We start from the raw sequence: 56882 nt of genomic DNA on the forward strand, positions 1-56882 counted from the left end.
CAGCTTGGCGGTGACGTAGGCCAGGGCCAGGAAGTGCAGCAGGCGCACGGGTGAAAGGTCTGTTTTGCTGATCGGGTAGATCAGCTCGCTGATCACGGCTGGCATGACGGCGTCGTGGAGCTCAGGCCAACGCCACGACAGGGTCAGAATGCCGGTGATCAGCACATATACCGCTGCCGCGATAAACATCGGCTGACGTGACAAGGGACGAGGCTCGACGGGCTTTTTGCGCTGACTATGAATCGCCGCAGCCCCGCCCAGTACAAACAGCAACTGCCAGGTAATCGGGTTGAAATACCACACGCCGTCCTCGATGGCCCGCAGGTTCCAACCCATCCAGGGCGCCAGCAAGTAAACGGTCAGCGACACAGCCACGACCACAAGGGGGCTGCGCATCATCAGCGGTAGTACCAGTGCCAGGCTGGCCAGCAACACGATGTACAGCGGCAAGGGGTCCATCAGGTTGGGTTTGAAGCGCAACAGCAACTCATCCAGCAACGCCTGTTGCGGGTGAGTGATGAAGTGGGTCATGCCCATTTCTTGCACCAGGTCACGCGTCTCGACGTGGCTGTTGGCGAAGAACACGATGCCCATCAGCATCGCCAGCAAAAAGATGTGGACCACGTACAGCACCCAGGTGCGTCGCAGGATTTTCAGGCAGGCCATCCAGTAGCCTTCGCGTTGCAGGACTTTGCCGTAGGCCATCACCGAGGCGAAGCCGGCGAGGAACACAAAGACTTCCGCAGCGTCACTGAAACCGATGTTACGCAGGGTGATCTGGCCGAGGGGATTGTGGGGGACGTGATCCCAGAAAATGAAGATCAACGCCAGGCCCCGAAAAAAATCGATGCGCGGGTCGCGTCCGTTCAGCATGGCAGCAGGCTCTTGTACGGATTGTTTATTAAAGACACGCGGGCGTGGGCAATGACGCACGCCACGCGTCGGGGGCGCGAAGGTTGGCGGTATTTGTAAGCAATTGCAAAGGTTGGGTATTACTGGATGTCTCTAGACATCAATGATTACCAAAGTTCCATGGCTGCCCGCGAGCACGCTATGGGCCGTACCGGCTTGCACGAGGTACATCTGGCCGGCATTCACTCGGATTTCCTGGTTGTCGATGCTCAGTTGCAAATGACCGCTGACCACAAACAGCCCTTCGTTGTAGTCATGGGTCTCTTCCTCATACGCCTGCTCATCCATGCGCAACACCTTGATCCGCGCCGGGCCGACCTGGCCCAAGCGTGTTGATTTCCAGCTGTCGGGCAATTGTTTGGCGATAGCAGCAAAGTCCAGCAACGGCATGTGAATCTCCTTGTTTCAACGATGCCGTCGGTGGTCCGGTTCAGCGGTCAGTGATGATTGACGATTATGCAGCCACGACGTCATTGGGCTCGAAGCTATCGGCCCGCGCCATCTGCCACATGCGCGAATAGAACTCGCCATTTACCTCACCGGTTAGCAATTCACCCGGCTTGAGGAACACATGAAGCTGTGAAAACAGTTTGATCTCGGTCGCCGACATTCGCCGCACCAAGTGCTTGGCAGACAGTTGCGAAGGGTGATCGAGGCCAGCAGCGGCGAGCATTTCTGCCAGCGCCTTGAGCGTGCTGCGATGAAAGTTGAACACACGCTGGGCCTTGTCCGGCACTACCAGCGCGCGTTGGCGCAGCGGGTCTTGAGTCGCAACGCCAGTCGGACATTTGTTGGTGTGACACGATTGGGACTGAATGCAGCCGATGGCAAACATGAAGCCCCGCGCCGAGTTGGCCCAGTCGGCACCGATGGCCAAGACGCTGGCGATATCGAACGCGCTGACGATCTTGCCGCTGGCGCCGAGCTTGATTTTGTCGCGCAGGTTCAGGCCCACCAGGGTGTTGTGCACGAACAACAGGCCTTCACGCAACGGCACACCGATGTGGTCGGTGAACTCCACGGGCGCCGCACCGGTGCCGCCTTCCTTGCCATCCACCACGATAAAATCCGGGAGGATGCCGGTTTCCAGCATGGCCTTGGCAATGCCCATGAACTCCCACGGATGGCCCAGGCAAAACTTGAAGCCTACCGGTTTGCCGCCGGACAGCTCGCGCAGTTGTTGGATGAACTGCATCATTTCGATAGGCGTGGAAAACGCGCTGTGGCGCGACGGCGAGATGCAGTCTTCGCCCATCATGATGCCGCGTGTCTCGGCGATTTCCTGGGTGACCTTGTGCTTGGGCAAGATCCCGCCATGGCCGGGCTTGGCGCCCTGGCTCATCTTGATTTCGATCATGCGCACTTGCGGGTCCTGGGCCTGCACGGCGAAGCGTTCCGGGTCGAAACGGCCGTCGCTGGTGCGGCAACCGAAGTAGCCGCTGCCCAGTTCCCAGGTCAGGTCGCCGCCGTTTTCTCGGTGATAGGGGCTGATGCTGCCTTCGCCGGTGTCATGGGCAAAGTTGCCGAGCTTGGCGCCTTGATTGAGCGCGCGGATTGCGTTGGCGCTCAGCGAGCCAAAACTCATTGCCGAGATATTGAACACCGATGCCGAATACGGTTGCTTGCACTGCGGCCCGCCGACCATCACGCGAAACCCGCTCGGGTCGCTCAAGGGGGCTGGGCGCATGGAGTGGCCGATAAATTCGAAGCCCGACTGGTACACATCGATCAGGGTGCCGAAGGGTTTGTCCGCGCTTTCATTCTTGGCGCGCGAATACACCAGCGAGCGCTGGGCCCGGGAAAAGGGCAGGGCGTCGCTGTCGGATTCGAGCAGGTACTGGCGGATTTCCGGGCGGATGGCTTCCACCAGGTAACGGATATTGCCCAGGATCGGGTAGTTGCGACGCACGGCGTGGGGGCTTTGCAGCAGGTCGAAAATGCCGATCAGGCTGAGGATGCCGGTGACCACGGTGATGGGCCACAGCCATTCATGTTCGATAAACGGGAGGCTGGCGAGGGTAAAAATGACGCACACGGCAAAGAAGGCGTAACGGCTTAATAACGACAGGCTCATACGGTTTTCCTTGGGTTCGGACTCATCGGCTAGGCGGTTTGCGCCTGAAGAAAGATCGAGAACAGCTCCGACTGGGATTTGATCCCTAGCTTGCTGTACATGTGTTTCTTATGGACTTTCACGGTTTCAACAGAGATTTCCAGCTTACGAGCGATTTCCTTGCTGGAGCAACCGCTGAGCATCAAACGGCCGACATCCAGTTCGCGGGCGGTAAGCTGCGCGCCCCATTCATCATTCTGGATAGGAGGTTGCGGCGCGCTGACCTGATTGAGTTCGTAGGGCAGGCGCTGGCGCAACAGGCTCAGCACCCACGGCTGGATCAACGACAGCAGGGCAATCTGGCTTTGGTCAAAGCGCTGTTTCGATCCCAGGGACAGGCACAGCGTGCGGCCATCTGGCAGGTGGCAATTGAACTGGATTTCATCGGCCACCACGTTCAAGCGGAAGTACCGTTGGTAATACTCGGTGAGTTCAAAGTGCTCCGGCGCGACGTCGGCCAGGCGGAACAAGCCGGTACGCGAATGCTCGCGGCTGGCGATGTAGAAGGGGTCGAGCAGGTACAGGCCGTTGAGGTAGTCCTGGAACAGATGGTCCGGCGTGCCGTCGGCGCCGGGGCATTCGGCGAACACCAGAGGCCGGTGCTCGCTGCTGAACAACAGCGCCACCCAACTGTCGGACGGCACGTATTGGTCCAGCAATCGCACCAGCTGGGTCCAGAAGTTGGCCTGGTCCAGGGCGTCTATCATTTGCCCCACCGAACGGTGCCAGGCGATGTCTTGCAGCGACATGGTCATTATCTACCCCTATCGGGTTACCCCCGCCGCGTAATTCCCTGGCCTGGTGTGGCTGCGCATACTGCGGCACAGATTGAGAACAAGGAATACCCATGAAGGTCGAATTTGCCCAGTTGGCGGGCCGTGATAACGGTACAGCTTACAACCTTGAGCGCGCTTTGGCGGCGATTGCTGCCTGTGCCGGCGATACGCAACTGATCGTCTTCCCGGAAACCCACCTGATGGGCTTCCCGTCGGCCGAGACCGTCGCCGACATCGCCGAACCGCTGGACGGCCCGACCGTGCAGGCCGTTATCCAGGCCGCCCGCGAGCGCAACATCGCCGTGGTGATCGGCATGGCCGAGAACGATAACGGCCAGTTCTACAACACTACCTTGCTGATTACCCCCGAGGGCATCGCCCTGCGTTATCGCAAGACCCACCTCTGGGCCTCTGATCGCGGTGTGTTTACCCCGGGTGACCGCTACGCCACCTGTGTGTGGAACGGCGTACGCATCGGCCTGTTGATCTGCTACGACATCGAGTTTCCGGAAACCGCCCGCGCCAATGCGCAATTGGGCGCCGAACTGTTGATCGTCACCAACGGCAACATGGACCCGTACGGTCCCACCCACCGCACCGCAATCATGGCCCGCGCCCAGGAAAATCAGGCGTTTGCGCTGATGGTCAACCGGGTAGGCGAGGGCGATGGCGGCCTGTTATTCGCCGGCGGCAGCGCGTTGGTGGACCCGATAGGCACCTTGCTGTTCGAGGCCGGGCGCGAGGAAGGGCAATTCACGGTCGAGCTGGACCTTGACCAACTGGCAGCGGCGCGCAAGGACTACCGCTACCTGGATGACCAGCGCTTGAAATTGCCGGGTGAGGTGATCGAGCGCGCAGACGGCACACGGGAGCTTCTGATCCCCAATTTCCCCGGCTGACGGGAACCCTGTAGTGAGCGAGCTTGCCTCGCGCTGGGGGGCGAAGCCGCCCCAACCAGGCCGCCGCAGTGTTTCAGTAAGACCGAGGTGCCTGGGTTTGGGGCGGCTTCGCCACCCAGCGCGAGGCAAGCTCGCTCACTACAACCCGTGCCGTACATAAGAAAAAAGACACCTGCAACACCCATTTCAGTTCTGCCATAAATCTAATAAATCAGCGGAGAATCGCTCATGGCTCGTTTGCAACGCACCCTGTCGTTAGGGTCGGTGGTGCTGTTTGGCATCGCCTATATGACGCCGATCATTGTGCTCGGCACCTTTGGCATCCTGGCGCAATCCACTGCGGGCATGGTCCCCGCCGCGTATCTGGCGGCGCTGGTAGCGATGTTCTTTACCGCCATGAGCTACGGGCGCATGGCCTCGGCTTTTCCGGTCGCCGGTTCCGCCTACAGCTATGTGCGCAAGGCAATCAGCCCGAAACTGGGGTTTATCGCGGGTTGGGCGGTGTTGCTCGACTACCTGTTCTTGCCCATGGCCATTTGGCTGATCGGTGCGGCGTACCTCAATTCGGCGTTCCCGGCAGTGCCGCAATGGATCTGGGTGCTGGCGTTTATCGGCATCACCAGCGCCATCAACATCGTCGGCCTCAAGTTGGCCAACGGCATCAATGCGTTGCTGATGCTGGTGCAGTTCCTGGTGCTGATCGCGTTCGTGGCGCTGTGCATCCATTACATCGGCGGCGACGCCAGCAAGCCGCTGTGGACCATCACCCCGTTCTTCAACGGCCAGATGCAGATGCCGTTGATCATGAGTGGGGCGGCCATTGCCTGCTATTCGTTCCTGGGCTTTGACGCGGTCAGCACCCTGACCGAAGAAACCCGCGACCCACGTCGCACCATTCCACGGGCCATCATGTTGATCACTTTGATCGGCGGCCTGATTTTTGTGGCGGTGTCCTACTTTGTGCAGATCGCTCATCCGTCGTTCGAATTCGCCAACGTCGATTCGGCGGCGTACGAAATTGCGCGCAATATCGGCGGCGACCTGTTTGTGTCGATCTTCCTGATCGGCCTGATCGTCGGTCAATTCGCCTCGGGGTTATCGGCCCAGGCCAGTGGTTCGCGGTTGTTGTTTGCCATGGGCCGTGACGGTGTGTTGCCCAAGTCGTTCTTCGGCACCTTGCATGCGCGCTTCGGCACGCCGGTCAACAGCATCCTGTTGTGTGCAGTGGTGGCGCTGCTGGCGTTGAAGCTGGACGTGACCACCTCCACCTCGTTCATCAACTTCGGTGCGTTCCTGGCGTTCAGCCTGGTGAACCTGTCGGTGATCTTCCACTACTGGATCGGCGCCAAACAGCGCGGCGTGCGTGAGTTGATCCTGTTTCTGGTGTTCCCGACCATCGGCCTGGTCGCGGATTTATGGCTGATGGTCAGCCTCGACCACTTGGCGATTTACCTGGGCCTGGTGTGGTTGGCGATTGGTTTGGTGTACCTGGGCGTACTGACCCGTGGCTTCTCGCAACAGCCACCGGAGATGGATTTCCAGGAAGCTGCATAGACTCTCTCGGTCTATTCTTATTGCAATCGGTTCTCGTTTGGGTGCATGATTTGTGTTATTGTATAACACTTGTTTTGCACCCACACGCCCCGGAGGCCTCATGAAAGCTGGAATCCATCCCGACTACCGCACCGTGCTGTTCCACGACACTGCCGCCGACGTGTTCTTCCTGATCGGCTCCACCGCCGACAGCGATCGCACCCACAAACACAGCGACGGCAACACCTACCCGTACATCCCATTGGACGTGTCCAGCGCCTCGCACCCGATCTACACCGGCCAACAACGCAAGACCCAGGCCGAAGGCCGGATTGCCGGGTTCAACAAGCGTTTTGCGTCGTTCGGCTCAAGCCCGAAAAAAGCCGACGCGTGAGGCGTACCGGTTTCACCTCGAAGGCCGCTCCTGTTTCTGGAGCGGCTTTTTTTTGCATTGATATCGGAAGGCCATCATTTTGCCAGAAACCGACTAAACTACTCAGTAATCGCCAAGGAGGCAGGCCCAGACTGTAAGGAGCGCATACCGACGATCCGAGGTGTCCCATGGGAGAGTCAGTTACTTTCACCGATACCGACCGCGCCGTGGTGCTGTTGATCGATGCCCACCCGGACGTACTCCGCAGCCTCACCCACCTGCTGCGGCTGGAGCCCTTCGACCTGTACAGCGCCACCTGCGCTGCCGAGGCCCTGGCGATCCTCGCCAGCCAACCCGTCGACCTGGTGATGAGCGCCGCACGCCTGCCAGGCATGGACGGTGCTTCGCTGTTGGCGCATGTCCACCAACACTATCCCCACACCGTGCGCATCCTGCTCACAGGTGAGACCGACCTGACGCTGATCATCAAGGCCATCAACGAAGGCGAGATCTACCGCTACCTCAGCAAACCCTGGAACGATGAAGAACTGCTGTCGGCGCTGCGCCAATCCCTGGCTCATCAGCATTCCGAGCGTGAGCGACTGCGCCTGGAACAGCTGATCTTGCAGCAGAACGAAGTACTCAAGCAGCTCAACGCCACGCTGGAAAAACGCGTGGCCGCGCGCACCAGCGAACTGCAGCAAACCGCCGACATGCTCGACCTGGCCTACGAAGAACTCAAACACAGCTACGCCACCGGCGCCGAAGTGTTCTCGCTGCTGGCCAACCTGCGCCTGCCGCGTGCCAAGCAGACCAACCGGCAGATCATCGAACTGGTGCGCACCTGGTGCATCGCCCATGGCGTGGACTCTGCCAGCAACCGCGACCTGACCATGGCCGCAGCGCTCTACAACATCGGCAAGTTGAGTTGGAGCGACAGCATGATGGCCTCGCCCTCGGACTTGCTGCACAGCAGCGACCGCGAACGCTATCGCGCCTACGCCACCCAAAGCGAGTCGCTGTTGATGGCCCTGGAACCGATGAAAGACGCCGCACGGCTGATCCGTCATCACCAGGAACGCTGGGATGGCAGCGGTTTCCCCGACCACCTCAAGGGCGAGGCGATTCCCGCAGGTTCACGCCTGCTCAAACTGGCGGTGGATTTCATCGAGCTGCAAAAAGGCCTGATCCTGGAGCGGCAGATGAACAGTGACGAAGCGCTGCTGTACATCCGTAAATACGCAGGGCGGCTGTATGACCCGAACATGGTCGAGGACTTTGTGCAGGTGTGCGCCACCTACCTCAATGACGTGACCCTGGGCGACCCCAACGTCAAGGTGCTCGGTACTCGGGAACTGGAGGAGGGCATGGTGCTGGCGCGCAGCCTGAACGCCGATAACGGCATGTTGCTGCTCAATGCCGGCAAGGTGTTGAACTTGCCGTTGGTGGATAAGTTGATTGCCTTCGAGACCATGGAAGGCGCGCGATACAGCGTGTTTATCAAAGATCACAGTGTGATCCCTGGCTAAGCCCACATTGGATTGCGGCGCAGCTACAGGTCATGTGATCCTTGCGCCCTTTGCCGCCAAGGAAGACCACTCATGCCCTCCACCATCCGTATCGCCGCCGCCCTCCTGATCGGCACTGACGGCCAGACCTTGCTGGTGCGCAAGCGCGGCACCCAGGCGTTCATGCAGCCTGGCGGCAAGATCGACGCCGGCGAGCAACCCGCCGAAGCACTGGCCCGTGAGCTGCACGAAGAACTCAACCTGCGCATCGACCCAAGCGCCGCCGTTTACCTGGGCAAGTTCTCTGCTCCGGCCGTCAATGAGCCGGGTTTCACCGTGGAAGCCGAGTTGTTCCAGGTGAACATCGACGTAAATGTCACCCCGGCGGCCGAGATTGAAGAGGTGCGTTGGATCGACCCGGCTGGCGACGGTGGCCTGCAGTTGGCGCCGTTGACGCGTGACTTGATCCTGCCGTTCTACCGCGAATCGCTCACGGCGTAATTCTCTGGTGAAAACCCTATCGAATGTGGGAGCGGGCTTGCTCGCGAATGCGGTGGGTCAGTCAATATCTCTGTGACTGATCCACTACATTCGCGAGCAAGCCCGCTCCCACATTTTGATCTTGATTGTTCCCAACTTCAGCGCACCGCGCTGACGCCATCCAGTGTGGAAAAGGATGTGTCCTTCGCCGTCAGCAGGAAGTCGCGCATGTACGGCGCATCCAGCATGTCCGCACGGATCCCCGCATACAGCGTCGCGAACAAACCTTTTTCACCCAGGCGCTTGCCCTTCACATACCCGCGCGAGCTGTATTCATGCAGCGCCCAGTGCGGCATGCCGCACACACCACGGCCGCTGGCCACCAGTTGCATCATCATCACCGTCAGTTCAGAGGTACGCACCTGGGCCGGCTCGATGTCGGCGGGTTCCAGGAAGCGCGTGAAGATGTCCAGGCGGTCGCGTTCCACGGGGTAGGTGATCAGGGTTTCGGTCAGCAGGTCTTCCGGCACGACGTACGCCTTATTTGCCAGCGCATGCTGGTTAGCCACGGCCAACATGGCCTCATAGGTAAACAGCGGCACATAGGTGATGCCCGGCAGTTCCAGCGGATCGGAGGTCACCACCAGGTCCAGGTCACCACGGGCCAGGGCCGGCAGCGGGGCGAAGGCGAAGCCCGAGGCCAGGTCCAGCTCGACTTCCGGCCAGGCATCACGGAACTGGTCGATGGTCGGCATCAACCACTGAAAGCAACTGTGGCATTCGATGGCCATGTGCAAACGCCCGGCGGTGCCACCGGCCAACCGTGCGATATCACGCTCGGCTCCGCGCAGCAAGGGCAGGGTGGCGTCAGCCAATTGCAGCAGGCGCAGGCCGGCGCTGGTGAAGCGCAGCGGTTTAGTCTTGCGCACGAACAGCGGCATGCCCAGACGCTCTTCCAGCTCTTTGAACTGGTGGGACAGTGCCGATTGCGTCAGGTGCAGGCGCTCGGCAGCTTCCACCAGGCTGTCGGCTTCGCGCAGGGCGTGCAGGGTCTTGAGGTGACGGATCTCGAGCACGGGCTCTCCATGAATATAATTTGTGATGAGTTGGAATGGCGTGAGTTTGTCTCATGTTGCCGGGTCTGTCGATACGCAGGTTGAGCATGACCGCCCGGCACTCTTCATCAAACTGTCACGCAACTGTGGCAGCGCGCTTGAACAAACTTCATCAGACTCGCGCTCTACTGGGGTTCTGCGTTTCGGTGTTTTTCATGCGCGTGTTTTTTCTATTGGCCGCTCTCTTGTTCGGCCTGCCGTCTTTTGCGGCTTCTCGATGTGATGTCAATGTCCCGACCCAAACGGTCGACTTGGAAAAGGTCAGCATCGCCTACCAGAGTATCGGCCGTGCGTCCGACCCGGCTTTGCTGCTGGTGATGGGCTTGGGCGGGCAGTTGATTCACTGGCCCGACGAGGTTGTCGTCGCGCTGTGCCAACAAGGTTTTCGGGTCATCCGCTATGACAACCGCGATGTTGGCCTGTCGACCTGGCGCCAGGCGCCCGCGAGCGCCAACCTGACCTTTGAAGTGCTGCGCTACAAGCTCGGCCTGCCCGTGGCAGCGCCGTATACCTTGAGCGATATGGCCGACGACGCGTTGGGTTTGATGGATGCCTTGCAGATCCAGCAATTCCACGTATTGGGCGCGAGCATGGGCGGCATGATCGCCCAGCACTTGGCCGCGATGGCGCCGCAGCGGGTGGAAAGCCTCACCTTGATCATGACCAGCTCCGGCGCCGAAGGCTTGCCTGCGCCGAGTGCGGCGTTGGTGCAACTGCTGTCGCGACGCAGCGCGCCTAATCGCGAAGTGGCCCTGGAGCAGCAGGCCGATTTGCTGGCCGCGCTGGGCAGCCCGAATGTGAAGGATGACCGCCAGGCGCTTCTGCATCAGGCTGCGTTGTCCTACGACCGGGCGTTCAACCCGGACGGCGTGAAGCGTCAGATCATGGCGATCCTCGCCGAGCCGAGCCGCGTGCCGTTGCTCAACCAGCTGCGCGTGCCGACGCTGGTGGTGCACGGCACCGCCGACCCGCTGTTGCCGGTGATGCACGGCGTGCACCTGGCGGCGCATATCCAGGGCAGCCAGTTGAAGCTGATTCCCGGCATGGCCCATCGTTTCCAGGAAGCGTTCAAGGCGCCGCTGCTGACGGCTGTGTTGCCCTACCTGCAAGCTCATCGCGAAGACGCAGCGCACTGGGCGCAGATTGACCTGGGTGAGCCTTCGAAGGTGCTGTGACATTGGTGTATCGTGAGCCTTTTACGGCATGTTTCTGCCTGCGAGGTTGCCCACCATGAGTACTCCCCTGAAAATCGATTTCGTCAGCGACGTGTCCTGCCCCTGGTGCATCATCGGCCTGCGCGGCCTGACCGAAGCCTTGGACCAGCTTGGTGCCGAGGTGCAGGCCGAGATCCATTTCCAGCCGTTTGAACTGAACCCGAACATGCCCGCCGAAGGGCAAAATATCGTCGAGCACATCACCGAAAAATACGGCTCCACCGCCGAGCAATCCCAGGCCAACCGCGAGCGTATCCGCGACATGGGCGCCGCACTGGGCTTTGCCTTTCGTACTGATGGCCAGAGCCGCATCTACAACACCTTTGATGCGCACCGTCTGTTGCATTGGGCTGGGCTGGAAGGCTTGCAGTACAACCTCAAGGAAGCGCTGTTCAAGGCGTATTTCACCGATGGTCAGGACCCGTCCGACCACGCCACCCTGGCGATCATCGCCGAGAGCGTCGGGCTGGACTTGAAACGCGCCGCCGAGATTCTTGCCAGCGACGAATACGCCGCCCAAGTGCGTGAGCAGGAGCAACTGTGGGTCTCCCGTGGTGTGAGCTCGGTGCCGACCATCGTGTTCAACGACCAGTACGCGGTGAGCGGTGGCCAGCCGGCCGAGGCGTTTGTGGGCGCGATTCGGCAGATCATCAACGAGTCCAAATCCTAAGGTTGGTCACAGTTCAAATGTGGGAGCGGGCTTGCTCGCGAAGGCGGTGTGTCAGTTGATGCATGTGTTGGCTGACACTGCGCCTTCGCGAGCAAGCCCGCTCCCACATTGGTTATTCGCTGTACTTAAGATAAACGCTGGCCCGGCCCTTGCATTGCCCCCTTAAAGCCTAAGGGGAACACTGCCTTGAATATTCTTGACCTCGACCACAGCCTAACAAGCCAGGCTCCGATTGCCCGGCGGTTGGCCAGCGGTCAGGCCACGCGCCTCGACCTGCTGGACCTGGGCCCGAAGCTGCGCCTGTGGTCCACCGAAAAAACCTGGAAGGCCTTCGCCGAGCGCCTGGCCAAGCGGCCCCGGCCCGTGGATGCGCGACCGGAAATCCTGTTTGTCGGCTCTGGTGACTACCACCACCTCACCCCGGCTTTTCTGGCCGACCTTAAAGAACCCATCAGCTTGATCCACTTCGACAATCACCCCGACTGGGTGCGCTTTGCGCCCAAGCGCCACTGCGGCTCGTGGGTCAACCGCGCGTTGAAGATGCCGGCGATCAAACGCATCGTCACGCTGGGCCCGTGCAGCGACGACCTGCATAACCCGCAACTGCGCGGCGGCAACCTGGGCGCCCTCAAGCGCGGGCACTTGCAGCTGTTTCCCTGGCAGCATCCGCCGTCGAAAGTCTGGGGCCGGGTGGGCGATGGCGCCGGTCACCAGCAGCAGGAAAACCACCTGCACTGGCGCAACCTCGCGGAGTTGGATTGGGCGCAGTTTCTGGAGCAGATGATCACCAGCCTGCCCACTGAGGCCATCTGGATCACCATCGACAAAGACGTATTGGCCAGCGAAGACGCCGCCACCAACTGGGACCAGGGCGGCATGCGCCTGACCCACTTGTTGCAAGCGCTGCGGGCGTTGGCTGCGCGTAAACGCATCATTGGCATCGACGTGTGCGGCGAATTCGCCACGCCTGCGTTCAGCAACGCGTTCAAGCGCTGGGAGGCCAAGTCTGACCAGCCGCCACCCGAGCGTTGGAGCGCTGAAGATATACAGCGCAATGCCGCCACCAATGAAGCCCTGATCGACCTGTTTGAGGAGTTGTTCCCGTGACCCTGACTGTGGTGTTGCTGGTGGCCTTTTCCATCGTGCTCGATGTGATCGGCCAGTTGTGTTTCAAGATCGGCCTGGACCGCCTGCCCGAGCTGGAAGGTGGTTTTCGCCTGAATGCGTTCTGGGGCCAGGTGTTCAATGCGCCGTTGCTGTGGGCCGGGATCGGCGCCTATGCCATCGAATTTTTCGTGTGGCTTGAAGCGTTGTCCCGTGCGCCGCTGAGCCTGCTGTTCCCGGCGGCCGCGCTGGCCTATTGCGGCGTGGTGCTGGCGGGCAAGGTGGTGCTCAAGGAAACCGTGAGCCGCCGCCGCTGGGCGGGCACATTGGTGATTACCGTGGGTGTGATGTTGGTGGCAATTGCCGGGAGTCAGGCATGAATTCGCAGGAAATGGTGGTGGAACGTCCAAGCGGATGGCTGCACGGTCGCCTTGGCACCGTGGTGCTGTGGGCGTTGCTGATCGGCTTTGAAAGCGCCGGCCAGTTGTTTACCAAGGTGGCCGGTGACCAACTGGGGCAGATGGATCTCACTTGGCAGTGGTTGGCCGATGTGGCACGCAACCCAGGCATCCTGGCGGCGATCGGCAGCTACATTGGCGCCTTCTTCGTGTGGATGCTGATTTTGCGACGCAGCAGCCTGTCCCTGGCGTTCCCGCTGAGTTCACTGGTGTTTGTGGTGGTGTTGCTGGGCTCGTGGCTGGGGCTGGGGGAACATATCAGCGTGCTGCACTGGGTGGGCGTGGCGGTGATTATCGGCGGCATTGCGCTGTTGGCCGAAGGCGAAGAAAACTGAGGCCACCGCTGTTTGTAGTGAGCGGGCTTGCCCCGCGCCGCGGTGTACCAGGCACATCACGCTTACCTGGCCCACCGCCGCGCGTACTATCAGGGTTATTTGCGGTGTGCGACCAAGAAGCCCAAGCCGTGCGACACCGGCAGCGTCTTGACCCCGGCTTCACGCTGTTGCTCGGCGATCTCGCGGTGAAACGCCTTCACTTTGGTCCAGTGCATCTTTGGCCGGTAGTGATGCTCGGCGTGATAGCCGTTGTTCATCCAGATCAGGTTGTACAGCACGCTGTAGGAACTCACGCCCCAGGCAATAGGCAGGTCCGGGTTGCCGCCGAAGTGTTCATAGTAACCATTGAGTGATGACAGGCACTGGCCCAGGTACCAGAACGGCAGCAGCCACAGCACTGCCTGCCAGTTGTAGAACGCCAGGGAGATATAGAACGCCACCGTCACCACGATCTCGACCTTGACCCAACGTGCATCCGCCGGGCGTTTTCGCTTCATTTCGTCGTAGAACGGCTTGGGATCGTCACGGAAAAAGCTCAGGAACGTGTAGGACCACGGGTTTTCCGGCTGGCCATTTTTGCCGCGCTGGTAGATCGACAGCGGGTCGATGGTTTGCCCATCCGGCCCCGGCAGGTCGGCGTTGCCACGGTGATGGCGGTTGTGGATGTCGCGGTACAGCGTCTGGGAAAAACCGATGGTTACCGACAGCAGCAGGTCGAAGGCACGGTTCACTGCGCGATGGGTGAAGTAGGCATTGTGGATCTGGTTGTGGGAGATGCTGTTGATGCTCCACGACAGGCTCACCGCGTACACCAACGCCAGCGGCGCCAGGGCCCACCAGCTCAGGCTATGGAAGGCGGTGACCAACCAGATGACAAAGGCGAAATGCGCCAGGCCCATGGCAATGGGGATCAGGTCCCACAGCGAGTGATGGAGCAGGCGGTAAGCGGGGCGAGCCATGAAGAACGTCCTGGAAAAATGGATTCAGGGGCGTTATTGCAAGGCTCAGACCAGTTTGTAAAAAAGTGTGTGGTTTTAGTCGAACTTGTAGCTGATCGCCGTCTGCACCTGGCCTTGGTTAACGTCGCCGGTCTCCTTGACGATGGTGCTGTTGGCCGCCGAGCCCACCAGGTGGACCCAACTGGCGCTGGTCAGCAGGGACCAATTGGAGGCCAGCGGGAATTCAAAGCTCTGGGTCAGCGTGAGGTTCTGGAAGCCCGCGCTGGCGTTGTAGGGGCGAATGCCAGAGGCCGCGGATTCGTCGGCATCGACGCCGAAATAGGTCTGGGTTTGGCGGGCGTCGGCGAAGTGCGCCATCAGGCCGCTGCTGCCGATAATCCCGCCACCCAGCGGGTAGCCCAGCTCGCCGCCGAGTTTGCCGACCACGCCACTTTGGTCGCGCCCGCCGCCGACGGTTTGGCCCATTTGGGCGTACACCCGCCAGAACTCGGCCGGTGCGTACTGCACAAAACCACCGACTTCGGCCATGTCCGAGACGTTGCGCAGGCCCTGCAGCGAGCCATTTGACGTACGCCCTTGCAGGTAGTTGACGTAGGGGCCAGCCGTGAAACCGTTGGTGTTCAGCGCGCTCCAGGTCAGGCCGTCATCGGTGCTCAGGCTGACGTTGCCCCAGTCCAGGTCCAGGTAGGGCACGGGACGTGTTTCGTAGCGGCTGCCGGTAGGGTCGTGGGGTTGATAGCTGAGGCCCGCGCCCACTTCACCGGTGATCGGATCGGCCAGGGCCGTGCTGGAAAAGCCCCACAGCCCCAGCAAACCGATGAATACAGCAGAACTGACCTTGAGCATGAAACGGTTTCCTTGTGTGGACATGCGCGCATGAACGCGCGAAGGGCCCCCCTCGCGCAAGCACTCATCTTGTTTGTAGCAAGCTACAAAAATTGTAGCTGGCGCGACACATATCATCATCGATATCTGCCAAACCCCCAGCCCCGCTGGGCGATAGCCAGTTGGCACACTCCCTGCTGTACACCCTTTGCAAGCGCACAGAGCGCGCTCCTCTTCCAAGGTAATCGCAGATGATCCACTGGCATATCGTGTGTGACTTCGACGGGACCATTACCCCCACCGATGTCATCGACAACGTCCTCCAACGCTTCGCCGGCCCCGAGTGGGAAACCATCGAACAGGAATGGCTGGATGGGCATATCGGTTCACGCGAATGCCTGAGCCGCCAATTGGCGCTGATCAAAGCCACCCCAACCGAACTGCTGACGTATTTCGACAGCGTCGAAATCGACCCGGACTTCCCGGACTTCGTCGACCACGTCATGGGCTTGGGCGCGACCATCGAAGTGGTCAGCGACGGCATCGAGCAAGGCATCGCGCGGATCCTGTCGCGCAACTACGTGACCTTGCTGCCGATCCTCGCCAACCGCCTGCGCCAAGTCGACCAGAACAGCTGGCGCATCGACTTCCCGTACTCCAGCGATGCCTGCCGTGCCGCCTCCGGCAACTGCAAGTGCAAATCCACGCCGCGCAACAAGCGCGTGCTGGTGATCGGCGACGGCAAGTCCGACATGTGCGTGGCCTCGACCGCCGACTTCGTCTTCGCCAAAGGCAGTCTCGCCGACTACTGCGTGACCCACAACATTCCCCATGCACGCTTCGACACGTTCGCCGAAGTGCCTGCATTGCTGGCCCAACTGCCTCAAGGCATTGCTGCCAACGCCACCACCTTTACTGCTGCTGACAATCAGGAACTCTTCCACCATGTCTGATATCCGTATCGCTACCGCCGAAGACCAGATTCTTCTGGATAAAGAAGCCAAGTATTGCTCCTACGGCGACACCGTTCACTACATCGAGCCACCGCGTATTTTCAGCCGTTGCGAAGGCTCCTACGTGTGGGACACCGAAGACCAGGCCTACCTCGACCTGCAAATGTGGTACTCGGCGGTCAACTTCGGTTACGCCAACCCGCGCCTGAACAATGCACTGAAACAACAGATCGACACCCTGCCGCAAATTGCCAGCCAGTACCTGCACAAAGGCAAGATCGAGCTGTCGGAAATGATCGCAGTCGACGCCAAGAAAAAGTTCGGCCTCGACGGTCGCGTGCACTTCAACGTCGGCGGTTCGCAGTCCATCGAAGACTCCCTGAAAGTCGTGCGTAACGCCACCAACGGCAAGAGCCTGATGTTCGCCTTCGAAGGCGGCTACCACGGCCGTACCCTCGGCGCATCGTCGATCACCTCCAGCTACCGCTACCGTCGTCGCTACGGCCACTTCGGCGAGCGCGCGCAGTTCATCCCGTTCCCGTACCACTTCCGCGGCCCTAAAGGCATGACCAAGGAAGAGTACGGCAGCCACTGCGTGCAGCAATTCGCGCGTCTGTTCGAGACCGAATACAACGGTGTGTGGGATCCGAAAGTCGGTTCCAGCGAATACGCCGCGTTTTACGTCGAGCCGATCCAGGGCACTGGCGGCTACGTGATCCCGCCGATGAACTTCTACCGCGAATTGAAGCAAGTGCTGGATCAACACGGCATCCTGATGGTGTCCGACGAAATCCAGATGGGCTTCTACCGTACCGGCAAACTGTGGTCGATCGAGCACTTCGACGTGCAACCGGACGTGATCGTCTTCGGCAAGGCGCTGACCAACGGCCTCAACCCACTGGGCGGCATCTGGGCCCGTGAAGAGTTGATCAACCCGAAGATCTTCCCACCAGGTTCGACCCACTCCACCTTCGCCTCCAACCCACTGGGGACGGCGGTAGGCCTGGAAATGTTCAAGATGACCAGCGAAGTCGACTACGGCGCGATGGTCATGGCCAAGGGCAAATACTTCCTGGAAGGCCTGCAAGACCTGCAAAAACGCTTCCCGATCATCGGCGACGTCGACGGCCTGGGCCTGGCCCTGCGCTGCGAAATCTGCGGCCCGGACGGCTTCACCCCAGACAAGGCGACCCTGGACTACATGGTCGAAGAAGGCATGAAAGGCGACATGATCGTGGATGGCCAGAAACTGGGCTTGATCCTCGACGTGGGCGGCTACTACAAAAACGTGATCACCCTGGCACCGTCCCTGGAAATCAGCTACCCGGAAATCGACCTGGGCTTGAAGCTGCTTGAGCAACTGCTGGTGCGGGCGACCAAACGGTGAACACAACTGAGATCGACCTCGGTGAAGGTGATGCCGGCTTCGTTCTCGGTGAAGGTCCGGTCGGGATCCTGCTGATCCACGGCCTGACCGGCACCCCGACGGAATTGCGCCAGGTCGCCAAAGGCCTGGCCAAGGCGGGCAACTGCACGGTGTACGTGCCGACCCTGGCCGGGCATTGCGGTGGCAACAGCGACCTGCAGGCTACCGGCTGGCTGGACTGGTACGAAGGGGTGCGCAAGACCTTCGTCCAGGTCAAGCAGCGGCATGAGCAGGTGTTTGTCGGTGGCTTGTCCATGGGCGCGGTGATGTCGATGTACGTGGCGTCCGAGCATCCTGGCCAAGTGGCCGGGTTGCTGATGTATTCCACCACTTTGAAGTACGACGGCTGGAGCATTCACAAGCTGGCGTTCCTGACGCCGTTGCTGATGAAGATTCCGTTCGGCGTGCATATCTGTCGCTTCGAAGAGAAGCCGCCGTATGGCATCAAGAACGAGCGCCTGCGGGCGATCGTCGAACGGCAGATGAAGGAAGGGCACAGCAGCGAGGCGGGCTTGCTGACGATGGAGGGCATCACGGTGCGCGAGTTGCACCGGATGAACGCAGTAGTCAAGAAGCGCATGCCCCAGGTCAAGGTGCCAGCGTTGGTGCTGCATTCCATCGAGGATGACATTACCAGCCGTTGGAACGCCGATTATGTGGAGCGCCACCTCGGTGGTCCGGTGACCAAGATCCTGTTGGACAACTGCTATCACATGATCACCGTCGACCTGCAATACCGCCGCGTGATCGAGTTGAGTGCCGAGTTCATCGAACAACATGCCCACGCCATCGAGGCACCCGAAGACTATCGACAGCGGGCGTAAGCCTTAAGGACCTGACGTGATAACCGCCCAAGCCTTCTCGACTATCCGGGCCATCCAGCGCAGTGCCTGGAACGACTGTTTCCCCGGTGCCCTGGAGGACTGGGACTATTACGTTGCCGTGGAAAACGCCGCTATCGATGACTTCCGGTGGCGTTACCTGGCTGTTTACGAAGATGGAACGCTGGTGGCGGTGGCTGCCGCGTTCATCACGCATTATCGCCTCGACACCACGGTGTCGGGCGCGGGCAAGCGTTTGACCGAACGCCTGGAGCGACTGTGGCCGGGTGTTTTGCAGTTGGGCCTGTATGCCATCGGCTCGCCGGTGGCCGAGCGCTGCGACGCAGGTTTTGCCAGCAGCGTGCCCGAGGCGCATCGCCCGCTGCTGCTCAAGCATGTGCTCGCGGCTGCACGCCAGGATGCCGACGAGTTCGGTATCGGCCTGGTGGCGGTCAAGGACGCGCCGACCAACGACCCGCACTGGGCAGAAAGCTGCCGTGCCGCGGGTTTCCAAAGCATGCCAAGCCTGCCTACTGGGCTGTTGCCGCTGCCTTATGGCTCGGTGGACGCCTACCTCGGTTCGTTGGGTAAATCCACCCGCAAAGACCTGCGCCGCAAACTGCGAGCGCCGGGGCCGCGGGTAGAGTGGCGGCGCAACATCGACGATGTGTTGCCCGAGATCATGCGCCTGTACGAAGCCACGCTGACCCGTGCCGACCTGCAATTCGAACGCCTGCCTGCCGGTTACTTCACCGGGGTGCTTGAACGCCTTGAAGAACGTGCGGTGTGTGTTCTTTACTGGGTCGACGAGCATCTGGTGGCGTTCAACCTGATCCTGGTGGACGAGCACCGGCTGGTGGACAAGTTTTTCGGGCATGACGTCGAGTTCACCCGTGAATACAACCTGTACTTCCGCAGTTGGCTGACCAATGTCGACTACTGTATTCAACACAATATTGCGTTGTACGAGTGCGGGCAGGCCGGGTATGCCAGTAAGCTGCGCCTGGGCTGCGAGTTCCAGGGCAACAGCCTGTTTTTCCGGCACCGTAACCGGCTGGTGAACGGCCTGCTCAAAGTAGTGAAAATGTTTATTCGACCGGACCGTTCCGACCCTGCCATGGCTGCTGCGATAAGCGAAACCTGATGATCACCAAGACCCGCCAGAAAGCCCGCCCCTTTGCCATTTCGCGCTGGAGCGTCCAGCGTAAGCTGGTGCTGGCGTTCTGGTTGGTCAGCGTAATTCCCACGATGATTGCGGCGGAGTTGGCGGCGACCACGCTGTCGCAGATTTTCGACAGCAACGTGCGCATCTGGCTGCAGGAGTCGACCAAGATCGTCAAGGACGAGATTGGCGACATCCTTCACGACAACGCGCGCATGGCCAAATTGTTCCTGCGCTACACCAGCCCGCCATCGTCCAGGCAGGCCGCCAAGCATGATCGACTGACCGCCGACATTGCCGACGCCACGGACATCGACGTGGTGGCGCTGATTCGCGTCAGCGACCACAAGGTGGTGTTCAGCACGGCTGCCGATGACATCGTCAAGCAGATCAACCTGACCAGCAACGCCGTGTTGCAGACCGTACAAGTAGCGGGCGTGAGCACGGGGCTGGTGGTCTCGACCTTCGAGACCAACCGTGACGGCGAGGACTACCTGTTGCTGGTGGCGACCTACCTGGACAGCAGCTTCCTCACCAGCGTGGCCGATGTGCACTCCCTCGACCTGCGCCTGTACCTGGCCAACCCTGATGGGTTCTCGGAGATTTTTTCGACCCAGCGCTTCGTCGACCACCCCTCGCGCATCCCCAAAAGTGTTGAAGCCGCGATGCGCAGCACCAAGCAACCGAGCGAGCAGTTCACCAGCAAGTACAGTGGCCTGTACTGGCCGATTTTCAATGATGCCGGCGAGCTGCAAGGCGTGATTTTCAGCGGGCTGCTGCGCCATACCAGCCTGGTGGGGCTGGTGAACCAGAGCAATCTGTTCGTGTTGATTTTCTTGCTCAGCTCAGCGCTGTCGCTGGCAGCCGGGGTGTTGGTATCGCGGCGGCTGACCAAGCCGCTGCGGGACTTGTCACAAGGCGTGGACGCGGTGATTTCCGGCAATTATGAGCACCGTGTGCTGGTCAGCGGCGGTGACGAGCTGGCGCAATTGAGCAGCACCTTCAACCACATGACCGAACGCCTGGGCGAACTGCATCACCTTGAAGCCCAGTTGCGCCGGCGTGACCGCTTGCATGCCCTGGGTGAAGTCGCCATGGGCCTGGCCCACGAGATCCGCAACCCGCTGGGCATCATCAAGACCGCCACGCAGCTGCTGCATCGGCGTGCCGACCTGGCGGAAACCGACAAGCGCCATCTGGAGTACGTGATCAGCGAGGTCAGCCGAATCAACGACCTGATTACCGAATTCCTCGACTTCGCCAAGCCCAACCCGCCCATCCGGGTGTTGCAAGCGGCGCGTCCGCTGGTGGATGAAATCCTTGGCTTCTGTGCGCCGGAACTCGCCAGCCACAACATTGATGCACAAGTCGATGACCAGGCGCCGGATGCGAAGATCTACGCGGACGCCAAGCAACTCAAGCAGGCCTGTCTCAACCTGATTCTCAACGCCATCGACGCAATGCCCGAAGGCGGGCGATTGACCCTGGGCATTCGCAGCGTGGGCGACAACACCTTGATCAGCATCGCCGACACCGGCCAGGGCATCCCGGCGGATATGATCGAGCGCATCTTCACGCCATTCGTCACCACCAAGGCGTCCGGCACCGGTTTGGGCCTGGCCAAAGTCTATTCGATCATGGAAAGTCACGACGGCAGCATTGAATGCGCCAGTGAGAAAGATGCCGGCGCCACCTTCAGCCTGTACATTCCGGCTCAGGGTGACGAAGACGGAGACGACGAGGAAGGTCATGACGCATAACGTATTGGTAGTCGATGACGAGCCCAAACTCTGTGACTTGCTGTCGTCAGCCCTGAGCCAGAGCGGTATCCAGGTGTTCACCGCCGGCAACGGCCTGCATGCGCTCAAGGTACTGGAACAGGAAGACATCGACTTGGTCATCAGTGACTGGCGCATGCCGGGCATGGACGGGCCGGCGTTGTTGGCCGAGATCAAGGTGCGCTACCCGCACTTGCCAGTGATCGTGATGACGGCGTACAGCACGGTGAAAAATGCGGTGCAGTCGATGCGCAACGGCGCTTACGACTACATCGCCAAACCGTTCGATATCGACGAGTTGGACATCACCGTGGCCAAGGCCCTGCAGTTTCGCGACATCATGCGCGACAACGCCCGCCTGCGCGCCGAACTGGACGAACATGCGCAATTCGACAGCCTGGTGGGTGACAGCCCGGCGTTTCGCAAAGTGCTGCAAGCAGTGGATTCGGTGCGCGACAGCAGCGCCACCATCCTGCTCACCGGCGAAAGCGGCACCGGCAAGGAAATGGTCGCGCGGGCTATCCACAAGCACGGCAGCCGTGCCGACAAGCCCTTTGTGGCGGTCAACTGCGCGGCCATCCCCGAAGGCTTGCTGGAAAGCGAAATGTTCGGCCATCGCAAAGGCGCGTTTACCGGAGCTGTGTCGGACCGGGTAGGGCGCTTCCAGCAGGCTGACAAGGGCACGCTGTTTCTCGATGAAGTGGGCGATATGCCGCTGGCGTTGCAGGCCAAGATCTTGCGCGCCTTGCAGGAACGGGTGATCGAGCCGGTGGGCGATCCGCGTGAGCGCAAGGTGGATGTGCGAGTGATCGCCGCCACCAACAAGAACCTGCTGGATGCGGTGGCCAACAAGGAGTTTCGCGAAGACCTGTATTACCGCCTCAACGTGTTCCCAATCCCGCTGCCGGCTTTGCGTGAGCGTGTGGAAGACATCGCGCCGTTGGCCCGGCACTTTGCCCAGACCTTGAGCGCTACCGCTGGCAAACGCATCACCGGCTTCAGCCCCGAAGCGTTGCAGGCCATGGCGGCGTATCACTGGCCGGGCAACATTCGTGAACTGCAAAACTGCGTGGAGCGGGCGACGATCGTCGCGGCCACGCCGGTGATCGAGGACATCGACCTGCCGGGGTATCTGTTTGCCTCCAAACCGAGCGAAGGTGGTGTGACAGCGATCCTCAGCGACGGCCCCGGCATTCCCCAGGATCTGGATGCGGCGTTGGCGGAGGTTGAGAAGGCTTATATCCTGGCCGCCTTGCAGGAGAGCAACGGCGTGCAGGCTGCGGCGGCGCAGAAGATCGGGATATCAGAAAGAAGCTTTTGGTATCGCCTGAAAAAGCTGGGCATCCAAGTCGACAAGATTGTCCGCTGACACCCAGGGGTTCAAATGTGGGAGCGGGCTTGCTCGCGAAAGCGGTGTGTCAGTCAAAGATGTTCCAACTGAACCACCGCTTTCGCGAGCAAGCCCGCTCCCACAATTTTGATAGCGTTGGGTCAGTAATGTACGCGAACCCACACGTTGACCAATATCGTCGCCGCGATCAACCACGCCACCGCCGCAACGGCCAGCGACGCCTCCAACCGCATCCGGTCCACCATCACGTACAGCGTCGCCAGGTACACAAAGTACGGAATGATCGACCACATCCCGAACAGGATAGTGGTCTTTAAATCCTCCACCGAGCGGCCCTTGCCGACGATGTAATGGGCGATCAGCGCAAAAGTCGGAAACAGCGGCACCAGACCTGCGATGTAATAGTTCTTGGTCTTGGCCAGCGCCGCTAGAACCAGCACCATTGCTGCGCCAAGGGCGGCCTTTAATAGCAGATCCATCAGTGGCTCAACCCGTATTTCTTGACCTTGTCGAACAGCGTGGTCTTGGCCAGCCCCAGTTCCTGGCTCGCCTGGGTCAAGTTGCCGCCGCTGCGTTGCAAGGCATCGCTGAGCAGGTTACGTTCGAAGGCTTCCACCGCTTCGGTAAAGGCCAAGCCACCGCTGCCGCTGCCGGCGCCGCTTTTCTTGAAGGCGGGCAGGCCGAGGGCAAAACGTTCGGCGACGTTGCGCAGTTCGCGTACGTTGCCCGGCCAGTCGTGGCTCATCAGGGTCGACAGGGTCTGGTTGTCCAGCTCCGGCACACTGCGGTCAAAACGTAGCGACGACTGCTGCAGGAAGTGTTCGAACAATTGCAGGATGTCTTCACGGCGCTCGCGCAGCGGAGGCAGTTCCAGGGTGACCACGTTGAGGCGGTAATACAGGTCGCTGCGAAATTGGCTGGCGCGGCTCAGTTCGTCGAGGTCGGACTTGGTGGCCGCGATCACCCGGCAATCCACCGCTACGCTCTGGTTGGAACCCAGACGTTCCAGGGTGCGTTCCTGCAACACGCGCAGCAGTTTTATCTGCAGGTTGATCGGCATGCTTTCCACTTCATCGAGGAACAGCGTGCCTTCGTGAGCGTGCTCGATCTTGCCGATGCGGCGTTTGCCGGCGCCGGTGAAGGCGTTGGCTTCGTGGCCGAATATCTCGCTTTCGAACAGGTTCTCCGGCAGGCCGCCGCAGTTCAGGGCAACGAACTGGTGATCGTGGCGGCGGCTGAAATCATGCAGGCAACGGGCGACCAGTTCCTTGCCGGTGCCGGTCTCGCCTTCGATCAAGACGTTGGCCGAGGTGTCGGCGACGTTGGCGATCAATTCGCGCAGGTTCTGCATGGCCGGCGAGCGGCCGATGATGCGGCCTTCCAGGGAGTCGCGCTCGGCCAACTGGCGACGCAGCGACCAGACTTCTCGTGCCAGCCCGCGTTGTTCCAGGGCGCGGCGAGCCACGTCCACCAGGCGTTCGGGGGAGAAGGGTTTCTCCATGAAATCGTAGGCGCCGTTGCGCATCGCGCCGACCGCCATGGAAATATCACCATGGCCGGTGATCAACACCACCGGCAGGCTTTTATCCAGGGCCTTGAGGCGGGTGAGCAACTCCAGGCCGTCGATGCCCGGCAGGCGGATATCGCTGATCACAATGCCCGCGAAGTTCTCGCCGATACGTTTCAGCGCCTCTTCGGCACTGCCCACGCCGACGCTGGGAATGTCCTCCAGGGTCAGGGCCTGCTGGCAGCCGAGCAGCACATGGGGATCGTCTTCGACAATCAGGACGGTGAGGTCTTTAGGGTCAGTATTCATGTGGACTCAGCTTTTTGAGTACCCACCAACGGCAGGCACAAGACAAAGGCAGTACCACCACCGGCCGGGTGCTCCACGGCGAGGTTGCCGCCGGTGGCCGCCGCGAGGCTGGCGGACAGGGTCAGGCCCAGGCCCAGGCCTTGCTCGCCGGGTTTGGTGGTAAAGAACGGTTCGAACAAATGCTTGCGCGCCTCGGGGTCGATGCCGTGGCCGTTGTCGCGCACCAGCAGGCGGTATTTACCTTCGCTGGTGCCGCCTTCCAGCCACAGTTGCGGGGCCGGCTGGGCTTGCATGGCGTCGAGGGCATTGCCGATCAGGTTGACAAGAATCTGTTCCAGGCGCGTCTGGTCGATCTGCAATTGCGCGGGGGAAAAGTCGCTGTGCAGGGTTAGCGGCAGGCTGTCCAGGCGTGCGCCGAGCACCTGGAACGCGGCATCCACCGCTTTTGTCAGGCTGGCCTCGCCTTGATCGTCACCGCGCCGGGCAAAGGAACGCAGGCTGGCGGTGATGCGGCCCATGCGGTCGATCAGTTCGTTGATGGTCTTGAGGTTGGCGCTGGCGGTGTCCAAGGCGCCGCGTTCGAGGAAACGCACGGTGTTGCCGGACAAGGTGCGCAGCGCGGCCAAGGGCTGGTTGAGTTCATGGGCGATGCTGGTGGACATCTGGCCGATGGCCGCCAGTTTGCCGGCCTGCACCAGTTCGTCCTGGGCGCGGCGCAGGGTTTCTTCGGCCTGGCGTCGTTCGCGGATCTGGCCCTTGAGCCGTTCGTTGCTGGCGCGCAAGTCGGCGGTGCGTTCGGCAATCCGACGCTCCAGCTGGCTGTTGGCTTCCTGCAAGGCTTCTCGCGCGGCGAGGCGGGTGGCGATGACCTTGCGCCGCTCGTTCCAGGCGATCAACAAGAACGCCACCAAACCAAAGGCGACGGCCACCAGGATGCCTTGGTTGATCGCGGCGCGGCGCAGGTCATTCAGGGGCGTGAGCAGGGTGAAGTTCCACGGCGTGTCGTTGAGCGGACGCGTCTGCGCCAGGTAGCTGACTTCGTGCTCGTCGTTGACCACTTCGCTGTTGGCCGGGAAGGTGAGTTTTTCGGTGCCTTCGTTGAGGCGTTCGCGGGCCAGGGGTTCCAGTTCGTTGAGCGTGGCCCAGTAATATTGCAGGCTGTGGGCCAGGCGCTCTTTAGTGTCATCGCTCAGCGGCCGCACGGCCTTGAGGCGGCGGGCCGGATCGCTGGACAGGATGATGATGCCGTTCTCGTCGCTCACAAAGGCTTCAAGGCGAGCGCGCTGCCAGCGTTCTTCCAGCGCTTCGAGGCGCACCTTGACCACGGCCACGCCGATGATTTTGCCGTGTTCTTCCAGGCCATGGGCCAGGTAATAACCGGGTTCACCGTTGGTGCTGCCGATACCGTAGAAGCGCCCGGGTTGGCCACGTACAGCATTCTGGAAATAGGCACGGAAGGACAGGTCTTCACCCTGGTAACTGTCGGCATCGCGCCAGTTACTGGTGGCCAGCACACGGCCGGTGGTGTCCATCACGTAGATGGCGCGGCTGCGACTGCGTCGGTTCAGGCCTTCGAGGTAATCGTTGACGGTCTTGCGGGTTTCCTGGCTCGGGTCGGCCAGCAGCTTGGAAACGCTGGACTCCAGCTCGAGAAGGCTGGGCAGGTAGGTGTATTTGCTCAGTTCGCTCTCGACGGTGCGGGCGTGCAGCTCCAACTGGCGTTCGCCGGTGTCGCTGAGGGTGCGGATGCCATAGTACTCACTGACCCAGAAGCCGATAAAACCCAAGCCGATCATCAGGGCGACGATCAACGGCGGCAGGAACAGCTGGCGAATCAGACGAGGCTTCACGGCAAGTGATGGCGGCGCGGCGCGATATTGATTGGGGTCGCATTTCATCACAGATGCCTTGGGTCAACCAGCAGTGCGAGCAGGCTTGTGTAGTGAGCGGGCTTGCCCCGCGCTGGGGGGCGAAGCCGCCCCAAAACCAGGCACCCTAGTTCTGTCTGGAGAAATACGGTGACTGGGTTAGGGCGGCTTTGCCACCCAGCGCGGGGCAAGCCCGCTCACTACACAAGCCCGCCCCACAGGATGGGTGGTGTTGCTTTAGTGCTGCAGGATTTTCTCAAGGAAGTGCTGCGCGCGTTCGGAGCGGGCGCTGATGTCGCCGAAGAACTCTTCTTTAGGGCAGTCTTCGATGATCTTGCCGGCGTCCATGAAGATTACGCGGTCGGCCACTTTGCGGGCAAAGCCCATTTCGTGGGTCACGCACATCATGGTCATGCCTTCGTGAGCCAGTTGCACCATCACGTCCAGCACTTCGTTGACCATTTCCGGGTCGAGGGCGGAGGTCGGTTCGTCGAACAGCATGACGATTGGGTCCATGGCCAGCGCGCGGGCGATAGCCACACGTTGTTGCTGGCCGCCAGACAACTGGCCCGGATGCTTGTGGGCATGCGCCGACAGGCCAACGCGGTCGAGCAGTTGCAGGCCTTTCTTGGTGGCCTCTTCCTTGCTGCGGCCGAGTACCTTGATCTGCGCGATGGTCAGGTTTTCGGTGATGGTCAGGTGTGGGAACAGTTCAAAGTGCTGGAACACCATGCCCACGCGCGAGCGCAGTTTCGGCAGGTTGGTCTTTGGGTCGGCGATGGAGGTGCCGTCGACCACGATGTCGCCCTTCTGGAACGGTTCCAGCGCGTTGACGCACTTGATCAGGGTGGATTTGCCCGAGCCCGAGGGCCCGCACACCACGATCACTTCGCCTTTTTTGACATCAGTGCTGCAATCGGTCAGCACCTGGAAGTCGCCATACCACTTGTTGATGTTCTTGATAGAGATCATACGGCAAACCTTTTTTGCAGACGCTTGACCAGCAGCGAGGCGGAAAAGCTGATGATGAAGTAGACGACACCGGCAAAGATCAGGAACTCATTGGAGCGGCCGATGATGTCGCCGTTGGAGCGGGCGGAGTTGAGGAAGTCCACCAGGCCCACGGTGTAGACCAGCGAGGTGTCCTGGAACAGGATGATCGACTGTTGCAGCAGCAACGGGGTCATCTTGCGGAACGCCTGGGGCAGGATGATCAGGCGCATGGTCTGGCCATAGGTCATGCCCATCGCTTGCGCTGCGCCCATCTGGCCCTTGGGGATCGACTGCACGCCGGCCCGCACGATTTCACAGAAGTACGCGGCTTCGAACATCATGAAGGCCACGACGCAGGAGGTGAACGCACCGATCGGGGTGTCTTCGCCAGTGATCCAGCGCAGCACGAATGGCACCGCCAGGTAGAACCAGGTGATCACCAGCAGCAGCGGGATCGAGCGGAAGTAGTTCACGTAGGCGCCGGCCAGGCGTGACAGCAGTTTGCTGGACGACAGGCGCATCAGCGCAAGCACGGTGCCCAGTGCGATGCCGCCGACCACGCCCATGACCATCAACTGCAAGGTCATGACCATGCCGTTCCACAGGCCTGGGATTGCGGGGATGATGCCGCTGAAATCGAAGTCCATTATTTACCCCCCACGGAGATCAGGCCGGGCACCGCGACTTTCTTCTCGACCAGGCGCATGAGCAGCATCAGGCTCATGTTCAGGGTGAAGTAGATCAGCGTGGCCAGGGTGAAGGCTTCAAACAGGTTGGCCGAGAACTCGGCGGTCTGCTTGGTTTGCGCCAGCAACTCCATCAGGCCGATCAAGGACGCCACGGAGGAGTTCTTGAAGACGTTGAGGAATTCCGAGGTAAGCGGCGGAATGATGATCCGGTAGGCCTGGGGCAGCAGCACGTTCCAGTAGATCTGCGGCAGCTTGAAGCCCATGGCGCGCGCGGCAGATTCCTGACCGCGTGGCAGCGCCTGGATACCCGTACGCACTTGCTCACACACACGAGCGGCGGTGAACAGGCCGAGGCACACCACGACGCTCAGGTAGGCCGACGTGGTCGGGTTGAGGTCTTGCTTGTACCAGTCCTGCAGGTTTTGCGGCAGCAGGTCGGGTATCAGGAAGTACCAGATGAACAGCTGCACCAGCAGCGGCACGTTACGAAACAGTTCCACGTAGCAGGTCGCGATGCCCGATACGATGCGGTTTGGCACGGTGCGCATGACCCCCAGAATGGAGCCCAGCAGCAAGGCGATAATCCATGCCACAACAGCGATGGCGATGGTCCAGCCCAAGCCAGCGATGTACCAGTCGAGATAAGTCTCGCTGCCAACGCCGGTGGACTTGAAGAACACGCCCCAGTCCCAGTTGTAATTCATTAGGGTCTCCCCTCGAGATCGATCAATGTACAAGCACCCGCTTGGGGAAAGTCCATTCCCGCCCGGCGGCGAACGCCAGGCACACAAGATCGGCTCGAAAACCGCCAGGTCGAGTGTTCCAAAATAAAACCAGCAGGTAGTAACAGACGCCTGAGGGAGGGTTGGCTCCCTCAGGAGATAAGCTTAGTCAGGTATCAGATTTTTACGTCAGGCGCTGGCTTGTCGCTTGGGTTGGCGATCAGCTCCTTCACCTTCTCGCTCATCGGGAAGTTCAGGTTCAGGCCTTTTGGTGGAATCGGGCTCTCAAACCACTTGCTGTAGATCTTGTTGATCTCGCCGGATTTGTACAGGCCAACGATGGCGTCATCGACAGCTTTCTTGAACGCAGGGTCGTCTTTACGAACCATGCATGCGTAGGCTTCGAAGGACTGCGGAGTACCGGTGATAACCCAGTCATCGGGCTTCTTGGCCTTGGCTTCTTCACCGGCCAGCAGGGCGTCGTCCATCATGAAGGCAACGGCACGGCCGCTTTCCAGCATCTGGAAGGATTCGCCGTGGTCTTTGGCGGAGATGACGTTCATGCCCATTTGCTTGTCGGCGTTCATCGCTTTGATGATGCGCTCGGACGTGGTGCCAGCGGTGGTCACGACGTTCTTGCCTTTGAGGTCGGCAAAGTCAGCGTAGGACGGCTTGCCATCCTTGTCTTTCTTGACCAGCAGACGGGTGCCGATCTCGAAGATGTTGACGGTGAAGTCGACTTGCTGGGCGCGCTCGGCGTTGTTGGTGGTGGAGCCGCACTCGAGGTCCGCGGTGCCGTTCTGGATCAACGGGATACGGGTTTGCGAGGTAACGAGGTTGTACTTGACCTTGAGATCGGGTTTGTTCAGGTCTTTTTTCAGGGCTTCAACAACAGCCAGCTGAACGTCGTGGGAGTAGCCCACAGGTTTGCCCGAACCATCCGCGATGTAGGAAAACGGAATGGAGCTGTCGCGGTGCGCGAGGGTGATGGTGCCGGAGTCGTTGATTTTCTTCAGTGTGCCGGTGAGTTCGGCGGCGAAAACTGGAGTGCTGATCAGAGCAGCAGCGATAGCTGCGCCCAGGATATGGGGAACGATGCGCATCAATACTTCCTCGACATTTGTTTTTTTTATGAAGCCGGCTAAACGGCTCTCTTGTACAGCGAATGCCCGTGACGGCTCCTGAGGCGTCTCAGGCAATCGTCAGGGAGTGTAGAGCATGAGTCGTGCCAGACCAGGAATAAAAGATTAACTACTTGATTTATATCGAGATTAACTTTGTGTGACGAGGAATTTGTAACCGAGGAGTACGGCAAACCGAATAGGGTGGGGGATAGTGTTCGGAAAACCGAATGGCCGTCGGCGCGATCATGGAACGTGAAAAAGCCCCGCGAGGGTTAGCTGCGGGGCTTTTTCCAACGAAGTGATCAGAACGTATAGTCGGCCGACACCACCGCCGCACGACCATCACCCGGAACGGCCCAACCGTTGTTGCGGATGCGCGTCAGGTATTCCTTGTCGAACAGGTTGTTGACGTTCAACTGCAGGTTCAACTGTTTGTTCACCTTGTAACCCAGCATCGCGCGCTGCACCGCGTAGCCGGGCGCAGTCGGTGCTCCGGCGGCGCTGACCAGATACTGCTTGGACTGCGCGGTGATGCCGTAGCCCACCTGGAAGTCGTATGGCAGGTCGTACACCGTCCAGAGGCTGGCCGCGTGTTTTGGCGTGAACGGCAGCGGTTCACCTTTCTGCGTATCGATACCGGTCGTCGCCAGGGTGTAGTCGCTGGCACTGCGCAGTACGCGGGTGTCGAGGTAGGTGTAGTTGGCGAAGACCTTCCAGCGATCGGTCAATGCACCGCTCAGGCCCAATGCCACGCCATCGGCCCGCGCTTTACCGTCCAGGGTTTGCGTGCCGCTCAGGTTGGTTGGGTCGTTATCGGCAACCTTGTAGTTGGTGCGGTCATTGCGGAAGATCGCGCCGGTGACTGACAGGGCGTTGTCGAGGAAGTCCCACTTGGTGCCGATTTCATAGCTGACGGCGGTTTCCGGAGCGACGTTGCAGTTGTTGGTGGCCACACTGGAGGTTTTGGCCGGGGTGTAGCAACCGCCGTTGACGCTCGCTTGGGACGGGGTCTTGCTGTTGCCGTAGGCGACATAGAAGCTGCCGTTCTCCGCAGGTTTGTAAACCAGTGCCAGGCGATAGGACGTCAGGTCATCCGCTTGGCCATAGCGGGTACCCGGTGTTTCCACGCCGGTGGCGGAGTAGGCATTGCTGACTGAGCTGCCCGCGTTGTGCTCGTAGCGCAAGCCACCGTTGATTTCCCATTGCGGGTTCAGCTTGAGCGTGTCGAAGGCGTAGGCGGCCCGGTTGTTCAACGCACCATCGACGTGGGCTGCACGGGTGAAGTTGACGGGGCCTGACCAATAGGAATTTGGGTCACTGAAACTGACCGGCGGCGGCACTATCGTGCTGCCATTGCTGTTGGTCAGCCATTTTCCGGTATCCGCTTCGTATTCCTCGCGGCTGATGGCGATGCCGGTCACCAGCGTATGGTCGATAAAGCCCGTGCTGAAGTGGCTGGTCACGTCCGTCTGGTTGGTGAACATCTTGTTCTGGGTGTTGCGCTCGTTGCCCAGCGAGCCGCCGCTCGGCTGGAAGAAGCCTGGCTTCAGGCCTGCGGCGCAAGGCGCACCGGTGATCTGGGTGCCGCTGGCCAGGCAGCCGGCTTGCGCGCCTTCGGGGCCGGAGGCGCGCAAGTCTTGGCGCACGCGTTCAACGCGGGTGAAGTTGCGCACGGACACGGCGTCGTTGAAGTCGTGCTCAAGCTTCAGGCTGAACGCGTCCGAGGTGATTTGCTGGTCATTGATGTTGTGGTAGCCGTAGTAGTCGCTCCAACCCACACCCGGCATGGGTTTGCCGTTGTAGATCGGGATGCCGTACTGCGGTGTGTTGTCATCTTTCTGATGTTCATAACTGACGGTGACCCGTGTCGGCGTGCCCAGGCCAAACGCGATGGAGGGTGCAATGCCCCAGCGCGAGTAATCTTCATAATCGCGCCCCGGCACATCATTACCATGGGCCATGAGGTTCAGGCGGAACGCCGTGGTGTCGTTGAGTTGCTGGTTGGAGTCCAGGGTGATGCGCTTGTAGCTGTCGGTACCGATACCGGCGCTGAGTGTGGTTTTGTCACGCAGTTCGGGGGTTTTGCTCACCAGGTTGATGGTGCCGCCGACTGCGCCCGAACCTGAATACACGGAGCTTGCTCCGCTGACGACCTCGACCTGCTCCAGGTTGAACGGGTCGGTGCGGCTGTATTGCGCGCTGTCGCGAACGCCGTCGACGTAGATGTCGCCGCTGGCGGAAAACCCGCGCAGGTTGATGCTGTCACCGTAGCCACTGCCGCCCTCGCCGGCACCGAAGGTGATGCCCGGCACGGTGCTGAGCACATCGCGCAGGGTCAGCAGGTTTTGATCATGAATGACTTCCTTGGGCACCACCGTGATCGTCTGCGGCGTGTCGCGCAGGGCTTCGGTGTACTTGGGGGAAGAAGGAGCCACAGGGTTGTAGGTGCTTTGGGCCTGACCTTCGATGCTGGTCGCGCCTAGCTGGATTACCCCTGTGCCGTCATCTGCCGCAGTCTCCGCTGCATAACTGAATCCTCCTTGCGCAGCCACTGCCAAACCCACCGCCGATGCGAGCAAATGCCGCGTTGAGAGGGGGGCAGAACTGATCCCGGTAGCCATTGAGTGATCTCTTGTTAATAGAATTGATATACGGTCGTAATTGATAACCGATCTCAAATGTAATAGTTTGTAATCAAATGTTTCATGAAACTTTCGTCAGGTTTGGTCATCGAGGCACACACGAAAATGCACAGTGAACCGTCGGACATCGGCGAGAACCCGCGTGCCTATACGCGGTGGGTGATGCACGCCGCGCAATTGGGCGACGTGGACGCCCAAGCGACCCTCGGGCAGTTGTTGCTGGACGGGCATGGCATCCAGAAAGACCAGGCGTTGGCGTTGAGCTGGTTCCGCATCGCTGCACAGCATCGCCATCCGATGGCGATCAACATGATCGGCCGTTGCCTGGAAAATGGCTGGGGCAGTGACATCGACTTGCCTCAAGCGGCCCTGCATTATCGGCAGGCGGCCGGGCTGGGCCTGGATTGGGGTTTGTATAACTACGGTCAATTGCTGACCCGTGGTCGTGGTGTCGAGAAAAACCTCTCAGCCGCCTTCACGCTGTTCGGTCAGGCCGCAGCCAAGGGCCACGCCAAGTCGATGAACCTGCTCGGGCGTTTTCATCACGAGGGCGTGGTGGTGCCCAAGGACGTGTCGCTGGCTCGACAGTGGTATCAGCGCGCGGCTGAGGCTGGGGATTTTCGTGGGCAATACAACCACGCTGCGGAGCTGGCACAACAGGGCGATGAAGCCCAGGCGTGCCTGTGGCTGGAGCGGGCACTGCTGACGGCGACACCGGGCTTTCTGCAGGCGGCTTATCCGGTGTTGCTGGGGTCGGCCTTCACGGGCATTCGAGACATGGGTTTGCGCTATCAGCAGCAGGCGCTCAACCCATGAAAAAGCCCCTGGACCTTTCGGTGCAGGGGCTTTGATGGGGCGTTGTATCAGGCGGCTTCGATCTTGCCGCGGTTGTGCTCGACCTTGGCCAGGTAGCGCTGCACGTTGTCCTGTTCTTCCGGGGTGGTGAACAGGCCCAACTTGGTACGACGCCACAGCACATCTTGGGGCTGGGTTGCCCATTCTTCAGTGCACAGATAATCGACCTCACGGGTGTACAACCCGCCACCCAAGTGGTCGCCGAGGTCGGTCAACGACTGCACGCCTTCCAGCAAGCGCCAGGTGCGGCTGCCGTAGGTGGTAGACCAACGGCGCGCGATTTCACTCGGCACCCAGTCAAATTTGTTGCGAATGGCGTCGGCCAGGGCTTCTGGCGTGGTCATGTTTTCGCCGCCAGGCAGGCTGGCCGTGGCGGTCCAGCTTGGGCGCATCTGAGTGAAGTACGGGGCCAATTGCGCCATCGCCGACTCGGCGAGCTTGCGATAGGTGGTCAGCTTGCCGCCGAACACCGACAGGATCGGCGCTTCGCCCGTGCCGCCGGACAGTGCCAGGGTGTAGTCGCGGGTGATGGCCGACGGGTTGTCCGACTCGTCGTTGCAGAGCGGGCGCACGCCGGAATAGGTGTGCACGATGTCGTCGCGGCTCAGCTGTTTCTTGAAGTGTGCGTTGACCACCTTGAGCATGTAGTCGGTCTCACCTTCGGTGATCGCAACTGCAGCCGGGTCGCCGGTGTATTCGCGGTCGGTGGTGCCGATGATGGTCAGGTGGTTCAGGTACGGAATGGTGAAGACGATGCGCTGATCTTCGTTCTGCAGGATGTGCGCGTGGGCGCCTTCGTACAGTTTTGGCACGATCAGGTGGCTGCCCTGGATCAGACGGATGCCGTAGGGCGAATCGAGCTTGAGGTCGTCCTTGATGAACTTGGCGACCCACGGGCCGGCGGCGTTCACCAGTGCGCGGGCACGGATCGAGAACAGGCTGCCGTCGGCACGTTCCATGTTCATTTCCCACAGGCCCTTGCTGCGATGGGCGCTGATGCAGCGAGTCTGGGTGTGGATGTGTGCGCCTTTTTCGCGGGCGGCCATGGCGTTCAGCACCACGAGGCGGGCGTCATCGACCCAGCAATCGGAGTATTCGAAGCCTTTGGTGATTTCGCTTTTCAGCGGGCTGTCGGCGCCGAACTTGAGGCTTTTCGAACCGGCGAGCTTTTCGCGCTTGCCCAGGTGGTCGTACAAGAACAAGCCTGCGCGAATCATCCAGGCCGGACGCAGGTGTGGGCGGTGCGGGAGTACGAAGCGCATCTGCTTGACGATGTGCGGCGCCTTGGCCAGCAACACCTCACGTTCGGCCAGGGCTTCGCGCACCAGGCGAAATTCGTAATGTTCGAGATAGCGCAGGCCGCCGTGGATCAGCTTGCTGCTGGCAGATGAGGTGTGGCTGGCCAGGTCGTCCTTTTCGCAAAGGAATACCGACAAACCGCGCCCGGCTGCGTCTGCTGCAATGCCGACGCCATTGATCCCGCCGCCGATTACGGCTACGTCATAGACTTCGGCAAGCGGTGGGGCAGGCAAGGTGGAAGGGTTCATCGGCTGGCCTCGCGACTGTTTTTCGTCTTGGAATTCGAACATTAATGTTCATTTGCGAAAATGGTAGCTGATAAATGCGGGCACAGCTACCCGACTTCGATTGAAAAAACTCATCGAAGGGCGGGGAAAGGAAAATTTGTGAACAATTTGATAGTTCCCACGCGGAGCGTGGGAACGAGCGTTCAAACGACTTCCAGTCGGACCTTGTGCTGATTCAAAAGCTGCACCAGCGCCGGCACCGGCTGCTGATCCGTTACCAGGCAATCCACCAGGCTGATTGGCCCCAGGCGAATCATGGCGTTGCGTCCGAATTTGCTGGAGTCCGCCGCCAGGATGACCTGGCGCGCATTGGCAATGATCGCCTGGGAGACGCGTACTTCCTGGTAATCAAAGTCCAAGAGGCTGCCATCTTCATCAATCCCGCTGATGCCCACCAAGGCAAAGTCCACTTTGAACTGGTTGATGAAGTCGACACTCGCCTGGCCCACGACACCGCCGTCACGCCGCACGTTACCGCCGGTCAACAGCACGTCGAAGTCGTCCTTGGCGCTGAGCATGGTGGCGACGTTGAGGTTGTTGGTGATGATTTTCAGGTGGCTATGGTTGAGCAGCGCACGGGCGATGGACTCGGTGGTGGTACCGATATTGATGAACAGCGAGGCATGGTCGGGGATTTGCGCGGCAATGGCTTCTCCGATGCGCTGTTTCTCGTCACGCATCTGGTCGGCACGCATGGCGTACGCGGTGTTTTCGACACTGGAGTCATAGGCCGCGCCGCCGTGGTAGCGGCGCAGCAGGTTGGCGTCCGCCAGCTGGTTGATATCGCGGCGGATGGTTTGCGGGGTGACGACGAAGAGCTGCGCCATTTCCTCGATACTGACGTAGCCGCGTTCGCGAACCAGTTCGAGGATTTGTTGTTGGCGGGGAGGCAGATTCATGAGGCGTCCTTTGGGCTGCCATACAAAAGTGGCCCATGATGACGCAGGAATCTGCTCCCTACCAGTTACAACCCGAGGTTGGCTTATTCAGCGCCTTCGTGCGGCTCCCAGTCTCGGGTGCGGCTGACCGCTTTTTGCCAGCCGGCGTAGAGCTTCTCTTTTTCGCTCTCTTCGAGTTGCGGTTCGAATTCGCGCTCGATCACGGCCTTGCCACGCAACTCGTCCAGGCTGCCCCAGAAGCCGCACGCCAGGCCCGCCAAGTAGGCGGCGCCCAATGCGGTGGTCTCGCGCATTTGCGGGCGCTCGACCTGGGTGCCGAGGATGTCGGCCTGGAATTGCATCAAGAAGTTGTTGGCCACCGCGCCGCCGTCCACGCGCAGGGCTTTGAGGCGTTCGCCGGAGTCCTGCTGCATGGCGTCGAGTACGTCACGGGTCTGGTAGGCAATCGACTCCAGGGCTGCGCGAATAATGTGATCCACGCGTACGCCACGGGTCAGGCCGAACAGTGCGCCACGGGCGTACGGGTCCCAGTACGGAGCGCCCAGGCCGGTAAACGCGGGTACCAGGTACACGCCGTTGCTGTCTTTGACTTTGCCAGCGAAGTATTCGGTGTCATGGGCATCGTTGATGATTTTCAGCTCATCACGCAGCCACTGCACGGTGGAGCCACCGTTGAACACGGCACCTTCCAGGGCGTAGGCCACTTCGCCACGCGGGCCGCAAGCGATGGTGGTGAGCATGCCGTGCTTGGATTTCACCGCTTTGTCACCGGTGTTCATCAGCAGGAAGCAGCCAGTGCCGTAGGTATTCTTGGCTTGGCCGGCTTCGACGCACATCTGGCCGAACAGTGCGGCCTGCTGGTCACCGGCGATACCACCGATGGCGATGCCGCTTTTGGTGCGGCCGTAGATTTCCGACGACGACTTAACTTCCGGCAACATCTCACGCGGGATGTCGAGAGTCTCCAGCATCTTCGCATCCCACTCCAGGGTGTGGATGTTGAAGAGCATGGTGCGCGAGGCATTGGTGTAGTCGGTGACGTGGGTCTTGCCGCCGGTAAATTTCCAGATCAGCCAGCTGTCGACGGTGCCGAACAGCAGTTCGCCATTGCGCGCACGTTCGCGGCTGCCTTCGACGTTGTCGAGGATCCATTTGAGCTTGGTGCCGGAGAAGTACGGGTCGGTGACCAGGCCCGTGGTGTCGCTGATGTATTGCTCGTGGCCGTCGCGCTTGAGTTGCTGGCAGATCTCAGTGCTGCGGCGGCATTGCCAGACGATAGCGTTGTAGATCGGGCGGCCGGTGACCTTGTCCCACACCACGGTAGTTTCACGTTGGTTGGTGATGCCAATGGCAGCAACCTGGTCATGGTGCAGGCCGGCCTGTGCCAGGGCTTCAACCATCACCGCACTTTGGGTGGCGAAGATTTCCATTGGGTCATGTTCTACCCAACCGGCTTGCGGGTAATGCTGGGCGAATTCACGCTGGGCGGTGCAGACCACGTTGGCGTCACGATCAAAGATGATCGCCCGGGAACTGGTGGTGCCTTGGTCGAGGGCGATGATGTAGTTCTTATTCTGAATATCGGTCATGTCGAATGCCTTGGAAAATAAGAAAATCGGTAATCAGCCTGGGCCGCGAAGAGGGCAGGTGCGTCCAGGCTGGCGCTATCAGGAAATACGGGTCTTGCCGTTGACAGCCGTGTCAGTTGTTTCAGCTATAGCAGGTGCGGCGCTCGGCAAGTGACGGGCAATCAGCCCGCGATAGGCCGCAGCACCGAGGCATGCACCGACAATCGGCGCGAAAATCGGTACAAGGAAGTAGGGAATATCGCGGCCGCCAGTGAAAGCCATTTCACCCCAGCCAGCGAAAAACGTCATCAGCTTGGGGCCGAAATCCCGCGCCGGGTTCATCGCAAAACCGGTCAATGGGCCCATGGCGCTGCCGATTACCGCGATCAGCAAGCCGATCAGCAGGGGCGCCAGCGGGCCACGTGGCAGGCCGTTGTTGTCATCGGTGAGGGCCATGATCACGCCCATCAGGATCGCGGTGATGACCACTTCTACCAGGAACGCCTGGGCGGTGCTCAGCAGCGCATGGGGGTAGGTGGAGAACACCGACGCCAATTCCAGGCTGGCTTGGGAGCCGCGAACCATATGGTGGGTTTGTTCGTAATCGAAAAACAGGTTGCTGTAGAGGGTGTACACCAGCGCTGCCGAGCAGAAGGCGCCGGCAACTTGGGCAAGGATATAGAAGGGCAGTTTGCGTTTTTCGAAGTCGGCGAAAATACACAGGGCGATACTCACCGCTGGGTTGAGGTGAGCTCCGGAAATGCCGGCACTCAGGTAGATCGCCATGCTGACGCCAACCCCCCAGATAATGCTGATTTCCCATAAACCAAAGCTGGCACCCGCCACCTTGAGCGCAGCGACACATCCGGTGCCGAAGAAGATCAGAAGCGCAGTCCCCAGGAATTCGGCCATGCATTGACTCGAAAGCGAGGGCTGTTGAAGAGCAGTAGTCATGGAAAACCTCAGTTGTTGTTCTTGTCTGGCGCACGCCCTCAACGGAGCGTTGCGCGATTTTCACCGTGGCAAGGATCCCCATCCCGGCCGCGGCTTCCTGCTCGATTGCTGTAGGTGCATTCCTACAGTATTCGGAAACGAAAAAATATAGACAAGAATGACGGCTGTCAAAGGTCGAAAGTGAACCATCGGTCACTTTCAAACTATTGATTGGGTGAATGACCGCGCTTGTAACATTGTGTGTGTGCGTCAAGGTGCGCGCGGTAGAGCGTTTTATGCGGGGTTGGCCTAGAATTGGCCATCTGTTTGCCACGCCTGGAGCCAGCATGACCCCTGCATTGGACCTGTTGAAAAAAGTTCGCGCCGAACATCGCATCCACAGTTATGAACATGATCCCAAGGCCGCATCCTATGGCCTGGAGGCCGCGGAGAAGTTGGCGCTGGACCCGGCGCAGGTGTTCAAGACCTTGCTGGCAAGCAGTGAAAAAGGTGAGCTGCTGGTGGCGGTGGTGCCGGTCGTCGGAAGTCTGGACCTCAAGGCCCTGGCGCACGCCGCAGGAGTGAAAAAAGTCGAAATGGCTGACCCGGCGGCGGCGCAACGCTCCACTGGCTATTTGCTAGGGGGCATCAGCCCGTTGGGGCAGAAAAAGCGTTTGCGTACATTTATCGACGAGACGGCGCAGCCGTTCGCGACGATTTTTGTGAGCGCGGGGAGACGGGGATTGGAAGTGGAGCTGCCGGCAGCGGTGCTGGCGGAATATACCCAAGCCAAATTTGCACCGATTGGCCGGGCCTGAATCTATTTTGATGTGTATGGAAATCTAAGTGTGGGAGCGGGCTTGCTCGCGAACACGGTGTGTCAGTCACAGATTTACTGGCTGATCCACTGCATTCGCGGGCAAGCCCGCTCCCACATTTTTGATCCGGTTTTTTCAGTGGGCTGGACTGTAGCGCCGCACGCCCGAATCGGACTGCGGAATCTGCGCTGCCACACTGCCCGAGGCCTGGAACAACACCAGATGCTCAGCTGCCACCCGAATCCCCACGTCTGCACCGACCTGATGGTCTGCATGGCTTGGGAAAATCGATTCCAGCTGCGCGCCCGTCGGCAATTGCAGGCGGTATAACGTCGACGCACCCAGGAACGTCTTGCCGACGATCCGCGCCTTCAGTGCGCTATCGGGCGCATAGACGATGTCATCCGGACGCAGCAGCACATCTACGGCTCCACCGGTCGGCCAGGTGTAGGCGCGATTGCCGCGCAGGTCACCCAATTCGGTACTGACGGACTCAGGCGAACTCAACTGACCTCGGATGAAATAACCCTGGCCGATAAAGCTCGCGACGTAAGGCGTTTGCGGTTCGTGGTACAGGTTGTAGGGCGTGTCCCATTGCTCCAGGCGGCCTTCCTTGAACACGCCGACCTGATCACTCACCGCGAACGCTTCTTCCTGGTCGTGGGTAACCAGGATTGCACTGGTACCGCGCGCCTTGAGAATGTCGCGCACCTCGTGGCTGAGCTTGCGCCGCAGTTCGCCATCAAGGTTGGAGAAGGGTTCGTCCAGCAACAGCAGTTGCGGCTCAGGCGCCAGTGCACGGGCGAGGGCGACGCGTTGTTGCTGGCCGCCGGAAAGCTCGTGCGGGAAGCGTTTGCCCAGGTTCTTCAGGTTGACCAGCTCCAGCAACTCGGCCACCACGCGGTCTTTTTGCGGGTGCTTGCGAATGCCGAAGGCGATGTTGTCGGCCACGCTCAGGTGGGGAAACAGCGCGTAGTCCTGGAACACCATGCCGATACGACGTTTCTCCGGCGCGAGGGTGAAACCGGCACTTGAGATCACTTCGCCTGCCAGGCTGATTTCGCCTTCGTGTACCGGCTCAAAACCGGCAATCGCGCGCAGGGTGGTGGTCTTGCCGCACCCAGAGGAGCCCAACAGGCACCCGATGTCGCCAGCGTTGAGGTGCAGATTGAGGTTCTGCACCACCCGTTGATCTTGATAGCCGCATGCCAGATTGCGCAGGTTCAGCAGTAATGGCTGGCTCATGCGTGGTGATACGACGGTGCAACGAGGAATTCGAGCAGCGCCTTTTGCGCGTGCAGGCGGTTCTCGGCCTGGTCCCAGGCGACCGAGCGCGGGTCGTCTAGCAGGTCGAGGCTGATTTCTTCGCCACGGTGCGCCGGCAGGCAGTGCATGAACAGCACGTCCGGTGCGGCCAGGTCGAGCAGGGCGCGGTTCACCTGATACGGGGCGAACAGGGCCAGGCGTTTGGCGGTTTCGTCTTCCTGGCCCATGGAGGTCCAGACGTCGGTGCTCACCAGGTGTGCACCCGTCACCGCGTCACGCGGGTCACGCACCAGGGTCACGCGGTCACCGGCTTGCTCGAGGAAGCGCGCATCCGGCTCGTAGCCTTCCGGGCAGGCAACGCGCAATTTGAAGTCGAACTGGATCGCCGCTTCTATATAGCTGTTGCACATGTTGTTGCCATCGCCGATCCAGGCCACGGTCTTGCCCTGGATCGAGCCACGGTGCTCAAGGAAGGTTTGCATGTCGGCCAGCAACTGGCACGGGTGCAGGTCATCGGACAGGCCGTTAATCACCGGCACACGGGAGTTGGCGGAAAATTCGGTCACGGTGCTGTGGGCAAACGTGCGGATCATCACCGCATCGAGCATGCTCGACATGACGATGGCGCTGTCGGCAATCGTCTCGCCACGGCCCAGTTGGGTGTCGCGCGACGACAGGAAGATGGCTTGGCCACCCAGTTGGATCATGCCGGCTTCGAACGACACACGGGTACGGGTCGACGACTTCTCGAAAATCATCCCGAGTACACGGTTTTTCAAAGGCTCGAACAATACGCCGCGGTTACGCAGGTCTTTAAGCTCAATGCCTCGACGGATCACGCTGACCAGCTCTTCGGGCGTGCAATCCATCAGGGAGAGAAAGTGCCTTGCGCTCATCATTAACTACCTTTTTGCAACAGACCGCAGATACTCAAAGCCTTGTTTATTGTGACAACGGGCGAGACCTGCGGCGAAAGCCGCACGGGGCGACGAAATAGGGGAAGGCGCGATCTTATAATTAAATGTCGCGTCTTACCAATAGGGCTACGGTTTTTAAGGGTGTTCAAGAAGGGCGCGAGAGCGCTTTTGAAGACGATTTCCAGACAGCAGCGGGCCATTTGTACACTGGCGTCACGACCTTTTGCAATCCGCTGAGGCGGGCCTGAGCCAGGTTGTGTCGGTTTCAACGACAGTGTGGGAGGTTTCTGAAACATTTGCTCATGCTTAGCCATGGTCCGGCCTGATGCCCTGCGATTCACGGGGCGAACGTTAGTGGTGCCTGCCCAGGTCGAGGCCCATAGTGAGCTCAAAGCCCTGATAAAGAGACTGGCCATGACCAAGACTCTCCACCACCGTGCCTGCCATCTGTGTGAAGCCATCTGCGGCCTGACCCTGGAAACCACACAAGCCGACGACGGCAGTTTGGCGATCACGTCAATCAAGGGGGATGCGTTAGATACCTTCAGCCGTGGGCATATCTGCCCCAAGGCTGTGGCGCTGCAGGATATCCAGAACGACCCGGACCGCCTGCACCAACCCATGTTGCGGGTGGGCAGCGAATGGCAGCCGATCCCGTGGGAAGACGCTTTCGCGTTAGTAGCCGAACGGCTGGCGGGCATTCAGACCCGTCATGGGCAGAACGCGGTGGCGGTGTATCAGGGCAACCCCAGCGTGCACAATTATGGGCTGATGACCCACAGCAACTACTTCCTGGGCCAACTCAAGACGCGCAATCGCTTCTCCGCTACCTCGGTGGACCAGTTGCCCCATCACCTCACCAGCCACTTGATGTACGGCCATGGCTTGCTGTTGCCAATTCCGGACATCGACCACACCGACTTCATGCTGATCCTGGGTGGCAATCCACTGGCGTCCAACGGCAGCATCATGACCGTGCCCGATGTGGAGAAGCGCCTAAAAGCTATCCAGGCGCGGGGCGGAAAAGTGGTGGTGGTCGACCCCCGGCGCAGCGAGACCGCGGCGATGGCTGACCAGCACCTGTTCGTGCGTCCCGGTGGTGATGCGGCGCTGCTGTTCGGGGTGCTCAATACGTTGTTTACCGAGCAGCTGACTCGCGACAGTCACCTGCCGGTTGAAGGCCTGGAGGACGTTCGGCGAGCCATTGCCGGGTTTACCGCCGACGCGATGAGCGCGCAGTGTGCCGTGCCCGCCGAGCAGATCCGCCAGTTGGCGCGGGACTTTGCGGCAGCCGACAAGGCCGTGTGTTACGGGCGCATGGGGGTGTCGACCCAGGCGTTTGGCACGTTGTGCCATTGGCTTGTGCAACTGATCAACCTGGTTACCGGCAACCTGGACCGTGTTGGCGGGGCACTGTGCACTACGCCGGCAGTCGACCTGGTTGCGTCCACTGGCGGCGGGCATTTCAATCGCTGGCAGAGTCGGGTTTCCGGGCGTCCGGAATACGGTGGCGAGCTGCCCGTGTCGGCGTTGGCGGAGGAAATGCTGACTGAGGGCGAAGGACAAATCCGCGCGTTGGTGACGGTGGCGGGCAATCCGGTGTTATCGACGCCTAACGGCCGGCAGTTGGAGCAGGCGCTGGATGGCTTGGAGTTCATGGTCAGCGTCGACCTGTATATCAACGAGACCACGCGGTATGCCGACCTGATCCTGCCGTCCACGTCTGCATTGGAGAACGACCACTACGACACCACCTTCAATATGTTCGCGGTGCGTAATGTCACGCGCTTCAATCGCGCGATCCTGCCCAAACCGGAAGGCGCGCTGCATGACTGGGAGATATTCGTCGGCCTGGCCCAGGCGTTTGCTGCGCAGACCGGCGCGGTGCTCAAACCGACCATGGCACCCGCGCAGATGATCGACTTTGGGTTGCGCGCCGGGTTTTACGGCGACGCGTCCGAGCATAAGCTGTCGGTAGCGATGTTGGCGGATCATCCCCATGGCGTGGACTTGGGGCCGCTCAAGGCCAACCTCGCCGGGCGCCTGAAAACCGCTGATGGCAAGGTGCAGGCTGCGCCTGCAGTGATCCTCGCCGACCTGGCGCGGTTTGCCGCACAACCGGTGCCTGCGGCTGACGAGCTGCTGCTGATAGGGCGTCGGCATGTGCGCAGCAATAATTCCTGGATGCATAACTATCATCGGCTGGTGAAGGGCAAGCCACGGCACCAATTGCTGATGCATCCCAATGACCTGGCGAGCCGGCAGTTGAGTGACGGCCAGCGTGTGCGGGTGAGTTCGCGCATCGGCATGATCGAGGTGGAAGTGGTGGCCAGCCTGGACATGATGCCCGGAGTGGTCAGCCTGCCCCATGGTTGGGGGCATGGGCGCCCAGGTGTACAGATGACGATTGCCAGCGGCCAGCCCGGGGCGAGCGCCAATGACTTGACCGACGAACGGCAGTTGGACGAGTTATCGGGCAACGCTGCGCTGAATGGCGTTCCCGTTCAGGTAGCAGCGGCCTGAGCACCACGCTGGAATTTTGCGTTACAATGCGCCACCGTGCCGACCTGTGAGTCGCAAAGTTCCAGCCGAGGTGTTCCATGGATATCATCGAAACGATCAAAGAGCAGATTGCCAACAACACCATTCTGCTTTACATGAAGGGCGCACCTAACGCTCCTCAGTGCGGTTTCTCCGCGAAGGCTTCCCAGGCCATCATGGCGTGCGGCGAGAAATTCGCTTACGTGGATATCCTGCAAAACCCTGAAATCCGCGCCAACCTGCCGAAGTACGCCAACTGGCCAACCTTCCCACAACTGTGGGTGGCCGGTGAACTGGTCGGCGGTAGCGACATCATCGTTGAGATGGCGGCTGATGGCTCGCTGCAAACGCTGATCAAAGAAGCAGCGGCAAACGCGGCAGCCAAGACTGACGCTTGATCCGTTTGCAATAAAAAGCCCCGCTTCTCGAAAGAGAGCGGGGGTTTTTTATGCCTGCGTGCGGGGGCGTTATTCGCCCATCTGCGATTGCAGGTAGTTTTCCAGGCTGACTTTGTCGATCAGACCCAATTGGGTTTCCAGCCAGTCGATGTGTTCCTCCTGGTCTTCCAGAATGTCTTCCAGCAGTTCACGGCTGCCGAAGTCACCCTTGGTCTCGGCGTGAGCAATGGCGGCCTTGAGGTCGCTGTGGCTTTTCTGCTCGAACTTCAGGTCGCTGCTGATCATTTCCTGGGTGTGCTCGCCGATGTTCAGCTTGCCCAGGTCCTGTACGTTTGGCAGGCCTTCCAGGAACAGGATGCGCTTGATCAGCGCGTCGGCGTCCTTCATGGCCTTGATGGATTCTTTGTATTCACGCTTGCCCAGCTTTTCCAGGCCCCAATCGTCGTACATGCGCGCATGCAGAAAGTACTGATTGATCGCGACCAGTTCATTGGCAAGGATTTTGTTGAGTTGCTGGATGACTGAGATGTCGCCTTTCATGACTGGGGTCCTGCCCTGTAATAGCTGTGTATAGGGCGGAGTTTGAGCGGCGAAAACCTTAGTGTCAAACCTAAGTTATTGAATAATAAATGAAAATTAATCGGAATAAGAATGTTTGTGTTCCGCGTCTTGACGCTAACTAATTGAATTGTGGGCATAAAAAAACCGGACACTAAGTCCGGTTCTTTAAAACACGCCACATTAAGCGTGTGTAAATTCTGCTGAATAGGGGATCGCGGCCTGGGCTGTTTGCAGCTGCGTCAGAGTTTCCCGTACCACTTGCTTGGCGAGGCAAGCACATTTACCGCACTGGCTGGCAACGCCGGTGGTTTCACGCACTTCCTTGTAGCTGCAGCAACCTTCATAGATTGCTTCGCGGATTTGTCCGTCGGTGACGCCAGTACAGAGGCACACATACATAAGGGAGAACCATCGCGGGTTTAAGGCTTAAGTGCGATGGATCTTAATGTTAACGAGAATGATTGTCAAAGTAGAATCGCAGGGTATTTGCTGGCACCGCGCCCTCACTGACGAACGGTTTTTTCAGTGTATGATGGTCGGTCTTCACGAAGCGTGACCGCGTCACAGGGCTGTCGCTTATACACGGCAGACTTGGAAGCGGTCCTTTTACTTCAATCGTCACCCCTACATCAGGAGATACCCAATGAGCGTACTCGTCGGCAAACAAGCCCCGGATTTCGACGTACCTGCCGTCCTCGGCAATGGCGAAATCGTAGACAGTTTCAAACTGTCTGAAGCCATCAAAGGCAAATACGGCCTGGTGTTCTTCTACCCGCTGGACTTCACCTTCGTCTGCCCTTCGGAGCTGATCGCCCTGGACCACCGCATGGACGATTTCAAGGCGCGTAACGTTGAAGTGGTTGCCGTTTCCATCGACTCCCATTTCACCCACAACGCCTGGCGCAACACTGCCATCAATGATGGCGGCATCGGCAAAGTCAAATACACCATGGCTGCCGACCTGAAACACGACATCGCCAAGGCCTACGACGTTGAGTCCGAAGGCGGCGTGGCGTTCCGTGGCGCATTCCTGATCGACGACAAAGGCGTTGTTCGCTCCCAGATCGTTAACGACCTGCCACTGGGCCGTAACATGGAAGAGCTGATCCGCCTGGTCGACGCCCTGCAATTCCACGAAGAGCACGGCGAAGTTTGCCCGGCCAACTGGAAAAAAGGCGACAAAGGCATGAACGCTTCGCCAGAAGGCGTTGCGGCTTACCTGACCGAGAACGCTGGCAAGCTGTAAGCCAGAATCGCGGTACAAAAAAACCGGCCTGAGAAGGCCGGTTTTTTTATGTGCGGGAAACGATCTCAGTCGTTGAAGTCTTCCCAGCCGCCCATGTCTTTCCAGCGGTTGACGATGCCGCAGAACAACTCGGCCGTCTTTTCGGTGTCGTAGCGAGCCGAGTGGGCCTCACGGCCATCAAAGTCTATCCCCGCCGCTTGGCAGGCCTTGGCCAGTACCGTCTGGCCATACGCCAGGCCTGCGAGGGTGGCGGTGTCGAAGCTGGAGAACGGGTGAAACGGGTTGCGTTTCATGTCCAGGCGCGCCACGGCGGCATTCAGGAAGCCCAGGTCGAAGCTGCTGTTGTGGCCCACCAGGATCGCGCGTTTGCAGCCATTGGCCTTCAACGCCTTGCGTACGCCACGGAAGATATCCGTCAGTGCCGCTTCTTCACTCACCGCCATACGCAATGGGTGATCAAGCTTGATCCCGGTGAACTCCAGCGCTGCCGCTTCGATGTTGGCACCTTCAAACGGTTCAACACGGAAGAAGTGGGTGTGCTCCGGGAACACAAAACCCTGTTCATCCATGCCGATGGTGGTTGCGGCGATTTCCAGCAGTGCGTCGGTGGCGCAATTAAAACCACCGGTTTCTACGTCGATGACAACCGGCAGATAGCCGCGAAACCGCTCGGCCATCGGATGGCGGGAACCGCCACCACTGTGCTCGTGTTCGTCGTCGTAATGGTCTTCACTCACTTGCTTTCCTCCAGCAGGCGCCAGCGCAGTGTTTCACCGGCGCGCAGCGGGATGACAGTCAGCTCGCCGAACGGCAGGCTGGCAGGGGCGGTCCAGTCTTCACGAACCAGGGTGATGCGGTCGGTATTCGCCGGCAGGCCGTAGAAACGCGGGCCGTTGAGGCTGGCGAAACCTTCGAGCTTGTCCAGGGCGTTACGTTGTTCGAACGCTTCGGCGTACAGCTCGATCGCCGCGTAGGCGGTGTAGCAACCGGCACAACCGCATGCCGCTTCCTTGGCATGCTGGGCGTGCGGCGCCGAGTCGGTACCGAGGAAGAACTTCGGATTGCCGCTGGTGGCAGCATCCAGCAGAGCCACCTGGTGGGTGTTGCGCTTGAGGATCGGCAGGCAATAGAAGTGCGGCCGAATCCCGCCCACCAGCATGTGGTTGCGGTTGTACAGCAGGTGATGAGCGGTGATGGTCGCACCGACATTGGCCGAAGCCTCGGTGACGAACTGCACGGCGTCGGCCGTGGTGATGTGTTCGAACACCACCTTGAGAGTCGGGAACAGCTCGACTACACGACGCATATGCTCGTCGATGAAGATCTTCTCGCGGTCGAACACGTCCACGTCGCCACGGGTGACTTCACCGTGGATCAGCAGTGGCATGCCGACTTCGGCCATGGCTTCAATGGCCGGCAGTATCTTGTCGATACTGGTCACGCCGGAATCGGAGTTGGTGGTCGCGCCTGCCGGGTACAGCTTGGCGGCGTGCACGTAACCGCTGGCCTTGGCTTCACGAATTTCTTCGGGCTGGGTGCGGTCGGTGAGGTAGAGCACCATCAACGGTTCGAAGCGGCTGCCGGCCGGCCGCGCAGCGAGGATACGCTGGCGATAGGCGTCGGCTTCAGCGGCGTTACGCACCGGTGGTACCAGGTTAGGCATGATGATGGCGCGGCCAAACGTGCGCGCAACATCGGCCACGGTTTGGGGCAACGCAGCACCATCGCGAAGATGAATATGCCAGTCGTCGGGACGCAGCAGGGTCAGGCGGTCGGACATTGGGGATTCCAGGCGGGTCAATCTGGTGGGAATGCTACCGGAAAAGACTCTTGCAGGCACTCGCTATCAAGTTTTGCAGGATGCATCCGATAGCCTTTTGTATGCCTTATCGATGTATGACGCTTTGAAGTGTTGTAGAAACCAGTGGAGCCTCCCGTGCGCCAGCAATATCTAGCCCTGCTCAGTGTGTTCGCCAGCCTGCCTGCGATGGCCCTCACGTTCCAGACGCGCCTGGAGAATATTGAGTGGAAGGTAGAAGGTGACCAGTTCGAGTGCCGCCTGACCCAGCCGATTACCGATTTCGGCTCGGGTGAGTTCGTGCGCAGGGCCGGCGAGCAGGCAACATTTCGTCTGAAAGCCTATAACGGCTCTCTGGGCGCCGGTTCCGCAACGCTGTTGGCTGCCGCTGCACCTTGGCAGCCAGGGCGAGGCGATATCAATCTCGGCGCCGTACGTGCTGGCAGTGGCGATGTGTTGTTCAACAGTTCCCAGGTGCAGGCTGGTCGCCTGTTCAATGGCCTGTTGGAAGGACGCAGCCCTACTGTGCGGCATTACGGACGAGAAGGCGGCTACTCGGAAATCCGCCTGTTGCCGGTCAAGTTCAACAAGGCCTACAACGACTATCAGCTGTGTACTACTAAGCTGCTGCCGATGAATTACGATCAGGTCAAACAGACCGAGGTCGGGTTTCCTGGTGGTGGCATCGAGCTGGATGCCGCGGCCAAGAAGAAGCTGTCGGTGATTCTGGCCTATATGAAAGCCGATCCCACGGTTAACCATATCGAGCTCAATGGCCACTCGGACAACAGTGGTAACCGCCTGACCAACCGCGACGTGTCACGTCGCCGCGCGCTCGCGGTGATGGATTACTTCAAGGGCAACGGCATTCAGGAATCGCAGATCACCCTGCGTTTCCACGGTGAAAGCTATCCACTGGCGCCTAACACCAATGCGGCCAATCGTGCGCGCAACCGGCGGGTCAATATTCAGCTGGAACGGGTGGCAACCCCTGAGAAACCGGCGCCCCAGGCCGCCGCATCGAACAACCCGGCCGCCACCTCGTAAGGTGCGACCATCGGTCGCCCGCTCGACATAATCTGTCGCTTTATCTTCATTTGCTGTCGCGCCCCTGTAATTTCACGGTTTTGGTCGGTAGAATCGACGGCTTTCCGTACAACCCCGTGGAGTGATGGCATGGCCGACGTAAACAAGGTCGTTCTCGCGTATTCCGGCGGCCTGGACACTTCGGTGATCCTCAAGTGGCTGCAGGATACTTATAACTGTGAAGTGGTGACCTTCACCGCTGACCTGGGTCAGGGCGAAGAGGTCGAACCTGCACGTGCCAAGGCGCAAGCCATGGGCGTGAAAGAGATCTACATTGACGACCTGCGCGAAGAGTTCGTCCGCGATTTCGTTTTCCCGATGTTTCGCGCCAACACTGTCTACGAAGGCGAGTACCTGCTGGGTACCTCCATCGCACGCCCGCTGATCGCCAAACGCCTGATTGAAATCGCCAACGAAACCGGCGCTGACGCCATTTCCCATGGCGCCACCGGCAAAGGCAACGACCAGGTGCGTTTCGAACTGGGCGCCTACGCCCTCAAGCCAGGTGTGAAAGTGATTGCCCCTTGGCGTGAATGGGACCTGCTGTCCCGTGAAAAGCTGATGGATTACGCTGAAAAGCACGCAATCCCGATCGAGCGTCACGGCAAGAAGAAGTCCCCTTACTCGATGGACGCCAACCTGCTGCATATCTCCTATGAAGGCGGCGTGCTGGAAGACACCTGGACCGAGCACGAAGAAGACATGTGGAAATGGACCGTCTCCCCGGAGAACGCTCCTGACAAGCCGCAGTACCTGGAACTGACCTACCGCAACGGCGACATCGTCGCGCTGGACGGTGTCGAGATGACCCCAGCCACTGTACTGGCGACCCTGAACCGTATCGGTGGCGAACACGGCATCGGCCGCCTCGACATCGTCGAAAACCGTTACGTGGGCATGAAGTCCCGTGGCTGCTACGAAACCCCAGGCGGCACCATCATGCTGCGCGCTCACCGCGCGATCGAATCGATCACCCTGGACCGCGAAGTGGCTCACCTCAAAGACGAGTTGATGCCCAAGTACGCCAGCCTGATCTACACCGGCTACTGGTGGAGCCCTGAGCGTCTGATGCTGCAACAGATGATCGACGCCTCCCAGGTCCACGTGAACGGCGTCGTGCGCCTGAAACTGTACAAGGGCAACGTGATCGTGACCGGTCGTAAATCCGACGAGTCACTGTTCGACGCCAATATCGCCACCTTCGAAGAAGATGGCGGCGCCTACAACCAGGCGGACGCGGCAGGCTTTATCAAGTTGAACGCATTGCGCATGCGCATTGCTGCAAACAAAGGTCGCTCGTTGTTCTGAGTGTTTTGCCTGTTGTGGAAAATGGCCCCTGTTAAGGGGCCATTTTTTTTGCCTGTGGATTTTAAGAGATACTCATGTTTATGTTTTTAAACGTACGTACAGATGTAGTTTGATTGTTTTAAACGTGCGGAATTATCGGTGGGGGTGTTTTGAGGCTGTGAATGAAAGTTTTACATCTGATTGGGAACTAGTCTTACAGAAATTTCACTCATTAAAGTGCGGCGACTCTGTAAGTTGCCGAAAATTCTGTAGGAAATAAGGGTGTAAGAAAATATGTTTAATGGAACCGAAACAGCAGAATTTTTTCGGCTTGCTTCCTTGCCCTTAATAGCTAGGCAAGGGGCATTTCCTGAAAGTCGTGTGCGGCACGTTTACCGCTGCCCCCAGATCTCTTGGAAATTTGGCTCTAAATATGTATGGCCCGGGAAAGGTCTGAAAGGCTCCATAAAACTGGATACATCTAAGTTTGCGTTTTTTTGTAGGGCATTTCCTTTATCGTTGTGGGTTGGGTCTCTGCCTGCTGTTGCTCAGGGTGTAATGCTATGCCAACTAGGAAACGACTAGGCTATTGTGCTTGCTCTAAATAATTCGAACAGCGAAATTGGACTTTCTCATGAATAAAGTGCTGATCGTGGATGATCATCCCGTCATTCGTCTTGCTGTGCGTATGCTAATGGAACGCCATGGTTATGAGGTCGTTGCCGAGACTGATAACGGTGTCGATGCCTTGCAACTTGCGCGGGAGCATATGCCGGACATTGTCATTCTGGATATTGGAATTCCTAAACTCGATGGCCTGGAAGTTATTTGCCGGCTGTCTTCCACCAAACAGCCGACGCCTTTCAAGGTGCTGGTGCTGACATCTCAGGCTCCTGGCCATTTTTCCATGCGCTGCATGCAGGCGGGGGCAGCGGGCTACGTGTGCAAGCAGCAGGACTTGACGGAGTTGTTGAGCGCCATCAAGGCGGTTCTGTCGGGCTACAGCTATTTCCCGAACCAGGCGCTCAATTCGGTGCGTTCCACAATGGGTAATGCCAGCGAGGCCGATATGGTCGAGCGTCTGTCGGGCCGGGAGATGATGGTGTTGCAGCAACTGGCCCGGGGCAAGACCAACAAGGAAATCGCAGATGGCATGTTTCTCAGCAACAAGACAGTCAGCACCTATAAAACGCGCCTGCTGCTCAAGCTCAACGCTCGCTCACTGGTGGACCTGATCGAGCTGGCTCAGCGTAACGGCCTGGTATAGCTGGGGAGTTGCAACGCGTTTTAGCCTGGGCCACCGGCGAAAAAAAGCCTCCGTCAGGGAGGCTTCCGGTCGTCGACTGCTCGCTCAGAGGTCGAAGTCGTAATCGGCCAGTTGTTTTTGCAAGCGTCGCTCTTCCAGAAGATTATCGATAGTGCGGCGTTTGCTCAGATTGGTCTTGGCCACCTCTGCCACAGGTGCTTCTGCTCCATCGTCATCCGACTCAACGAGCTCGTCTTCCACTTCCAGTTGTTCTTTGCCAGTGCTCATAAGGTTCACTCCGGGCTAAGACTGCCGTTGGCGCTCCTTATAACGATAATCCATGAAAGGGTAAAAAAGATTTTTTCAATCGGCTGATCGAGAAAACCAATGATCCTTCAATCGTCGGAAGTCTTTTCCTTGAATTCGCACAGGTCTTCGATGCGACAGCTCCCGCAACGCGGCTTGCGTGCCTGGCAAACGTAGCGTCCGTGAAGGATCAGCCAGTGATGGGAGTCGAGCAGATACGGCTTGGGTACAAATTTCATCAGCTGCTTTTCCACTTCCACCACGTTCTTCCCGCGGGCAATGCCGGTGCGATTGCTAACCCGAAAGATATGAGTGTCCACGGCCATCGTCAGTTGGCGGAACGCAGTATTGAGAACCACGTTGGCAGTCTTGCGTCCCACACCCGGCAGGGCCTCCAGTGCTTCGCGGGTTTGCGGTACTTCACTTCCATGCAGTTCCACCAGCAGGCGGCAGGTCTCGATAACGTTCTTGGCCTTGCTGTTATACAAACCGATGGTCTTGATGTATTCGGACAAGCCTTCCACGCCGAGGGCATAGATGGCTTCAGGTGTATTGGCTACCGGATACAGTTTGGCCGTGGCCTTGTTCACACCAACGTCCGTGGACTGGGCCGACAGAATCACCGCAATCAGCAACTCGAACGGCGAGGAGTAGGCCAGTTCAGTCTTGGGTTCGGGATTGTCTTCGTGAAGCCTGCGGAAAATTTCCAGGCGTTTTGCGGCGTTCATGGGGCTGATGATTCCTTGCAGGCGGTCAGCGGAAGGTCAGAGCGGGAGCAGGATAAACCCGGACGCTATCAATATGGTGTCGTCAGTGGCACGTTACAAGCTACTGGTTACCCACCACCATGGGCATCTACTTGGCGCTGTGCTTCTTCAAGCTTGTGTTGAGCTGCGTTAAGTTCATCCATGCTGGCTTCTGGCTGGCGTTGTAGCTTGCTGAGATCGGCACGGGCGTAGGCCAGGGCTGTTTTTAGTTGGCGCAGTTGGCTGTCGATGGGCCGCTTTTGTAGGCGCTGTAAATCCGGCAGAGGTTGTTCGGAGATCGCTTCGGCGGTGTGCAGGGCCTGATCAGCAGCGGCCAGCGCAGCGCTCAACGTTGCCAGTTGCTGTGGGTCCGCATTCTGCTCCTGGGCCTTTTTCAGTTCGGCGCGGCGCAAGGCCAGTTGGATTTTTGCGCGCTTGAGCTCAGGGTCTTTGGCTGGCGGTGCGGGTGGTGGGCTACTTGCTTGCAGTGCCGCGAGCGCTTGCTCTGCGACTTCGAATTGGTGTTGCAGGACGATCAGCTGCGATTGCTGTTCAAAGGTCGGCGGATGACCGAATGCCTTCAAGGACTTGAGCAACTGCGCACGGCTCATTGCAACGCCGATCTTGGCTTTCTTGATCGCCGCATCATTATCCGCTTGATGGGTATTTTCCGCAGGCGCGTCGACGGGCGCTGAGCGCTTGGCGCGGGCCAGGCGCTCAGCGAGCTTGAGTTCCTCTTCGCGGTGCAGGCGTGCGTTGCGTTGTTCAAATCGACGCCGAGCGCGATCACGCTTGAGGCCACGCTCATGACGCTCGTGATCAGTGCTGGCCAGGCCGCCCACGATGGGCAGCACGGTTGCCAGCGGGCGCATCTCGATGCAATCGACGGGGCAGGGCGCCACACACAGGTCACAGCCGGTGCATTCATCAATGATCACGGTATGCATCAGTTTGGCGGCACCGACAATCGCATCCACCGGGCACGCCTGGATACATTTGGTGCAGCCGATGCACTCAGCCTCACGGATATAGGCAATTTGCGCAGGGGCCTCGCCACGCGTGGTGTCCAGTTCCACCACGGGAACGCTTAGTAACTGCGCGAGCCCGGCAATGGTTTCCTGCCCACCGGGCGGGCACTTATTGATTGCCTCGCCTTGAGCAATGCCCTCGGCGTAAGGCTTGCAGCCCGGGTGCCCGCACTTGCCGCATTGGGTCTGCGGCAACAGTGCGTCGATACGTTGAATGAGGTTCATGCAGTGATCATTGGCATGCCGGTTAAACAAACAGAGCCTGATTATCCGACAAGCGAGAAGGGGGGACTAGCTGAAAAGCCCTGTCGCCGAAACGACAGGGCTGTTTTGCGGGCTTACTTGATGCGTTGACCCGGCTTCGCGCCGCTGTCAGGGCTCAACAGGTAGATCTCTTCGCCGCCAGGGCCGGCTGCCATCACCATGCCTTCGGAGATTCCGAACTTCATTTTCCGTGGCTTGAGGTTGGCGATCATCATGGTCAGGCGGCCATCGAGCTTGGACGGGTCCGGGTAGGCGCTCTTGATGCCCGAGAACACGTTGCGTTGCTCGTCACCGATGTCCAGTGTCAGGCGCAGCAGCTTGTCGGCACCTTCTACGGCTTCGGCCTTGATAATCAGCGCCACACGCAGGTCCACCGCAGCGAACGCGTCGAACTCGATTTCCGGCGACAGCGGGTCCTTGGCCAACTCACCGTTACCGGCAGGTGCCGATTCGCCCGTGTCGGTCTGGCTGGCGACCAGGTCTTCTTTCGAAGCATCGGTCATGGCCTGGACTTTCACCGGGTCAATACGGGTCATCAGCGGCTTGAACTCGTTCAGCTGATGGTTGCTGAGCAGGGTGGCGTGGTCATTCCAGGTCAGCGGCGCGACGTTAAGGAACGCTTCCGCGTCGGTGGCCAACAACGGCAGCACTGGCTTGAGGAAGATCACCAACTGACGGAACAGGTTGACGCCCGTGGCGCAGATCGCCTGGACTTGCGCCTGCTTGCCTTCCTGCTTGTTCAGCGACCACGGTGCCTTGTCGGCGATCCAGGCGTTGGCGCGGTCTGCCAGGCCCATGATTTCACGCATGGCGCGTGCAAAGTCGCGCGCCTCGTAGGCATCGGCGATGCTTGGCGCAGCGGCCAGGAACGCGTCGGTCAGTTCCGGCGCGGCATTTTCGGCCACCAGCAGGCCGGCGTTACCCTTGTGGATAAACCCGGCGCAACGGCTGGCGATGTTAACGACTTTACCCACCAGGTCCGAGTTGACCTTCTGTACGAAGTCTTCCAGGTTCAGGTCCAGGTCATCGACGCCACGGCCCAGCTTGGAGGCGTAGTAGTAGCGCAGGTATTCCGGCGACAGGTGGTCCAGGTAGGTGCGCGCCTTGATAAAGGTGCCACGGGACTTGGACATTTTCTGGCCGTTGACGGTCAAGTAGCCGTGCACTGCGATGCCGGTCGGCTTGCGGTAGCCCGAGCCTTCGAGCATCGCCGGCCAGAACAGGGCGTGGAAGTTGACGATGTCCTTGCCGATGAAGTGGTACAGCTCGGCGGTGGAATCCTTGTTCCAGAACGCATCGAAGTCCAGCTCCGGCGTGCGATCGCACAGGTTCTTGAAGCTGGCCATGTAGCCGATTGGCGCATCCAACCACACATAGAAATATTTGCCAGGTTCGCCCGGAATCTCGAAGCCGAAGTACGGCGCATCGCGGGAGATGTCCCACTGTTGCAGGCCGCTGTCGAGCCATTCGGCGAGCTTGTTGGCCACGGCGTCCTGCAGGGTGCCGCTGCGGGTCCAGGCTTGCAGCATCTGCTGGAAGTCCGGCAGCTTGAAGAAGAAGTGCTGGGAGTCCTTGAGCACCGGGGTAGCGCCGGAGATCGCCGACTTCGGATTCTTCAACTCAGTCGGCGCGTAGGTCGCACCGCATTTTTCGCAGTTGTCGCCGTACTGGTCTTCGGTGCCGCATTTCGGGCAGGTGCCCTTGATGAAGCGGTCGGCCAGGAACATTTTCTTTTCCGGGTCGAAATACTGGGTCACCGAACGCTGGTCGATGTGCCCAGCTTCCTTTAGACGCAGGTAGATCTGGCTCGACAACTCGCGGTTTTCCTCGGAGTGGGTCGAGTGGAAATTGTCGAAATCCACCAGGAACTCGGCAAAGTCGGCGCTGTGTTCAGCCTGCACGTTGGCGATCAGTTGTTCCGGGGTGATGCCTTCCTTTTCGGCGCGCAACATGATGGCCGAACCGTGGGCGTCGTCCGCGCAGACATAGATGCATTGATTGCCGCGATGCTTCTGGAAGCGCACCCACATATCGGTCTGGATGTACTCAAGCATATGGCCAAGATGGATGGAACCATTGGCATAGGGCAGGGCGCTGGTGACGAGGATCTTGCGTGGCTCGGACATGGGGCTCGGCTACTTGATGAAACGGAGGTCGGCCACTATAAAGCGCCGGGAAATATATTTCACCCCGTCGCGATGTTTCCGCTTCTTCAAAGCATGCCGCTGGGCGGCCGGAACGGTTAGGATAGCCGCCTGTTTCAGTCAGTCTTTTTTCGGGAGTAGCCCATGAGCGCCGTCAATCGCGCAGCGGTGGAAGCCGTTCTTCGCCAGTACACCGACCCCTATTTGAACCAGGACCCGGTCAGTGCCGGCTGTGTACGTACCATCGAGGTTCAGGGCGACCAGGTTTTGGTCCAGCTGGAGCTGGGCTATGCCGCTGGCCTGTTCAAGAGCGGTTGGGCGCAAATGCTGCAAATGGCCATTGAAGGTCTGGACGGCGTGCGCTCAGCCAAGGTCGACATTCAATGCGTGATTGCCCCGCACAAGGCCCAGGCGCAGATCCCTGGCCTGGCCAACGTCAAGAACGTGGTCGCCGTGGCGTCCGGCAAAGGCGGCGTGGGTAAATCCACCACTGCGGCCAACCTGGCCTTGGCGTTGGCGCGTGAAGGCGCGCGCGTCGGTATTCTCGACGCCGATATCTACGGCCCGAGCCAGGGCGTGATGTTCGGTATCGCCGAAGGCACCCGACCGAAGGTCAAGGACCAGAAATGGTTTGTGCCGATCGAGTCCCTGGGCGTGGAAGTCATGTCCATGGCTTTCCTGACCGACGACAACACACCGATGGTCTGGCGCGGGCCGATGGTCTCCGGTGCCTTGTTGCAACTGGTCACTCAGACGGCCTGGGGCGACCT

At 59.7% G+C, this 56882-nt stretch carries 54 protein-coding genes (2 of these 54 running past the window's edge); 25 read left to right on the forward strand and 29 right to left on the reverse strand.

What is annotated here, in order from left to right; translation table 11 throughout:
• From HF257_RS10415 to HF257_RS10430, 4 genes are all read right to left on the reverse strand, one after another.
• On the reverse strand, window positions 1-873 hold the 5' portion of the coding sequence (locus HF257_RS10415; protein ID WP_185707658.1) for an OpgC family protein. Its footprint begins 243 nt before the window's first position; 873 of the gene's 1116 nt are visible here — the first part of the coding sequence; its start codon is at window positions 871-873; its stop codon lies beyond the left edge, outside the window.
• 132 nt (window positions 874-1005) lie between these two features.
• Window positions 1006-1302: a cupin domain-containing protein gene (locus tag HF257_RS10420; protein WP_185707656.1), complete on the reverse strand. Its 297-nt coding sequence runs from the start codon at window positions 1300-1302 to the stop codon at window positions 1006-1008.
• A gap of 64 nt (window positions 1303-1366) precedes the next feature.
• Window positions 1367-2986, reverse strand: coding sequence for an FMN-binding glutamate synthase family protein (locus tag HF257_RS10425; protein ID WP_185707654.1), 1620 nt, complete (start codon window positions 2984-2986; stop codon window positions 1367-1369).
• A gap of 29 nt (window positions 2987-3015) precedes the next feature.
• Window positions 3016-3780 (reverse strand): helix-turn-helix transcriptional regulator, encoded by a 765-nt coding sequence (locus tag HF257_RS10430; RefSeq protein ID WP_185707652.1) that lies wholly within the window; start codon window positions 3778-3780, stop codon window positions 3016-3018.
• A gap of 92 nt (window positions 3781-3872) precedes the next feature.
• On the opposite strand from HF257_RS10430, the gene HF257_RS10435 reads away from it, so the two are divergent.
• From HF257_RS10435 to HF257_RS10455, 5 genes are all read left to right on the forward strand, one after another.
• A complete protein-coding gene (locus tag HF257_RS10435) occupies window positions 3873-4700 on the forward strand; it encodes a carbon-nitrogen hydrolase family protein (RefSeq protein WP_185707650.1) in 828 nt (275 codons plus the stop codon).
• A 228-nt stretch (window positions 4701-4928) separates the two neighbouring features.
• Window positions 4929-6254 (forward strand): APC family permease, encoded by a 1326-nt coding sequence (locus HF257_RS10440; RefSeq protein WP_185707648.1) that lies wholly within the window; start codon window positions 4929-4931, stop codon window positions 6252-6254.
• Between the two features lie 100 nt (window positions 6255-6354).
• Window positions 6355-6627: a type B 50S ribosomal protein L31 gene (locus HF257_RS10445; protein WP_016970719.1), complete on the forward strand. Its 273-nt coding sequence runs from the start codon at window positions 6355-6357 to the stop codon at window positions 6625-6627.
• 167 nt (window positions 6628-6794) lie between these two features.
• Entirely contained in the window at window positions 6795-8135 is a 1341-nt protein-coding gene (locus HF257_RS10450) for an HD domain-containing phosphohydrolase (RefSeq protein ID WP_185707646.1), read from the forward strand.
• 72 nt (window positions 8136-8207) lie between these two features.
• Window positions 8208-8615 carry an NUDIX hydrolase gene (locus HF257_RS10455; protein ID WP_185707644.1) on the forward strand — a complete coding sequence of 136 codons (408 nt, stop codon included), beginning with the start codon at window positions 8208-8210 and terminating at the stop codon, window positions 8613-8615.
• Window positions 8616-8752: 137 nt separating this feature from the next.
• Here the strand turns inward: HF257_RS10455 and metR are convergent, their stop codons facing one another.
• The gene (metR, locus tag HF257_RS10460) at window positions 8753-9670 is read right to left on the reverse strand and encodes a transcriptional regulator MetR (protein ID WP_185707642.1); all 918 of its coding nucleotides are present in this window, start codon (window positions 9668-9670) and stop codon (window positions 8753-8755) included.
• A 194-nt stretch (window positions 9671-9864) separates the two neighbouring features.
• On the opposite strand from metR, the gene HF257_RS10465 reads away from it, so the two are divergent.
• The 5 genes from HF257_RS10465 (at window position 9865) to HF257_RS10485 (ending at window position 13490) form a co-directional block, all read left to right on the forward strand.
• On the forward strand, window positions 9865-10884 hold the full coding sequence (locus HF257_RS10465; RefSeq protein ID WP_185707640.1) for an alpha/beta fold hydrolase: 1020 nt from the start codon (window positions 9865-9867) through the stop codon (window positions 10882-10884).
• 55 nt (window positions 10885-10939) lie between these two features.
• Window positions 10940-11593: a DsbA family oxidoreductase gene (locus HF257_RS10470; RefSeq protein ID WP_185707638.1), complete on the forward strand. Its 654-nt coding sequence runs from the start codon at window positions 10940-10942 to the stop codon at window positions 11591-11593.
• 186 nt (window positions 11594-11779) lie between these two features.
• Window positions 11780-12700 (forward strand): arginase family protein, encoded by a 921-nt coding sequence (locus tag HF257_RS10475; protein ID WP_185707636.1) that lies wholly within the window; start codon window positions 11780-11782, stop codon window positions 12698-12700.
• Window positions 12697-13077, forward strand: coding sequence for a DMT family transporter (locus tag HF257_RS10480; protein WP_185707634.1), 381 nt, complete (start codon window positions 12697-12699; stop codon window positions 13075-13077). Before HF257_RS10475 ends, HF257_RS10480 begins: the two co-directional genes overlap by 4 nt.
• Complete coding sequence (locus HF257_RS10485) at window positions 13074-13490, forward strand: DMT family transporter (RefSeq protein ID WP_185707632.1); 417 nt, start codon at window positions 13074-13076, stop codon at window positions 13488-13490. The genes HF257_RS10480 and HF257_RS10485 overlap by 4 nt, the downstream gene beginning before the upstream one ends.
• Window positions 13491-13585: 95 nt before the next feature.
• On the opposite strand, the gene HF257_RS10490 is transcribed toward HF257_RS10485, so the two are convergent.
• Together HF257_RS10490 and HF257_RS10495 are read right to left on the reverse strand one after the other, a co-directional pair.
• On the reverse strand, window positions 13586-14449 hold the full coding sequence (locus tag HF257_RS10490) for a fatty acid desaturase (RefSeq protein ID WP_185707630.1): 864 nt from the start codon (window positions 14447-14449) through the stop codon (window positions 13586-13588).
• Window positions 14450-14524: 75 nt separating this feature from the next.
• Entirely contained in the window at window positions 14525-15295 is a 771-nt protein-coding gene (locus HF257_RS10495; RefSeq protein WP_185707628.1) for a MipA/OmpV family protein, read from the reverse strand.
• Window positions 15296-15525: 230 nt separating this feature from the next.
• On the opposite strand from HF257_RS10495, the gene HF257_RS10500 reads away from it, so the two are divergent.
• Genes HF257_RS10500 through HF257_RS10525 form a run of 6 tightly spaced genes read left to right on the forward strand, consistent with a single transcriptional unit; the run spans window position 15526 to window position 22783 of the window.
• Window positions 15526-16227, forward strand: a complete 702-nt coding sequence (locus HF257_RS10500) for an MtnX-like HAD-IB family phosphatase (RefSeq protein ID WP_185707625.1) — start codon at window positions 15526-15528, stop codon at window positions 16225-16227.
• Window positions 16220-17614, forward strand: a complete 1395-nt coding sequence (locus HF257_RS10505; RefSeq protein WP_185707623.1) for an aspartate aminotransferase family protein — start codon at window positions 16220-16222, stop codon at window positions 17612-17614. The genes HF257_RS10500 and HF257_RS10505 overlap by 8 nt, the downstream gene beginning before the upstream one ends.
• Window positions 17611-18477: an alpha/beta hydrolase gene (locus HF257_RS10510; protein WP_185707621.1), complete on the forward strand. Its 867-nt coding sequence runs from the start codon at window positions 17611-17613 to the stop codon at window positions 18475-18477. Before HF257_RS10505 ends, HF257_RS10510 begins: the two co-directional genes overlap by 4 nt.
• Before the next feature lie 16 nt (window positions 18478-18493).
• A complete protein-coding gene (locus HF257_RS10515) occupies window positions 18494-19618 on the forward strand; it encodes a GNAT family N-acetyltransferase (protein WP_185707619.1) in 1125 nt (374 codons plus the stop codon).
• On the forward strand, window positions 19618-21396 hold the full coding sequence (locus tag HF257_RS10520) for a sensor histidine kinase (RefSeq protein ID WP_185707617.1): 1779 nt from the start codon (window positions 19618-19620) through the stop codon (window positions 21394-21396). Before HF257_RS10515 ends, HF257_RS10520 begins: the two co-directional genes overlap by 1 nt.
• The gene (locus HF257_RS10525) at window positions 21386-22783 is read left to right on the forward strand and encodes a sigma-54-dependent transcriptional regulator (protein ID WP_185707615.1); all 1398 of its coding nucleotides are present in this window, start codon (window positions 21386-21388) and stop codon (window positions 22781-22783) included. The genes HF257_RS10520 and HF257_RS10525 overlap by 11 nt, the downstream gene beginning before the upstream one ends.
• A gap of 122 nt (window positions 22784-22905) precedes the next feature.
• On the opposite strand, the gene HF257_RS10530 is transcribed toward HF257_RS10525, so the two are convergent.
• The 8 genes from HF257_RS10530 to HF257_RS10565 all read right to left on the reverse strand — a co-directional run bounded on the left by HF257_RS10530 (window position 22906) and on the right by HF257_RS10565 (window position 32598).
• On the reverse strand, window positions 22906-23244 hold the full coding sequence (locus tag HF257_RS10530) for a GlpM family protein (protein ID WP_185707613.1): 339 nt from the start codon (window positions 23242-23244) through the stop codon (window positions 22906-22908).
• A complete protein-coding gene (aauR, locus tag HF257_RS10535) occupies window positions 23244-24581 on the reverse strand; it encodes a two-component response regulator AauR (RefSeq protein WP_185707611.1) in 1338 nt (445 codons plus the stop codon). The genes HF257_RS10530 and aauR overlap by 1 nt, the downstream gene beginning before the upstream one ends.
• Window positions 24578-26479, reverse strand: a complete 1902-nt coding sequence (gene aauS, locus HF257_RS10540) for a two-component sensor histidine kinase AauS (RefSeq protein ID WP_185707609.1) — start codon at window positions 26477-26479, stop codon at window positions 24578-24580. The genes aauR and aauS overlap by 4 nt, the downstream gene beginning before the upstream one ends.
• A 207-nt stretch (window positions 26480-26686) precedes the next feature.
• Entirely contained in the window at window positions 26687-27421 is a 735-nt protein-coding gene (locus tag HF257_RS10545) for an amino acid ABC transporter ATP-binding protein (RefSeq protein ID WP_017137029.1), read from the reverse strand.
• Window positions 27418-28089 (reverse strand): amino acid ABC transporter permease, encoded by a 672-nt coding sequence (locus tag HF257_RS10550; RefSeq protein WP_017137030.1) that lies wholly within the window; start codon window positions 28087-28089, stop codon window positions 27418-27420. Before HF257_RS10550 ends, HF257_RS10545 begins: the two co-directional genes overlap by 4 nt.
• Complete coding sequence (locus HF257_RS10555; RefSeq protein ID WP_065906793.1) at window positions 28089-28835, reverse strand: amino acid ABC transporter permease; 747 nt, start codon at window positions 28833-28835, stop codon at window positions 28089-28091. The genes HF257_RS10550 and HF257_RS10555 overlap by 1 nt, the downstream gene beginning before the upstream one ends.
• A 194-nt stretch (window positions 28836-29029) precedes the next feature.
• A complete protein-coding gene (locus HF257_RS10560; RefSeq protein WP_090366491.1) occupies window positions 29030-29956 on the reverse strand; it encodes a glutamate/aspartate ABC transporter substrate-binding protein in 927 nt (308 codons plus the stop codon).
• A gap of 323 nt (window positions 29957-30279) precedes the next feature.
• On the reverse strand, window positions 30280-32598 hold the full coding sequence (locus tag HF257_RS10565; protein WP_185707607.1) for a TonB-dependent receptor: 2319 nt from the start codon (window positions 32596-32598) through the stop codon (window positions 30280-30282).
• Between the two features lie 126 nt (window positions 32599-32724).
• Here HF257_RS10565 and HF257_RS10570 point away from each other — a divergent pair, with 126 nt between their 5' ends.
• Window positions 32725-33435, forward strand: coding sequence for a tetratricopeptide repeat protein (locus HF257_RS10570; RefSeq protein WP_185707605.1), 711 nt, complete (start codon window positions 32725-32727; stop codon window positions 33433-33435).
• Between the two features lie 47 nt (window positions 33436-33482).
• On the opposite strand, the gene glpD is transcribed toward HF257_RS10570, so the two are convergent.
• From glpD to HF257_RS10590, 4 genes are all read right to left on the reverse strand, one after another.
• On the reverse strand, window positions 33483-35021 hold the full coding sequence (gene glpD, locus HF257_RS10575) for a glycerol-3-phosphate dehydrogenase (RefSeq protein ID WP_185707838.1): 1539 nt from the start codon (window positions 35019-35021) through the stop codon (window positions 33483-33485).
• A 182-nt stretch (window positions 35022-35203) separates the two neighbouring features.
• Window positions 35204-35959, reverse strand: coding sequence for a DeoR/GlpR family transcriptional regulator (locus HF257_RS10580; protein ID WP_176994865.1), 756 nt, complete (start codon window positions 35957-35959; stop codon window positions 35204-35206).
• Window positions 35960-36042: 83 nt separating this feature from the next.
• Complete coding sequence (gene glpK, locus HF257_RS10585) at window positions 36043-37548, reverse strand: glycerol kinase GlpK (protein WP_185707602.1); 1506 nt, start codon at window positions 37546-37548, stop codon at window positions 36043-36045.
• Between the two features lie 78 nt (window positions 37549-37626).
• Window positions 37627-38481, reverse strand: a complete 855-nt coding sequence (locus HF257_RS10590) for an MIP/aquaporin family protein (protein WP_185707600.1) — start codon at window positions 38479-38481, stop codon at window positions 37627-37629.
• Window positions 38482-38807: 326 nt separating this feature from the next.
• On the opposite strand from HF257_RS10590, the gene ybaK reads away from it, so the two are divergent.
• Entirely contained in the window at window positions 38808-39278 is a 471-nt protein-coding gene (gene ybaK / locus HF257_RS10595; RefSeq protein WP_185707598.1) for a Cys-tRNA(Pro) deacylase, read from the forward strand.
• A gap of 135 nt (window positions 39279-39413) precedes the next feature.
• Here ybaK and HF257_RS10600 read toward each other — a convergent pair whose 3' ends face one another.
• Window positions 39414-40523 (reverse strand): ABC transporter ATP-binding protein, encoded by a 1110-nt coding sequence (locus tag HF257_RS10600; protein WP_185707596.1) that lies wholly within the window; start codon window positions 40521-40523, stop codon window positions 39414-39416.
• Window positions 40520-41440, reverse strand: a complete 921-nt coding sequence (gene argF / locus HF257_RS10605; protein ID WP_185707594.1) for an ornithine carbamoyltransferase — start codon at window positions 41438-41440, stop codon at window positions 40520-40522. Before argF ends, HF257_RS10600 begins: the two co-directional genes overlap by 4 nt.
• Before the next feature lie 435 nt (window positions 41441-41875).
• Between argF and HF257_RS10610 the strand changes: the two genes are divergently transcribed.
• Both HF257_RS10610 and grxD read left to right on the forward strand, forming a co-directional pair.
• Window positions 41876-43984 carry a molybdopterin oxidoreductase family protein gene (locus HF257_RS10610; RefSeq protein ID WP_185707592.1) on the forward strand — a complete coding sequence of 703 codons (2109 nt, stop codon included), beginning with the start codon at window positions 41876-41878 and terminating at the stop codon, window positions 43982-43984.
• Between the two features lie 77 nt (window positions 43985-44061).
• On the forward strand, window positions 44062-44400 hold the full coding sequence (grxD, locus tag HF257_RS10615; protein ID WP_016970749.1) for a Grx4 family monothiol glutaredoxin: 339 nt from the start codon (window positions 44062-44064) through the stop codon (window positions 44398-44400).
• Between the two features lie 69 nt (window positions 44401-44469).
• Here grxD and bfr read toward each other — a convergent pair whose 3' ends face one another.
• Complete coding sequence (gene bfr / locus HF257_RS10620) at window positions 44470-44940, reverse strand: bacterioferritin (RefSeq protein WP_185707590.1); 471 nt, start codon at window positions 44938-44940, stop codon at window positions 44470-44472.
• Window positions 44941-45141: 201 nt separating this feature from the next.
• Window positions 45142-45360: a bacterioferritin-associated ferredoxin gene (locus HF257_RS10625; RefSeq protein ID WP_003208706.1), complete on the reverse strand. Its 219-nt coding sequence runs from the start codon at window positions 45358-45360 to the stop codon at window positions 45142-45144.
• A gap of 244 nt (window positions 45361-45604) precedes the next feature.
• Here HF257_RS10625 and HF257_RS10630 point away from each other — a divergent pair, with 244 nt between their 5' ends.
• Window positions 45605-46207, forward strand: coding sequence for a peroxiredoxin (locus tag HF257_RS10630; RefSeq protein WP_185707588.1), 603 nt, complete (start codon window positions 45605-45607; stop codon window positions 46205-46207).
• Between the two features lie 65 nt (window positions 46208-46272).
• Here the strand turns inward: HF257_RS10630 and rnt are convergent, their stop codons facing one another.
• Window positions 46273-46944, reverse strand: a complete 672-nt coding sequence (gene rnt, locus HF257_RS10635; protein ID WP_010212742.1) for a ribonuclease T — start codon at window positions 46942-46944, stop codon at window positions 46273-46275.
• Window positions 46941-47987 (reverse strand): dihydroorotase, encoded by a 1047-nt coding sequence (pyrC, locus tag HF257_RS10640; RefSeq protein ID WP_032891786.1) that lies wholly within the window; start codon window positions 47985-47987, stop codon window positions 46941-46943. Before pyrC ends, rnt begins: the two co-directional genes overlap by 4 nt.
• A gap of 156 nt (window positions 47988-48143) precedes the next feature.
• Here pyrC and HF257_RS10645 point away from each other — a divergent pair, with 156 nt between their 5' ends.
• From HF257_RS10645 to HF257_RS10655, 3 genes are all read left to right on the forward strand, one after another.
• Window positions 48144-49052 (forward strand): flagellar protein MotY, encoded by a 909-nt coding sequence (locus tag HF257_RS10645; protein ID WP_185707586.1) that lies wholly within the window; start codon window positions 48144-48146, stop codon window positions 49050-49052.
• 129 nt (window positions 49053-49181) lie between these two features.
• Window positions 49182-50399: an argininosuccinate synthase gene (locus tag HF257_RS10650; RefSeq protein ID WP_010212738.1), complete on the forward strand. Its 1218-nt coding sequence runs from the start codon at window positions 49182-49184 to the stop codon at window positions 50397-50399.
• A 613-nt stretch (window positions 50400-51012) separates the two neighbouring features.
• Window positions 51013-51645 carry a response regulator transcription factor gene (locus tag HF257_RS10655; RefSeq protein WP_094064811.1) on the forward strand — a complete coding sequence of 211 codons (633 nt, stop codon included), beginning with the start codon at window positions 51013-51015 and terminating at the stop codon, window positions 51643-51645.
• 84 nt (window positions 51646-51729) lie between these two features.
• Here HF257_RS10655 and HF257_RS10660 read toward each other — a convergent pair whose 3' ends face one another.
• The 4 genes from HF257_RS10660 to metG all read right to left on the reverse strand — a co-directional run bounded on the left by HF257_RS10660 (window position 51730) and on the right by metG (window position 56094).
• Window positions 51730-51912 (reverse strand): PA3496 family putative envelope integrity protein, encoded by a 183-nt coding sequence (locus HF257_RS10660; RefSeq protein ID WP_185707584.1) that lies wholly within the window; start codon window positions 51910-51912, stop codon window positions 51730-51732.
• 107 nt (window positions 51913-52019) lie between these two features.
• Window positions 52020-52658: an endonuclease III gene (nth, locus tag HF257_RS10665; protein WP_185707582.1), complete on the reverse strand. Its 639-nt coding sequence runs from the start codon at window positions 52656-52658 to the stop codon at window positions 52020-52022.
• Between the two features lie 107 nt (window positions 52659-52765).
• Window positions 52766-53929 carry an electron transport complex subunit RsxB gene (rsxB, locus tag HF257_RS10670; protein ID WP_185707579.1) on the reverse strand — a complete coding sequence of 388 codons (1164 nt, stop codon included), beginning with the start codon at window positions 53927-53929 and terminating at the stop codon, window positions 52766-52768.
• A 113-nt stretch (window positions 53930-54042) separates the two neighbouring features.
• Window positions 54043-56094, reverse strand: a complete 2052-nt coding sequence (gene metG / locus HF257_RS10675) for a methionine--tRNA ligase (RefSeq protein WP_185707576.1) — start codon at window positions 56092-56094, stop codon at window positions 54043-54045.
• A gap of 162 nt (window positions 56095-56256) precedes the next feature.
• Here metG and apbC point away from each other — a divergent pair, with 162 nt between their 5' ends.
• Window positions 56257-56882, forward strand: the 5' portion of a protein-coding gene (apbC, locus tag HF257_RS10680; protein ID WP_185707574.1) for an iron-sulfur cluster carrier protein ApbC. The gene runs 469 nt beyond the window's last position; the window shows 626 of its 1095 coding nt (coding positions 1-626); the start codon lies at window positions 56257-56259; its stop codon lies beyond the right edge, outside the window.

Source organism: Pseudomonas cremoris, assembly GCF_014230465.1.

What these genes read in the sequence shown, in the direction of transcription:
- HF257_RS10570 (WP_185707605.1), top strand. Translation starts at nt 32,725, where the DNA reads ATGCACAGTGAACCGTCGGACATCGGCGAGAACCCGCGTGCCTATACG.
- HF257_RS10440 (WP_185707648.1), top strand. Translation starts at nt 4,929, where the DNA reads ATGGCTCGTTTGCAACGCACCCTGTCGTTAGGGTCGGTGGTGCTGTTT.
- glpK (WP_185707602.1), bottom strand. Translation starts at nt 37,548, where the DNA reads ATGACCGATATTCAGAATAAGAACTACATCATCGCCCTCGACCAAGGC.
- HF257_RS10505 (WP_185707623.1), top strand. Translation starts at nt 16,220, where the DNA reads ATGTCTGATATCCGTATCGCTACCGCCGAAGACCAGATTCTTCTGGAT.
- HF257_RS10660 (WP_185707584.1), bottom strand. Translation starts at nt 51,912, where the DNA reads ATGAGCACTGGCAAAGAACAACTGGAAGTGGAAGACGAGCTCGTTGAG.
- HF257_RS10600 (WP_185707596.1), bottom strand. Translation starts at nt 40,523, where the DNA reads ATGAGCCAGCCATTACTGCTGAACCTGCGCAATCTGGCATGCGGCTAT.
- HF257_RS10655 (WP_094064811.1), top strand. Translation starts at nt 51,013, where the DNA reads ATGAATAAAGTGCTGATCGTGGATGATCATCCCGTCATTCGTCTTGCT.
- argF (WP_185707594.1), bottom strand. Translation starts at nt 41,440, where the DNA reads ATGAGCGCAAGGCACTTTCTCTCCCTGATGGATTGCACGCCCGAAGAG.
- HF257_RS10560 (WP_090366491.1), bottom strand. Translation starts at nt 29,956, where the DNA reads ATGCGCATCGTTCCCCATATCCTGGGCGCAGCTATCGCTGCTGCTCTG.
- pyrC (WP_032891786.1), bottom strand. Translation starts at nt 47,987, where the DNA reads ATGTCCGACCGCCTGACCCTGCTGCGTCCCGACGACTGGCATATTCAT.
- HF257_RS10630 (WP_185707588.1), top strand. Translation starts at nt 45,605, where the DNA reads ATGAGCGTACTCGTCGGCAAACAAGCCCCGGATTTCGACGTACCTGCC.
- rsxB (WP_185707579.1), bottom strand. Translation starts at nt 53,929, where the DNA reads ATGAACCTCATTCAACGTATCGACGCACTGTTGCCGCAGACCCAATGC.
- bfr (WP_185707590.1), bottom strand. Translation starts at nt 44,940, where the DNA reads ATGAAAGGCGACATCTCAGTCATCCAGCAACTCAACAAAATCCTTGCC.
- nth (WP_185707582.1), bottom strand. Translation starts at nt 52,658, where the DNA reads ATGAACGCCGCAAAACGCCTGGAAATTTTCCGCAGGCTTCACGAAGAC.
- HF257_RS10545 (WP_017137029.1), bottom strand. Translation starts at nt 27,421, where the DNA reads ATGATCTCTATCAAGAACATCAACAAGTGGTATGGCGACTTCCAGGTG.
- HF257_RS10550 (WP_017137030.1), bottom strand. Translation starts at nt 28,089, where the DNA reads ATGGACTTCGATTTCAGCGGCATCATCCCCGCAATCCCAGGCCTGTGG.
- HF257_RS10445 (WP_016970719.1), top strand. Translation starts at nt 6,355, where the DNA reads ATGAAAGCTGGAATCCATCCCGACTACCGCACCGTGCTGTTCCACGAC.
- aauS (WP_185707609.1), bottom strand. Translation starts at nt 26,479, where the DNA reads ATGAAATGCGACCCCAATCAATATCGCGCCGCGCCGCCATCACTTGCC.
- metG (WP_185707576.1), bottom strand. Translation starts at nt 56,094, where the DNA reads ATGTCCGAGCCACGCAAGATCCTCGTCACCAGCGCCCTGCCCTATGCC.
- HF257_RS10565 (WP_185707607.1), bottom strand. Translation starts at nt 32,598, where the DNA reads ATGGCTACCGGGATCAGTTCTGCCCCCCTCTCAACGCGGCATTTGCTC.
- grxD (WP_016970749.1), top strand. Translation starts at nt 44,062, where the DNA reads ATGGATATCATCGAAACGATCAAAGAGCAGATTGCCAACAACACCATT.
- HF257_RS10610 (WP_185707592.1), top strand. Translation starts at nt 41,876, where the DNA reads ATGACCAAGACTCTCCACCACCGTGCCTGCCATCTGTGTGAAGCCATC.
- HF257_RS10420 (WP_185707656.1), bottom strand. Translation starts at nt 1,302, where the DNA reads ATGCCGTTGCTGGACTTTGCTGCTATCGCCAAACAATTGCCCGACAGC.
- HF257_RS10490 (WP_185707630.1), bottom strand. Translation starts at nt 14,449, where the DNA reads ATGGCTCGCCCCGCTTACCGCCTGCTCCATCACTCGCTGTGGGACCTG.
- HF257_RS10520 (WP_185707617.1), top strand. Translation starts at nt 19,618, where the DNA reads ATGATCACCAAGACCCGCCAGAAAGCCCGCCCCTTTGCCATTTCGCGC.
- HF257_RS10555 (WP_065906793.1), bottom strand. Translation starts at nt 28,835, where the DNA reads ATGAATTACAACTGGGACTGGGGCGTGTTCTTCAAGTCCACCGGCGTT.
- HF257_RS10435 (WP_185707650.1), top strand. Translation starts at nt 3,873, where the DNA reads ATGAAGGTCGAATTTGCCCAGTTGGCGGGCCGTGATAACGGTACAGCT.
- HF257_RS10500 (WP_185707625.1), top strand. Translation starts at nt 15,526, where the DNA reads ATGATCCACTGGCATATCGTGTGTGACTTCGACGGGACCATTACCCCC.
- HF257_RS10430 (WP_185707652.1), bottom strand. Translation starts at nt 3,780, where the DNA reads ATGACCATGTCGCTGCAAGACATCGCCTGGCACCGTTCGGTGGGGCAA.
- HF257_RS10455 (WP_185707644.1), top strand. Translation starts at nt 8,208, where the DNA reads ATGCCCTCCACCATCCGTATCGCCGCCGCCCTCCTGATCGGCACTGAC.
- glpD (WP_185707838.1), bottom strand. Translation starts at nt 35,021, where the DNA reads ATGAACCCTTCCACCTTGCCTGCCCCACCGCTTGCCGAAGTCTATGAC.
- HF257_RS10625 (WP_003208706.1), bottom strand. Translation starts at nt 45,360, where the DNA reads ATGTATGTGTGCCTCTGTACTGGCGTCACCGACGGACAAATCCGCGAA.
- HF257_RS10450 (WP_185707646.1), top strand. Translation starts at nt 6,795, where the DNA reads ATGGGAGAGTCAGTTACTTTCACCGATACCGACCGCGCCGTGGTGCTG.
- HF257_RS10425 (WP_185707654.1), bottom strand. Translation starts at nt 2,986, where the DNA reads ATGAGCCTGTCGTTATTAAGCCGTTACGCCTTCTTTGCCGTGTGCGTC.
- HF257_RS10525 (WP_185707615.1), top strand. Translation starts at nt 21,386, where the DNA reads ATGACGCATAACGTATTGGTAGTCGATGACGAGCCCAAACTCTGTGAC.
- HF257_RS10485 (WP_185707632.1), top strand. Translation starts at nt 13,074, where the DNA reads ATGAATTCGCAGGAAATGGTGGTGGAACGTCCAAGCGGATGGCTGCAC.
- ybaK (WP_185707598.1), top strand. Translation starts at nt 38,808, where the DNA reads ATGACCCCTGCATTGGACCTGTTGAAAAAAGTTCGCGCCGAACATCGC.
- aauR (WP_185707611.1), bottom strand. Translation starts at nt 24,581, where the DNA reads ATGAATACTGACCCTAAAGACCTCACCGTCCTGATTGTCGAAGACGAT.
- HF257_RS10495 (WP_185707628.1), bottom strand. Translation starts at nt 15,295, where the DNA reads ATGCTCAAGGTCAGTTCTGCTGTATTCATCGGTTTGCTGGGGCTGTGG.
- HF257_RS10465 (WP_185707640.1), top strand. Translation starts at nt 9,865, where the DNA reads ATGCGCGTGTTTTTTCTATTGGCCGCTCTCTTGTTCGGCCTGCCGTCT.
- HF257_RS10590 (WP_185707600.1), bottom strand. Translation starts at nt 38,481, where the DNA reads ATGACTACTGCTCTTCAACAGCCCTCGCTTTCGAGTCAATGCATGGCC.
- HF257_RS10650 (WP_010212738.1), top strand. Translation starts at nt 49,182, where the DNA reads ATGGCCGACGTAAACAAGGTCGTTCTCGCGTATTCCGGCGGCCTGGAC.
- HF257_RS10470 (WP_185707638.1), top strand. Translation starts at nt 10,940, where the DNA reads ATGAGTACTCCCCTGAAAATCGATTTCGTCAGCGACGTGTCCTGCCCC.
- HF257_RS10530 (WP_185707613.1), bottom strand. Translation starts at nt 23,244, where the DNA reads ATGGATCTGCTATTAAAGGCCGCCCTTGGCGCAGCAATGGTGCTGGTT.
- HF257_RS10580 (WP_176994865.1), bottom strand. Translation starts at nt 35,959, where the DNA reads ATGAATCTGCCTCCCCGCCAACAACAAATCCTCGAACTGGTTCGCGAA.